A 50,773-nucleotide genomic window follows, 5' to 3' on the forward strand; every position below is an offset into this window, starting at 1 on the left:
CCCCCGAGCCTCCGAGAAGAGCCCCCTCCACCCGATCCCTCAAGAAAGAGAGCGACAATGGGTTTCAACACCGCCGACATGCCGCCGGTCGATCCGGCGAAGTTCGGATCTTTACCCTTCATGGAACGCATGCGCCTGCTCGCAACCCACTGGTGCGAGTACGGCTTCGGCAGCCCCAAGAAGCTGCACATGCTCTACGTCTACAAACTGATCTTCTTCACGGTTGTCGGCCTGCTGCTGGTCGGCCTGACCACCCCGGCGCTCGGCGGCTTCGGCGAGATCGGCTCGTGGTGGACCGAGCCGATCGTCTACGTGAAGCTGATGGCGTGGACCACGCTGTTCGAGGTCCTGGGCCTCGCCTCGTCGTCGGGACCGCTGGCGTTCAAGTTCTCGCCGTTCATCGGCGGTTGCCTGTACTGGTTGCGCCCCAAGACGATTCGTGTTCCACCATGGCCGGGCAAGGTGCCCTTCACCGCCGGTGACACCCGTCAGCTGTGGGACGTGGCGGTCTACGGCCTCATCCTGCTCAATCTGGCGTTCCTGGTCTGCTTCCCGGGACAGGTCACCGACCGCGTTCCCGGCAGTGAGGCCGGCCTGCCCCCGCAGTGGGCGATGTTCAGCTACATCGGGCTGATCGTGCTCATGGGCCTGCGCGACAAGACGGTCTTCCTGGCCGCCCGCTCGGAGCAGTACCTCGCCGCACTCCTGATCTTCGCCTCGGCCGGTTCCGTGGTCGAGATGATCATCGCGGCCAAGATCTTCATCTTCGCGAGCTGGTTCGGTGCCGGCATCTCCAAGCTCGGCCGCCACTTCACCCTGGTCGTCGCGCCGATGGTGTCGAACACCCCGTGGATCACCTCACGGCGTCTGAAGCGATCGCTGTACCGCAACTTCCCGGAGGACATCCGTGCCTCCAAGGTCACCAGCTCGATCGCCCACATCCTGGGCACCATCGTCGAGCTCGCGTTGCCGCTGATCCTGCTGTTCTCGACCAACACCACGCTCACGCTGCTCGCCCTGATCGGCATGACCGGGTTCCACATCTTCATCATCTCCACCTTCCCGCTGGCGGTGCCGCTGGAGTGGAACGTCTTCTTCATCTTCTCGGCGTGGTTCCTCTTCTGGGGTCACCCGGCCGGTGAGGGCTGGGCGGTCACCGACATGAGCACCGGCTGGTTGCTCGCCGCCATCGTGATGGCCGCGTTCTTCCCGATCCTGGGCAACCTGCGTCCGGACCTCGTCTCCTTCCTCCCGTCGATGCGGCAGTACGCCGGCAACTGGGCGTCGGCGACCTGGGCGTTCCGTGGACGAGAGGTGGAGGACAAGCTCAACCAGCATCTCGTCAAGTCCAACCTGAACCAGATCGACCAGCTCACTGCGGCATTCGGCAATGAGGTTGCGGAGATCTTCATGCAGAAAGCGGTGGCCTGGCGCACCATGCACAGCCAGGGGCGAGCGCTGATCTCGCTGATGATGCGCCACACCGACGAACTCGACAACTACGTGATCCGTGAGGCCGAGTTCGTGTGCACCACCCTGATCGGCTGGCAGTTCGGCGACGCACACCTGCACAACGAGCAGACCATCGCCGCGGTGCAGCGACGCTGCAACTTCGCACCTGGCGAGGTGATCGTGACCTGGACCGAGTCCCAGCCGATCCACCGCAACTACATCGAGTACAAGGTGATCGACGCGGCGATCGGCGTGGTGGAACGCGGCACCTATGTGGTCGCCGACGCCACCGAGGAACTGCCGTGGCTGCCCAACGGGCCGATCAAGCACACCGTCACCTGGACGCGCCCCGGATATGTTGCGCCATCGGACGGTTCGCAGTACGTGCAGCAGTCTAGGGTGAATGCATGAGTCGTGGAGTAGTGGTCGGCAGCGGGCCCAACGGACTCGCTGCCGCCATCACCCTCGCCGCCGCCGGTCTCGAGGTCACCGTCCTCGAGGCCGCGGCGGTGCCCGGCGGTGGAACCAGGTCGGCCGAGGTCACCGTCCCCGGCCTGGTGCACGACGAATGTTCGGGCTTCCACCCACTCGCGCTGGACAACGCGTTCAGCAGGCGTTTCGACCTCGCTGCACACGGATTGCGCTGGGCCGCTCCACCTGTGCAGTACGCCCACCCGCTCGACGGTGGTGACGGTGCAGCGGCCTATCGCTCGGTGGACGAGACCGCCGACCAGTTCGGTGATTCCGCCCGTCGGTACCGGCAGCTCTTCGGCTCGATCACCGGCAAGTTCGATCGCATCGCCGGGGAGTTCCTCCAGCCCATGCTCCACGTACCGCGGGACCCGTTCCCGCTGGCGCAGTTCGGGATTCCGGCGGCTCTGCCGGCCACCTGGGTTGCCCGGTGGTTGCGCGACGAGCGGGCGGCGGCACTGTGGACGGGAGTGGCGGCGCACGCCTTCCATCCACTCACCACACCGCTGTCGTCGGCGATCGGCGTCGCCCTGGGCACCGCCGCACATCGCTACGGATGGCCCGTCGCGGTCGGGGGGTCGGCGACGATCAGCCGTGCGATGATCGCACTCCTGGAGTCGCTGGGCGGAACGGTGGTCACCGACACAACCGTCACCTCACTCGACCAGCTCGACTCCCCCGACGTCGTCCTCCTCGACACCTCGCCACAGGCGGCGGCCGGCATCCTCTCCGGCAAGCAGCCAGAGCGCGTGGCGCGTGCCTACCGCCGATACCGGCATGGGCCGGCGGCATTCCAGGTGGCATTCGCCGTCGAGGACGGCATCCCGTGGAGCTACGAACCGGCACGTCGGGCCGGGACCATCCATGTCGCCGGGAGTTCCTCCGAAGTCGTGGCCGCCGAACGCGACACCTGGTCGGGGCGGATGCCGTCGAAACCCTTCCTCTTGGTCGGGCAGCAGTATCTGGCCGATCCGGACCGCGCAGCGGGCAACCTCGTCCCGGTGGATGCCTACGCCCATGTGCCTGCCGGGTTCACCGGTGACGCAAGGCAACTCGTCGTCGATCAGATCGAACGATTCGCCCCCGGCTTCACCCGGCGCATTCGCGCATCGCATGTCCGCGCAACAGCCACGATCGCCACCGACAACCCCAATTACGTGGGTGGCGACATCACCACCGGCGCCAACTCCGCGCGCCAGTTGATATTTCGTCCGCGAGTGGCGTTCGACCCCTACTCGACCGGCGTCGACGGCGTCTACCTGTGTTCGGCGGCGACGCCACCGGGGGCCGGTGCACACGGCCTGTGCGGGTTCCATGCCGCGAACTCGGCCCTGAAGAAGCTCGAACGCGGTGGCGGCCCGCAGGCCTCGAGGCAACAGGATTCGACCCAACAGGGTTCGTCCTGATGAGCAACGGCGCTCTCGGACGCCGGCTGGTCTCCCCCGATTCACCCGACGCGGCGGAGATCATCCGGCTGTCCACCATCGTCGGCGAGCGGCTCGCCGCGCGCAGCGATGAACTGAGCGAGTCGATGACCACGGCGATCGAGAACGGCCTCGAGGAGCTCAACGACCCCGACCTTCTCGAGTTGTTGCGAGCGAGCGTCGCCGCCAACATCGCGACGATCCTGCACATGATCCGCAACAACATCCCGCTCGATCAGGCGCCACCGGTCACCGCAGCGACCGAGTATGCCGATCGGTTGGGACAGCGGGGCATCCCCGCCTCGTCGCTGCGGCGGGCATACCACTTCGGTTCCGATGACCTGCTGGCCAATGTGTTCGAGGAGGTGAGAGAGCTCGACACCTCTCCCGAACTGCGGCTGCGGGTGCTGCACCACTTCTCCGGCTGGCTGCACAAGTACGTCGACTGGATCACCCGTGTGGTTCTCGACGTACACGAGGAGGGCCGCCGGTACTCGGTCGAACAGAACGCGACCGTGGTGTCGACGATGGTGCGGCGGGCGCTGCAGGGCGACCTCACGAGCACGGACGAGTTCACCGTCAGGACCGGCTATCCGCTGACGCGCACCCATCTCGCGGCCACCCTGTGGATCGACCGCGCCAACCCGGGCACCGACAACACCGCACTGCTGGAGTCCCTGGCGCACGACGTCGCAACCACTCTCGGCTCCAGAGCACCCCTTTTCACCTCGGTGGACCGCAGCACCGCGTGGGTCTGGTACCCCGTGGCCGACGCCGATCCCGAGGTGGTCCGACCAGTGCTGTCCGTGGTGCCGGGCGCACGGATGGCCTTCGGCTCCCCGGCACCCGGACTCGAGGGATTCCGGGAGAGTCACCAGCAGGCCGAGAGTGTCAAGCATGTGGCGGCGGTGTCGACGAATCAGGCGATGACAGTGGTGGGGCACGGCTCGGGCGGCATGTCGATCATCGCGATGCTCGCTCGCGATCTACCCGGCACACGACGCTGGGTGCGCGATGTCCTCGGACCGCTCGCCGCCGACACCGAGGCCGCCGAGCGACTGCGCGACACCGCCCGGGTGTTCCTCGACTGCGGCAACAGCTACGTCGCGACGGCCGAGGCCCTCAACATGCACCGCAACACCGTGAAGTACCGGCTCGGACGAGTCGTCGAGGAGTTGGGTCACCCGATCGGCGAGCGTCGCCTCGACACCGAACTGGCCCTGCACACCGCACACGTCCTCGGTGCGGCGGTGCTGTGAGCGCGCGATCGGTCCCATGACTGCCTGACCACCCCGTGCGATCGGCAAGCCGCTGTGGTCGGATGGACGGGTGGCGACGACTCACGACAGAGCACCGATGATGATCACGGTCGGGTCCGCACGTCCGGCGGCGGTCCGGCCATGACCCTGATCGGCACCGATCCCACCACCGAATTCCTCACCCGGGCAGGCATTCTGGATCCCGATCTGCCGACCACCCGAATCGTCACGCACGGCGCGGTGGTGTTCCTCAACGGTGATCGTGCATGGAAGATGAAGCGGCCGGTGCGTTATCGCTACCTCGATTTCTCCACCCCGGAATTCCGGCACGACGCACTCGACGCCGAACTGCGCCTCAACCGGCGCATCGCCCCCGGCGTCTACCTCGGACTGCACAAGGTGGACGACGCAGACGGCAACAGCGATTGGGTGCTGGAGATGCGTCGCTTCGACGACGACGCACTGCTGTCCACCCGGGCCGAGCGCGGCGATCTCGACGACGCCCTACTGCGACGACTGGCGGAGCTCACCGTAGAACTGCACGCGGCGTCGGAGATCTGCCCCGACCCGCACGGTGCCGCGCGCATCCAGGAGGTCGTCGACGGGAACCTGGGGAGCATGTCGGCGTTTCCGGAGATCCTCGATCCCTCGCGAGCGAGGCTGCTGACCGATCGCCTGACCGCGATGATCAGCGCTCACTCCGATCTGCTCGACACCAGGGCCCGCGCCGGTCGGGTCCGGCACGGTCACGGTGACCTGCATCTGGGCAACATCGCGGTGATCGACGGCGAACCGTTGCCTTTCGACTGTCTCGAGTTCGACGCCGACATGGCCACCACCGACGTGCTCTACGACGTCGCGTTCCTCGTCATGGACCTGTGGGCACGAGATTTGCGGCATGAGGCCAACGTGGTGGTCAACAACTACCTCGACCTCTCTCCTGCGGACGAGGACGGCTATTCGCTGATGCCGATCTTCCTCTCGGTGCGTGCGACGGTGCGCGCTCATGTCGCCGCCGCCGAAGGGGCCGTCAGCAAGGCCCACGACTACCTCGACCTCGCCCTGGCAGTCGTCGATCCGGCACCGGCACGGCTGGTCGCGATCGGCGGCGGATCAGGCACCGGGAAGTCGACCGTGACCCGCGCCATCGGAGCGGAGTTCGTCCCGGCACCGGGCACTCGCATTCTGCGCAGCGATGTGCTGCGCAAGCGCCTCGCCGGGGTGCCGGAGCACACCCGGCTCCCGGCAACCGGCTACACCGTGGAGATGGGTTCCCGGGTGTATGGAGAGCTGTGCCGGCTGGCCGCTCAGACGCTGGGTGGCGGGATGAGTGTGATCGCCGACGCGGTGTTCGGCCGTGCCGCACAGCGCGACGCGATCGCCGGCGTCGCCGAGACACTTGCTGTCCCGTTCACCGGCATCTGGCTCGAACTCGACGAGGCCGAACGCATCGCGCGCATCGAGGCGCGCGGCGCCGACGCGTCGGATGCCGATGCGTCGGTGGCACGACGACAGACCCGGTCGCTGGAGACCCCAGGGGCCGAATGGGTGCACGTCGACGCCGGCGCCGGGGTTCTCGATCGAGTGCGGCACGCACTCGGCCTGCCCGGGTCCGCCGGCACCCGATAGCGTCCGGTCAGCCGCGAGGGAGCGGCTTGACCAATGGGAACAGGACGGTCTCGCGGATTCCGAGACCGGTCAGGGCCATCAGCAGACGGTCGACGCCCATGCCGGTTCCGGTGGTCGGGGGCATGCCGTACTCCATCGCGGTGAGGAATTCCTCGTCCAGGACCATGGCCTCGTCATCACCGGCGGCGGCGAGTCGTGCCTGGTCGATGAAGCGCTCACGCTGGATCACCGGGTCGACGAGCTCCGAGTAGCCGGTGGCCAGCTCGAACCCGCGGACGTAGAGGTCCCACTTCTCGACCACGCCGGTCACCGACCGGTGCGCGCGGACGAGCGGCGAGGTCTCGACCGGGAAGTCGCGGACGAACACCGGCCGGGTCTGCTTCTCGCCGACCATGTGCTCCCACAGTTCCTCGACGAGCTTGCCGTGGCCGTAGCCCTTGCCCTTGGGGACCTCCAGGCCGACACGATCAGCGATCGCCAGCAGCTGGTCGACGGTGGTCTCCCCGGGCGCACCCGCGGGCACGATCTCCTCGCCGAGCGCCTCCGACAGCGACGGGTACATCTCGAGGGAGGTCCACTCGCCGGACAGGTCGTACGTCGAACCGTCGGGCATGATCGGGGTCTGGGTACCCAGGGCGGCCTGCGCAACCTCCTGCACCAGCTCACGGGTCATGACCGCGGAGTCGTCGTAGGTGCCGTAGGCCTGATAGGTCTCGAGCATCGCGAACTCGGGCGAGTGGGTGGAGTCGGCGCCTTCGTTGCGAAAGTTGCGGTTGATCTCGAAGACGCGCTCGATGCCGCCGACGACGCAGCGCTTGAGGAACAGCTCCGGCGCGATGCGCAGGAAGAGGTCCATGTCGAAGGCGTTGGAGTGCGTCACGAACGGACGCGCCGCGGCACCGCCGTGCAGGGTCTGCAGCATCGGGGTCTCGACCTCGAGGAACCCTCGACGCCCCAGCGCCGCACGGAGTTCGGCGATCACCTGGATGCGGGTCCGGGCGTTGTCACGGGCCTCCGGACGCATGATGAGGTCGACGTAGCGCTGCCGCACCCGGGTTTCCTCGTTCATCTCCTTGTGGGCAACCGGCAACGGCCGCAACGACTTCGACGCCATCTGCCAACCATCGGCCATCACCGACAGCTCGCCGGTGCGAGAGCTGATGACCTCGCCGGAGATGAAGACGATGTCGCCGAGGTCGACGTCGGACTTCCAGCGGGCCAGCGATTCCTCGCCGACGCCGTTGAAGCTGACCATCGCCTGCAGTTGGGTGCCGTCACCCTCCTGGAGGGTCGCGAAGCACAGCTTGCCCTTGTTCCGCAGGAAGATGACGCGCCCGGAGACACCGACGTGCCGGCCGGTCTCGGTGCCGGCCTCGAGGTCGGGGTAGGCGGCGCGGATCTCGCCGAGGGAGTGGGTGCGCGGAATCGAGACCGGGTATGCCTCGCGGCCCTCGGACAGGATGCGCTCGCGCTTCTCGCGGCGGATTCGCAACTGCTCGGGAGTCTGGTCGTCGGCGTCCGGGGTCTTCGCGGCCGCGGCGGAAGCGGCGGTGGTCGGGCTGTCACTCACCCCACGCACCCTATCGGTGCCGGTCACCGACTCCCAACTCGCCGCAGTCGCTGTGACAGCGGTGACAGACCGCCAGTGGTTTCAGCTCTCGTGCGCGGAGATGACGGCGAGTTCGTCTGCGCGGAGGCGACCGTTGACCTTGGCCTGGCGCATCCGGCGGTGCCCGCCGACGACGAACACCGCGCCGTGTATGCCCCTCGCCTGCAGGTGCCAGGCCAGCCACTCGGCCTCGTGGCCGTCCTCGCTGACGAGGATCCAGCGGGAATCCGTGCGCGCCGCGGTCAGCGACTCGGGGGTGCCGGGGGTGAGCCGGTCGAGGACCTCGACGGCGTCGATGGCGAGTGCGCCGAACAGTGCGCCGTCGACCTGGCGTCGGCGATGCGAGCGGACGTCCACGGGTGTCGCGCCCTCGGCGACGGCCTCCGCATAGTCGCCGACCTGCAGCGACAGGGGTGCGGCCGGTGCCGGAGCGACGATGGGCGCGGTCGCGGCGAAGGTGGTGCGGGACAGAACAGGGGTAGCAACCGAAGCGGTCATGAGAGGGAGTCCTCGGGTGATCGAAAACGAGCGGGGAGCGCGAAGGAGGGCAGCCGCAGATGCGGTACTAGCCCTGACAACACTCCTGACAGCTCTTGATCACGGCGACGAGTATGCCACAGCTGCGCGCCTGGGACCAGACTCGAGTGACGACTACCGCACCGGTGGTTGCCAATCCTGAATGCGCCGCAGCCGGCGGTCGAGTGCCGCATCGGGGGCCGCCCGCAGGGCCAGCTCGCGCAGGCGGACCGCGGGTCCCGACCGCCACTGACCGACCCGTCCGATCACCGACGCCTGGCGAGCGATGCGTCGGGTGCGACGCCGTCGTAGACGGTCGTAGGTTCGCAGGGCCTCGTCGACGCCTGCTCCGCCCTGCCCGAGCAGCGCGGCCAGGGTCGCCGCGTCCTCCATGGCCTGGTTCGCCCCCTGGCCGAGGTTCGGGGTCATGGCGTGCGCGGCGTCGCCCACGAGCACGCGCCGGCCCCGGACGAAGGTGGACAACGGACGCGCCAGTTCTTCGATGGGTAACACTCCGACGTCCGTCGGATCGGTCGCGTCGAGGATCTCCCCGATCGGTGCATGCCACCCCGAGAACCGTTGCCGCACTTCGTCGATACCACCCGGCTCGCCACTCTGCCCGTAGGTGACGGAGGCGAACCAGTAGACGTGTCCGTCCGGCAGCGGGGCGATGCCGAACCGCTGACCGCGTCCCATCGTCTCGCCCGCCGCGTCGAGGTGGACGGGCCGTGCGGTGACGGCTCGCCACGCGACATATCCGCGGTAGGCCACACCCGGGTCGTCGGCGACCGCGGGCCGTACCCGACTCCGCAGACCGTCGGCTCCGACGACCAGGTCACAGCTGTCGATCGACGTGCCGTCCTCGAGCCGGACCGACCCGTCACGAACCTCACGCACCGCGGTTCCGGTCCGGATCTCCACGCCCGACCCGAGCCGGCCGAGGAGCGCCTCGTGGAGATCGCCGCGGCGCACCACCCGGAGTTGCCCGATCGCCGACGGGTCGAAGCGGGTGAGCCAACGTCCGTCGGCGCGACGTGTTCCGTTCACGGTGGGTGAAACCCCGACGGCGTCGGGAACCGCCGCCCGGAGGCCGAGCGTTTCGAGCGCGCGGAGCCCGTTGCCGAACAGGCTGAGTCCCGAACCTCCCCCACGAACCTCCGCCGACCGCTCGAGCAGCGTGACCTCCGCGCCCATCGACGACAACCCGGCAGCAGTGCACAACCCCGCGATGCCTGCACCGACGATGACGACCTTCATCCCAGACCTCTCCACACGGAGAAGAATGACGGGTCGACCATCGCTGTGGCTGTAGGACTTCGGTTGACATCGTGTACCACTGGTGCCGGGAACTGGGCTGCGGGTGTGGATGCCGCACAGTGGGTCGGGTGGGGTGACTTCGCGTCCATCTCAGTGGCTTCCGAGGGAAATGTGCCCTTCGTGGGTGCTCACGGGGACGAGTTCCTCAGCCGCTTGCCGCACGTCATGAACGGCTTGGCGAAGCCGGCTCACCTCACCCTCGGGGCCCGCGTCAGCGGGAAAGAAGTGAGGTCGCATGCGACATCGCTCCGGCGCGCACCGGTCCGGAGTGCCCCGACGGACCGCTGGTGTGGGGTCCTTCCGGATCAGGCAGCGAGGGATGCGCTCCCTCGGCTCAGTCAACGCGATGTCCGGGTCCTACTTGCCCCGACGAGGGTTGGCCTTGGACCGCTCATGCACCAGCCGCAACCCCTCGAGGGTGAGGTGCGGGTGGTGGTCGGTGAGCGACCGGCATTCGTCGAACATCAGCGGGGCCAGGTAGCCGGTGGCGACCACGGTGACGTCGTCGCCGTCGAAGCCGGGCACGGTGTCGCAGACGCGATCGACGAGCGCGTCGACCTGGCCGGCGAATCCGTAGAGGATGCCCGACTGCAGGGCCTCGACCGTGTTCTTGCCGAGCACGCTTCGTGGCGGCATCAACTCGACCTTGCGCACGGTCACGGTGTGCTCGGAGAGCGCCTCGACCGCCAGGTTCACGCCGGGCGCGATGGCGCCGCCGAGGAATTCACCCTTCGCCGACACCGCGTCGACGACGGTCGCGGTCCCGAAGGCCACCACGATGCAGGGGCCGCCGTATTCATGATGCGCGGCAAGGCAGTTGGAGACACGGTCGGTACCGACCTCCTTCGGGTTGTCGACGAGCAGCGGCACACCTGTCCGCACGCCGGGTTCGAGCAGGACGTGCGGGCCGTCGCCGAAGTAACGGGGCAGCATGACCCGCAGCTCGCGCAGCAACGAGGGCACCGTCGACAGGGCACTGACCCCGGTGACCTGCTCGATGTCCGAGCCGAGCATGCCGCGAAAGACCCAGGCGAGTTCGTCGGCGGTGTAGTTCGGGTCGGTGTGGATACGCCAATCGCGCACCAATCGCGCGTGATCCCCTGCTCCGGCGTGGACGCCGAGGTGGATGTTGGTGTTGCCGACGTCGACGGCGAGCAGCATCGGTGGCTCCGGGTCGCTCGTCGGTGTCAGACCGCGGAGTCGGCGAAGACCGGGCCGTCGAACTGCCGCGGGTCGAGCAGACCCGAACCCTCCGGCGCATGCGCCGGGTCGTCACCGGATTCGAGGATGCGGTTGTGGTCGTCGACGAAGACGACCTGCGGCGCATAGGCCTCCAGTTCGGCCTCGTTCAGCATGCCGTAGGCGATGATGATGACGAGATCCCCGGGGTGAACGAGATGTGCTGCGGCGCCGTTGATCCCGATGACACCGCTGCCGCGCTCCCCGGCGATCGCGTAGGTCACCAGTCGGGAACCGTTGTCGATGTCGACGATGGTGACCTGTTCACCCTCGAGCAGACCCGCGGCGTCGAGCAGATCCTGGTCGATCGTCACCGACCCCACGTAGTGCAGATCCGCCTGGGTCACGGTGGCGCGGTGGATCTTCGAGGTCATCATGGTGCGCAGCATGGGTCAGTGTCCCCCTGTGTCGGTCGTGGATGTGGTTGCGGGTCCGGAGAGTTCTTCTTCGAGTGCGGCGAGGCCTCCGACGTTCACGCCGACGTTGTCGATGAGGCGGGCGGGTCCGAGGCGCGCGGCGACGAGCAGCCGGGCGGCGCCCTTCTCCGGGGCGTCCTCCAGTGCGCGGCCGCGGAGGGCCAGGTATTCGACGTCGATCTCGGGCACGGTGTCGAGCACCGCCTGCGCCGCCGCGACGATCGCGTCCCGGCCGCCCTCGGCGGAATGCGCCCCGGCCACCAGCGCGGCCGACAACGTCGTGGCCAGCTCCCGCTGCTCCGGGCTGAGGTAGCGGTTGCGCGAGGACATCGCCAGCCCGTCGGATTCACGGACCGTCGGGACCCCGACGATCTCGACGTCGAGATCGAGGTCGGTGACCATCTGCTTGATCAGCACGAGCTGCTGATAATCCTTCTCGCCGAAGTAGGCGGCATTGGGTCCGACGATGTTGAGCAGCTTGAGGACAACTGTCAGCATCCCCGCGAAGTGCGTCGGGCGGGAGATGCCGTCGAGGATCGCACCGGCCCCGCCGGGGTGCACCGTGGTCCGCTGCCCGTTGGGGTACATCGACGCAGCGTTCGGCGCGAAGACCAGTTCGACGCCGAGCGACTCGAGCAGCGCGAGGTCGGCGTCGAGGGTGCGTGGGTACGCGTCGAGGTCCTCGTTCGCACCGAACTGAAGCGGGTTGACGAAGATCGAGACCACGACGATCGTGTTGCCCTTGGCCTTCGCCGCGCGCACAAGCTGGAGATGTCCGGCGTGCAGCGCTCCCATGGTCGGGACCAGCACCACCCGCTTGCCCGCGGCGCGCAGCGTTCTGGTCACCCGGGTCAGGGTCGCCGGTTCACGGTGCACCGTCATCTGACCGGCCCTGTAGGTCGGCGTCTCATCGGGCGGGACACTCACAGCATCTCCTTCGATAGGCGGTGTCGGGTCGGTGACCTCGGTGCGGGTCATCGCCCCTCCAGGAGGTCGAGAAGTGCGGCCGGCGCGTCGGTGCGCGCCGCGGCGCGACGAGCCATCGTGCGGTAGGCCTCGGCGATCCCGCGTTCGCCGGAGCCGCCGGGGACGGCGCGGAGCGCGGCGAGGTGTCGTCGAACGGCGGCGGCGTCGCCGCGTGCCACCGGACCGGTGAGCGCCGACGGTCCGAGTTCGAGCACGTTGCTCAACGACGCGGTGACCAGCGGGGTGAGGATGCGTTCGGCGAGTCGCGCGCCGCTCCCGTCGACGGTCGCGACGTCGCGTCCGGAATGGTCGATGGCGGCGTTCAGCGCGGCCACGGCGTCGGAGATCAGCGCGATCAGGTGGTTGGCACCATGCGCGAGCGCCGCGTGGTAGAGCGTGCGGTCGGCTTCGGCGATCCGCACCGGTTCCCCGCCCATCTCCAGGACCAGCGACGACGCGATGGCCTCCCCGACGGGGTCGGCGGCGGTCACCGCGAAGCAGGCGTTGGTCAGGCGCGCGGTGTCCTCCGCGGTGCCGACGAAGGTCATCGCCGGGTGCAGGGCCAGCCCGAGCGCCCCACGCGAGGTCACCGGCGCGAGGATGTCCACCCCTTGGGCACCGGCGGTGTGCGCGACGATCGTGCCGGGGCGCAGCGAACCCGACGCCGCGATCTCGTCGATCACCGCGCTCAACTGGGCATCGGGCACGCTGACCAGCAGCAGTTCCGAGCGGGCGACGACGGCGCCGAGGTCGAGGATCTCGGAGTCCGGAAGGCGCTGCGTTGCTCGAGCGCGCGACTCCGCGGACCGGGCGACGACCGCGCCGACGACGTGGCCGGCCTTCTCCAGGGCCTCGCCCAGTGCGGTCCCGACGCGTCCGGCGGAAACGATGCCGACGGTGAGGCGGGCGGGTGCGGGCAGATTGGACGTGCCGGGAAAAGGGTCGGGGTGAACCGGATACGGGCGATCGCCGAAAGCGTCCTCAGCAGAGCTGCCGAGCGAGTGCCCGGCATGAGTGCCGGAAGCGTCGTCGCCGCCGGCCTGCCGTGCGAACGGCACGCCGGGATCACCGATCGGTGAGGTCACCGCTGTCCTCCGTGGTTCGTTCCAGTCCCGTCGTCGCCGGATTCCGCGGGGAGAAGCCTTACTCCTCAGCGGCGTCGGCACGGGTACCAGACGTTGCAGAGCCAGGGTAGGACTCTCACCGCGGTCCGAGCCAGCTGTGTGACAGGTGTCACCCGGCATGACGGTCCTCCACCGGTGTCGCGCGGCGGCCTCGCCGGTGTCCGACGCTCGACGTACCCCGCTGTGACCTGGCCCGAACCGGCGTACTCTGAGGCCGTCCGAGGCGTGTCATCGCTCCAACGCCCGACCTCAGGGAGTCCGCAGATGAGCCTGGAAGCGGGTACTCAGTTCGCCGGTTACACGATCATGCGCAAGATCGGTGCCGGTGGCATGGGCGCGGTCTACCTCGCGCAGCACCCCCGGCTCCCGCGCCTCGACGTCATCAAGGTCCTCGCCGAACACGTGTCCAACGACCCGACGTTCCGTGCACGCTTCACCCGCGAAGCCGACCTGGCCGCGCAGCTCGACCACCCGTGCATCGTGAGCGTCTACGACCGCGGTGAGGTCGACGGCCGGCTGTGGATCTCGATGCAGTACGTGCCCGGGACCGATGCGGCGGCTCTCGTCAAGGCGTCCCCCGGAGGTCTCCCCCTCGACGACGTCGCGGCGGTGAGCGATTCGATCGGCGCCGCCCTCGACCATGCGCACCGACACGGCCTTCTGCACCGCGACGTGAAACCCGCCAACATCCTCATCAGCGCAACCGAATCCGACTCCGGAGACTCTCAGGAGCGTCGTATTCGACTGGCCGACTTCGGGATCGCCCGCCAGACCGACGGGGGAACCTCGCTGACCTCGGCCAATCTGGTGCTCGGTTCGTTCCCCTACTCCTCACCCGAACAACTGTCGGCCGAGACGCTCGACGCCCGCAGCGATGTCTATTCGCTCGCGTGCAGCATCTTCGAATTGCTCACCGGCACTGTGCCGTTCACCGGACGGACGCCGATGATGATGATCCACCATCACCTCACGACACCGCCACCGGACGTCTCGTCCCTGCGTTCCGGCCTCCCGCCGTCAGTGTCCGAGGCGGTGCGCCACGGGCTCGCCAAGAACCCCGCGGACCGGCCACCCTCGGCGGGCGCCTTCGCCGCGGAGTTCCGGTATGCGGTCGACACCACCGGCTTCTTCCCCGCCCCCGCCGGGCGCGTCGGTGCAGGAATCCCGTCCCGCTCCCGGACGGGAGGGAGCACTCCGGTTCCGCCGCAGACCCAGACGATGCGGAACCGAGGCACCTCGCCTCCGACCGGGGCCGCGATGGTGCGCACCACCGCGGTACCGATCACCCCCGCCGGACCATCGGATCCCGCCCCCGCCGAGACCGGACAGGTGCCCTCGTCCTCCTCACACGGTCACGGGTTCCCCGCGGCGACGGCCTATTCGGAGCTCCCGGGGCAGACGGTCCCCGGCCCCGCCCTCGAGTCGACGATGATCCGGGCCTCCGGCGACCTCGTGGTGATCGACCCTCGTCCGACCGGGGCGGAGGCGGCGCGACTCACGACGGCGTCGCTGGCCTGCGGAATCGCTTCGGTGCCGCTCAGCCTCGTCGGCGGCTTCGGCCTTCCGGTGGGCGTCGCGGGCTGGTATCTCGCCGGACGTGGTCGTGCCTCGTCGGCGGCGCGACTGGCACAGACATTGTCCGTTCTGGGGATGCTGCTGAGTCTCGGGTTCCTCGGCTTCGTCATCGGCCGGGCGATCGCCCTGCAATTCTGACGAGCCCGCTCGGCGTCCGCGAGGTCACCGCTCGTCGTACGTCGTCGGCTCCGGCCGTCCCTGACGTGACAGCGCACCGAACACCGCGTCGACGATCCACAGCGTCACCACACCGGCGATGATGTCGACGGTGTCGTCGAACGGCGACCGGAAACGCGGCGAGAAGGGGTCGAGGACCCTGGACGCGGGCACACCCAGCAGGTGACCGGTGCCGTCCACTATCGCGTCCACCGGATTCGCGGCCCACCCCGCGTAGGCGTTGACGGCGAGCAATGCGATGACCGGAATCGCGAGCACCCACCAGAACTGTCGGCGACGTGCGACCGACCACGCGACGATCAGCAACACGACCCACGCCGGCATGTGATCGGAACAGAAATTGAGAATCCCGTACTCTCCCGACCTGACCAGGACCGGTATCTGACCGCCCCAGAAACCCAGTGCTCCGATCGCGCCGATGGGGACCGCGAACGCCGCGCGGACGACACTCCGTGACCAGAACGCGAGCACCAGGACCATGTAGACGGGCATCAACGCCGTGAGCACCCAGATCAGGATCAGGCTCGTCGCGGGTCCGTTGGCGACATAGTCCGCGTAGTACTCGGGGAACGGGGTCTCGTTGAGCGGGTCGAAGGTGAACAGCCACAACACCATCGGCCACCAGGCGAGGACCGGCAGGAACAGCGAGGCACTCACCAGCGTTCGTTTGACCGCCGTGCCGCGATCGGTTCGGCGGACGGGCGCAAGAGCGGTGGCCCGGTCGACCAGACCGGACGTACCGCCCGCCAGAGCTCCCCTCATTTCCGCATTCTAGGGCGATCGTCCAACTTCGAGGAACCGAATTCGCACCCATGTCACAGAAGTGATCCGACCGGATGACGAAACTGATACGAATCCCGGAAATCGTCTGCCCGAATCGGGTTCTGACGAGCAGAAATCCGTCGTACCGGCGTCGTCTGGCGTCAGCTGTCGCGGCGCCGGCGGCCGCCGCTCGAACCGGTCTGCTGCCGCAGCTGACTGAGTAGCTCCGAGACCGGGAGGCCAGCCGAATGAGCCGACTCGGAGTCGTCGTCGGCACCGCGTCGGCGTCGACCACCGCCGTACGCCGCGGCCGGGCGTCCGGCACTCCCCTCGTGCCGACCGCCGGCAGCGAGGAATGCGGGAGGTTCGACATCGGAAGCCGCCGACGCTTCCTCCGCCGGAGCCGGAGTCGGCTCGCGAGACCCGGCCTCGGGCCCGGTCCTCGCACCGGTCGCCCACTCGTCGGTCGGCGTCTCGTCGGTGTAGGCGCCCGACTCGGCGGCACCGTGCGCGTCGTCGACGACCTCCGCATCGGACACCTCCTCGGCGACGGAGGTGTCGGCTGCCGGGGCCTCGTCGGTGTACGCGGCGAACGGCGCCGAACCGGCGGAATGCTGGTCGACCTCCTCGACGGGGACCTCGGTGGCGATGCGACCGGAGATCGGCTCGTCGGTGACGACCGGAATGACCTCCGTCATCTCGTTCGGATCGACCGGCTCCGTGTGCCGGCCGTCGTCGGCAGTCGGCGCGGTGGCCGCGAAGTCGCGGGCGGCGAGCAGACCGTCGTCGTCGTAGGCCGAGCTGTAGGGCGGGACGCCGCCGAAGGAACCCGCGTGGGTTCCGGACAATCCGGAGGCGAGCTCACGCATCTTCTCACTCGACAGCGCGGCACGCTGATCCGGAAGCGGTTCTCCGAGAAGCATTTCGAGACTCGAACGCAGGGCAAGCACCTGGGCCTTCAGCTCGGAGAGTTCCTCGTTGGACTCGGCGGTGACCTCCTTGCGGATGGTCGTCTCGACGTCGAGCTCGTACTGACGTCGCGCCGCGATCTCACGCTCGAGCTGCAGTTCGTAGACCAGCCGTAGGTCTCGGCTCTTCGCCTCCGCGCTCTCGGCCTGACGCCGGAACTTGGTCACCAGGATGGCGCCGATGACCGCCGCCCACAATGCCGCGATGACCGCCAGCGAACCGAGGATCGACAGGCGGTCGGTGAAGACCATCAGCACGCTGGCCGCCAGAGCCAGCACGATCAGCAGACCGAGCAGCCACTGCGCCGCCGACCGACTGGAGCGTCGCGAGTCGGCAGAACGGCCGTTCGAGGTCGTCATGATCGTGAACTTACCCGCTGTGAGTACATTCAGAGGCCAAGCGGGCACGGAGTTTCTCATATCGGCGACGTGTTATGTCGCCCATGATCGGTCCACTCGGCGACATCCGCTCCCGACCCACGCCATTCGCACGGAGCCGAAGTCACGAATCGCCGACGGCGGGCGGATCGTCGGGAGCCCGGCAGCAGTACTCGAGCCACATCGCCGCGCACACCAACAGCACGCCGCCGATCAAGCCCACGATCGCGCCGGGACGATCGTGGTCGGCGGCCGCCACATCCTGCTGGCCGAGGAGGAAGGCCAGCAGACCGGTCCACACCCCGACGGCGATCGCCCCGAGGATGGCAGATGCCTTGGCCAGGGCCAGCACTCGTGCCGCGGTCAGCGGATGAAGCTGCCCACGGGCACGACCCACGTCGCGGGACTCCACCCGCGACCGCACGACGAAGGCGATGACGACCTCGAGCGCGGCGAGCACGTACAGCACGATCCCGGCCAGCAGGGGCAGCGGCGGGAAGTCGTTGTAGTTGTACCGCACCAGAATCCACGCGGCGATGGCGGTGACCGCGGCGATGACGAGGAGGTCGCGGATGCGGGTGGGACCGAGGCCGGTCTGTTCGTCGTCCTTCCCGGGGCGGTGCGGGTCGGGCCGGGTCATGACGTGCCACCCCCAACCGGGCCATCGGTGAGCCGGTCAACGGCACGGACCGCGTCCCGCTCGTCGGGATCGAGCGCATCGATCAGTTCACGCACGGACCGCTCGCCGTCAGGTGTCCACAACGTGGCCTCCGGTTCGATCTCCAGCCACGGGATGAGTACGAACGCACGCTCTGCGGCCCGCGGATGTGGAAGCGTCAGGACCGGGTCGTCGTCGTCGACGACGACGCGTCCGGCGTCCGACACCGAGATGACGTCGACATCGAGGGTCCGCGGTCCCCAGCGGACCTCACGGGTTCGGTCCGCGGACTGCTCCAGACCGGCAGCCCGGTCGAGCCATTGCCGCGCGCTCAGCGGGCCGTCGACGATGAGCGTGATGTTGAGGAAGTCGTCCTGCTCGACCCCACCCCAGGGCGGCGTCGCGTACACCGCGGACACCGCGACGAGTTCGTCGGCGAAGCTCTCGACCACCGACCGCAGATGGCCCAGCGAATCACCGACGTTGGAGCCGGCCGAGAGAACCGCGCGACTCATCGCATGCCCTTCCGGGAACGGCGGGTCACCACCGCGACGTCGTCGAAGGTCAGCGGGATCGGTGCCGACGGCTTGTGCACGGTGACCTCGCACGCGGAGATGCGCTCGTCGGCCATGATCGTCTCGGCGACCTCCGCACCGACCGTCTCGATGAGATCGCGCGGCTCGCCCCCGACGATCGCGGCGACCTGCTGGGCCAGTGCACCGTAGTCGACGGTCTCGGCGAGATCGTCGGTGTCGGCGGCGGCACGCAGATCGAGCCAGAGGGTGACATCGATGAAGAAGTCCTGGCCGTCGGCGCGTTCGTGATCGAAGACCCCGTGGTTGCCCCGGACCTTCAGTCCGCGTAGTTCGATCCGGTCAGCCATGCGATCCTCCTGCCGGGAACGTGGTCCGTGAGCCACCCGCACGCCAGGCCTCGGCGACGGTGACGGCGTCGTAGCTGCTCGCCACATCGTGGACGCGGACACCCCAGGCCCCCGCCGCCGCGGTCAGCGCCGAGATCGACGCGGTCGCGACGTCGCGTCCCGCGGGTGGTCGGTCGACGCCGTCGCGACCGAGTAGCGTGCCGAGGAACCGCTTGCGGGAGGCGCCGACGAGGACGGGGAAGCCCAGTCCGACGAAAGTCGGCAGCGCATGCAGCAGCGCCCAGTTGTGCTCGGCGGTCTTGGCGAACCCGAGTCCGGGATCGAGGATGAGGCGGTCCGGGTCGACACCCGCCGAGACCGCGGCGTCGACCTGCGCCAGCAGCTCGCCGCTCACCTCGGCGACCACGTCGCGGTATCCGCCGACGTCACCGCTGCGATGGGTGAACCGGCGATCCGAACTCTCGCCCGCGGGCCGCCAGTGCATCAGGACCCATGGCAGCCCGGCGTCGGCGACCACCCGCGCCATGTCGGCGTCGGCGCGTCCGCCCGAGACGTCGTTGATGATCGCGGCGCCGGCCTCGATGGCGGCGGACGCGACGTCGGCCCGCATGGTGTCGACCGAGACCGTGGCGCCGTGCGACGCGAGGGCGGCGATGACCGGGGCGACACGTTGCGCCTCGAGAGCGGGTTCGACGCGCACGGCGCCCGGACGCGTGGATTCGCCGCCGACGTCGATGAGGTCGGCACCCTGCTCGATCAGTTGGAGCCCGTGCGCTACCGCCGCATCGGTGTCGAGATAGCGGCCGCCGTCGGAGAAGGAATCGGCCGTGACGTTCAGGACGCCCATCACCAGCGTGCGGTGGTTCCCACCGCCGACCGGGACCGCGCTTGACGAAGTCATCCGATTTTCCGACGGGGTCATCGGGAGATCAGCCGGACTCACCGGGTGATCAGGTCGAGGGCTTCGCCGCGGGATACCGCACTGGTCTTGAAGATTCCGCGGACGGCCGAGGTCGTGGTGGTCGCTCCGGGCTTGCGAATGCCGCGCATCGCCATGCACAGGTGCTCTGCCTCGATCACCACGATGACGCCGCGGGGCCCGAGCTTGCGCATGACGGCGTCGGCGATCTGACTCGTCAGCCGCTCCTGGACCTGCGGCCTCTTGGCGTAGAGGTCGACGAGCCGCGCGAGCTTCGACAGGCCGGTGACCCGGCCGGACTCACCCGGGATGTAGCCGACGTGCGCGACGCCGTGGAAGGACACCAGATGATGCTCACAGGTGGAGTACATCGGGATGTCCTTCACCAGTACGAGTTCGTCGTGGTCCTCGTCGAACGTGGTGGCGAGGACCTCGTCGGGATCGGTGTACAGACCCGCGAACATCTCGCGGTAGGCGTTGGCCACGCGCGTCGGCGTGCGGATCAGACCTTCACGGTCGGGATCCTCGCCGACGGCCAGCAACAGCTCTCGAACCGCGGCCTCGGCACGTGCCTGATCGAACTCCGATCGGTGCCCATCCACCACGGCGTCGTGCCCCTTGCTGATCGTCATGCGTCAAACCTTACGAGCTTCGCCCGTTTTCACCCTCACCGGCACTGTCCGGTCGGGTGGTCCCGTTCTCGCCGCGCCGGTCCCAGCCGTTGGTCCCGTTGGAGCCGGGACGCTCGGTCGAGGGCTGTTCCGGCGGCCACCCCGGCGCCGACCAGTCCCGCGGGGCACCGTAGTCCGGCCGCGTGCCACCGGTGTACGGGCCACCCGGAGCGGGCGTGGACTGACCCGGGTTCGGGTACTGCGGGTTCGGATACTGCGGATTCGGATATTGGGGACCCGGGTTCTGCGGACCCGGATACTGCGGATTCGGGTACTGCGGGTTCGGGTAGTGGGGGTTCGGGTTCCCCGGCGCCGGCGGAACCGGCCCTCCCGAAGCAGCACCCGGCTCCGGGTAGATCGGCGGGTAGTTCGGCACCTGACCCGGCACCTGCGCACCACCCGGGTACCCGGCACCGACGGGCTCGGCGACCTTCGCCTCCTCCGGCGGGGGCCACGGCTCGCCGCGCTCGATGGCGAGCTCGCCCGGCGTCTTCACCGGCGGCTTGTCGCTCGGCGTCCGGTCACCGAATTCGTTGAACGCGGTGATCCGCGGACGCTTGACGACCTCGGAGAAGATCTTCTCCAGATCCTTGCGGGTCAGCGTCTCCTTCTCGAGGAGTTCGGTGGCGAGCACGTCGAGGGTGTCGCGATACTCGGTGAGGATCGCCCACGCCTCGGTGTGCGCCGCCTCGATGAGACGACGGACCTCGTCGTCGATCTCGTTGGCGATCTCGGCGGAGTAGGCCGACTGCGCACCCATCGAACGACCCAGGAACGGGTCGCCCTGGTCCTGGCCGTATCGCACGGCGCCCAGCTTCGCGCTCATGCCGTACTCGGTGACCATCGCCCGTGCGATCTTGGTGGCCTGGTCGATGTCCGACGACGCGCCGGTGGTCGGCTCGTGGAAGACGAGTTCCTCGGCGGCACGACCACCCATCGCCATCACCAGGCGGGCGATCATCTCCGACCGCGTCATCAGGTCCTTGTCCTGCTCGGGGACAGCCAGGGCGTGGCCGCCGGTGCGGCCGCGCGCGAGGATCGTGACCTTGTAGATCGGATCGAGGTCGGGCATCGCCCAGGCCGCCAGGGTGTGGCCGCCCTCGTGGTACGCCACGACCTTGCGCTCGTGTTCGCTGATGATCCGACTCTTACGACGCGGTCCGCCGATCACACGGTCAACGGCTTCCTCGAGCGCCTCGGCGGTGATCGTCTGCTTGTTCTCACGTGCGGTGAGCAGCGCGGCCTCGTTGACGACGTTCGCCAGGTCGGCGCCGGACATGCCCGGAGTGCGCTTGGCGAGACCGTCGAGGTCGGCGTCGGAATCGATCGGCTTGCCCTTGGCGTGCACCTTGAGGATCGCGCGACGTCCGGCCATGTCGGGGTTGCCGACCGGGATCTGACGGTCGAAGCGCCCGGGGCGCAGCAACGCGGGATCGAGGATGTCGGGCCGGTTGGTCGCCGCGATCAGGATGACGCCGGACCGGTCACCGAAGCCGTCCATCTCCACGAGGAGCTGGTTGAGTGTCTGCTCGCGTTCGTCGTGGCCACCACCGAGGCCTGCGCCGCGCTGGCGGCCGACGGCGTCGATCTCGTCGACGAAGATGATGCAGGGACTGTTGTTCTTGGCCTGCTCGAACAGGTCCCGCACACGGGAGGCGCCGACACCGACGAACATCTCGACGAAGTCCGAGCCGGAGATCGTGAAGAACGGGACACCGGCCTCACCGGCAACCGCGCGCGCCAGCAGGGTCTTGCCGGTTCCGGGCGGGCCGAACAGGAGCACGCCTCTCGGGATCTTCGCGCCCAGCGCCTGATAGCGCGCCGGATTCTGGAGGAAGTCCTTGATCTCGTAGAGCTCCTCGACGGCCTCGTCGGCGCCGGCGACATCGGCGAAGGTCGTCTTCGGCATGTCCTTGCTCAGCTGCTTGGCCTTCGATTTGCCGAAGCCCATGACGCCACCGCGGCCGCCGCCCTGCATGCGGCTCATCACGAAGAAGAACAGACCGAACAGCAGGATCATCGGCAGCACGAAGATGAGGATCTGCCAGAGCACCGACTGCTCGTTCACATTGGTGGTGTACTTCGTGCCGGTCTTCTGGACCGCGTCGAAGATCTGGTCACCGGCCTGTGCGGGGTACTTGGTGCTGATCTTGTCCGCGTCGGCGTCGTTGACCTTGATCGGGGAGTTGAGCTCGATGCGCAGCTGCTGCTCGCGGTCGTCGATGCTGATGAACTTGGTGTTCTTCTTGTTCAGCTGCTCCAGCGCGACGGAGGTGTCGACGCCCCGGTACTCGCGGTCGGAGTTGCTCATCACGCTCCAGCCCCACAGGGCGAGCAGGACGAGCGCCAGGATGGCGAGGTTGCGGAAGACTGTCTTACGGTTCATGCCAGTTGGTGGGGGTCCGACCGGCGCGCGGGATCGAGTCCCGGCGCCCACTCCGTTCCCATGTCCTTCCCATCGACGTACACATTGAGGCTACCGGTCAACGATCACGCTGGTGAAACCGTTCCCGCGGAAGATCCACCGCCACGACGCGCGGGCGTCGCGTGGACGCCGACGGGTCAGCTGCTGTAGACCGCGGGCTTGAGGCGCCCGATGTACGGCAGGTCCCGGTATCGCTCGGCGTAGTCGAGTCCGTATCCGACGACGAACTCGTTCGGGATGTCGAAGCCCACGTCGGCGACGCGCACCGGCGACCGCACGGCCTCGGGCTTGCGGAGCAGCGTGCACACCTCGATGCTGCGGGGCGAACGCGTGGCGAGGTTCTTCATCAGCCACGACAGCGTGAGGCCGGAGTCGATGATGTCCTCGACGATCAGCACGTCGCGTCCCTCGATGTCGCGGTCGAGGTCCTTGAGAATTCGCACGACGCCCGACGAGGAGGTCGACGACCCGTAACTCGACACCGCCATGAACTCCAGCTGGGACGGGATCGGCAGGGCACGGGCGAAATCGGTCATGAACATGACCGCGCCCTTGAGCACACCGATCAGGACCAGGTCGTCCTCGATCTCGGCGTAACGGGAGGCGACGGACCGGGCGAGTTCGACGGTGCGCTGCCGGATCTGTTCCTCGGTGATCAGAACAGCATCGATGTCAGCGGCATAGGGGTCTGCAGACTGCACCTTCACAGCTTGTCATGTTTCCCGGGTCACATGGACGACGGGTGCGAACTGCGGGCCGACATCGGGCTGACGCGAGTGTCAGTTGTTCGTACTAAACGACGACTCCACCCGCTCAACTGCGTCACAGTGGGGTAACGAACAGTAACATCGGCCACTCGTGAAACATTACCTGACTATTACGCGATGTGGTTTGTGAACGTGAATGAGCCCCGTGTCACCGCGGGTGATGCAGGGAATGTCACCCCCTGCGAATACGATCGTTCTCAGTTCCCCGACACCCCCTTGGGGAACTATCCCCTCCACGGAAAGTTCTATCTCTTATGTCAACAGATCGACAGGACGGGGCCTTGTCGCGTATCCGCACGCGAACATTGGTCGCCGTTGCCATATCTCTTGCCACAGTTGCGATCACGGCCCTGGCCGGTACCGCACAGGCAGCACCGAAGAAACCCGGAATCCCCACCTACGACGCGTCGTGGAATGCGTCGTCGCTGACACTGACCCTTCACAATGCGTCGGCGAGCACGGAAAACGGGGCTTTGTCGATTCGGGATCTATCCGGCACGGAGCTTTTCCGCATGCCCCTCGCCTATCGCAGCGAGTACCTGCAATTCCCGATCGACGCACGTGAGGCCGGAAACAAAGTCACGCTGATTCCGTCCAAGAATGCGGCGCGAGCTGTGCCGGTGAATCCGGTGGAGGTGGAGAAGGTCCGCGGCATCGCCCGGCACCAGGTCGCCGCACCTCAGACCCGTCAGGAGCGGGACGACCAGGCGCTGACACGCTTCCAGCAGCAGCTGAGTGCGGGCACGAGCGTCTCGTCATTGGTCGGCACAATCATCGGCGCGATCGTTGGCGGAGTATTCGCTTGCACGGTCTTGCAGCTCGCTGCGCCAGTCGTGGGTTGTCTCGCCGGAGTCGCGCCGGCGGCTGCAGTCGGCGGCCTCGTCGGTCTCGCCATCGGCGGCGGTGGCACGCTGATCGGTGCAGCGATCCACTACTTCAACACGATCAACTCGCCGTTCACGCCGCCCAAGAAGCGGTGATGCGCTGAATCGACGACACGACGGTCCGTCTCACCTCTCGGTGAGGCGGACCGTCAGCTTTTCGTCGACACGTTCCACGACGGTCCGCACGCCCGGGTCGCCGCCGATCGCCACCTGCGCACCCCCGGCTGCGGGCCCGACGACGAGCCGGTCCACCGCGCCGATGACCCGGTGCGTCGGCTCGGTCGCCCCGATGTCGAGCAGCCAGCGGCGGATCACCCGGGTCCGCACAGCTCGCGGCAGATCGTGCAGCGGTGCGATCTCGAGCCCGCCGGTTGTCGCGGCACTCCCCCATACCGTCTCCGCCCAGCCGTCGAGGGCGTCGTTGTCGTCCTGCAGGCCGTCCGCGGTTCGGACCAGCGCGTCGACGACGCCGCCCCGGAGCACGTCGTCGAGCAACGGGATCACCTCGGCCCGCAACCGCACCCGGGTGAACCGTGGGTCGCGGTTGTGTGGGTCGTGGTGCATCGCCAGGCCGAGTTCGGTGCACACGGCCAGCGTCTGCATTCGGCGGACCGGCAGCAGCGGCCGCCCCCATGGCGCCTTCCACGCCCGCATGCCGGCGATCGATCGTGCCCCGGAACCGCGTGCCAGTCCGAGCAGTACCGTCTCGGCCTGGTCGTCGGCGGTGTGCGCGAGAAGTACCGGTCGACCTTCCCGGGCGGCGTCGAGCGCCGCGTACCGTGCGTCCCGGGCAGCGGCTTCGAGTCCCCCGCGGGTCCCGACCCTGACCTCGAGCACGCGCGCGTCCGCACCGAGTCCGCGTGCGGTCTCGGCGGCGCGGGCGGCGACGCCGGCGGAACCCTTCTGGAGACCGTGGTCGACGACCAGCGCGGTGACGTCGAGTCCCGCGCCGACGGCCGTCGCCGTCAGGGCGAGCGAGTCCGCGCCGCCGGACAGCCCGACACAGACCGATGAGCGCGGACCGTCGAGCCAGGTGGTCGCGAATTCCGCGACCACCCGCGTCACAGCACGCGTCGAATCCATGCCTGCGGGGTGTCGATCTCGTCCGGGAGCGGCATCGTGTCCGGTGAGGTCCACACCGTGTTGAACCGATCCATGCCGACGGTTTCCACCACCTCGTCGACGAAGGCCTTGCCGCGGATGTACTGCGCGATCTTGGCGTCCATGCCGATGAGAGCGCGGATGATGCGCTGAACCGGGTTCTGCGGTGCCTTGCGGCGCTTGTCGAATGCGGTGCGGATGCGCGCGACGGACGGGACGTGCGCCGGGCCGACGGCATCCATCACGTGATCGGCGTGGCCCTCGAGCAGCGTGCCCAGGACCATCATCCGCTGGAAGGCTTCGAACTGCGCAGGGCTCTGCAGCAGCTGCATCGCGCCGATGATGCCCTTCTCGCGGGGTTCGGACCCCCTGAGTGCCTTGGTCATCCGCGTGACGATCTCGGTGGCCGACTCACCGGTCTCGGAGGTGAGCACGGCGACGTTGTCCTGCATGTAATCACGCAGCCACGGGTTGGCCGAGAACTGCACGCGGTGGGTCACCTCGTGGAGGCAGACCCACAGCCGGAAGTCGGACGGCACGACCTTGAGCTGCCGTTCGACGTTGATGATGTTGGGTGTCACGACCATCAGCACGCCGGGTTCACCGGTCTCCGGGTCGGGCGTGAACGGATCGTACTGGCCGAGGATGGCCGTGGAGAGAAAGGCCAGCAGACCCCCGGCCTGGACACCGCCGAACTTGGCGGCGAGGCCGTGCGAACCCACGTCGGTGCCGGCGGCGTCGGCCCCCAGCATCGATCGCATCGAGTCGGAGGCCGCGTCGATCCAGCCCGGCCGGTCGAGGATGCGGGTCGTCGGGATGCGGAGTCCGTCGGCGAGACCGGTGATCTCGCGAACCGGTGCCTCCGCCCGAGTCGCCGCGTCGCCGAGTTCGGCCTGCGCGGCCTCGTAGGTGTAGGCCGTGGTCTTGGGGCCGGACCGGACGAGGCGTTTCGCGGTCGAAGCGGCGAGGGGCCAGTCGATCTGCGACCCGATGCTCAGGCGAGTGTCCTCACTCACCGGCTCGACCTCGGTCTTGCTGTCGGTTCCAGGCATGCTCATCGGCACCCGCACTCTCTGAGTTGGCCCACCACGGCGTCGAGGGCGGGTCTCGCGTCCGCCGGCGAGGTGCCGCCGGACATCAGGGCGAACGACAGCACGCGGCCGTCGATCGTTTGCACTATGCCCGTCAACGAACTGACCCCGGTCAGTGTTCCGGTCTTCGCGCGCACCCATCCGGCACCCGGAGTGGTGGCGATCGGGAAACGGTCGGCGAGGGTGCCGGTGCCGGCGGCGATCGGCAGTCCGTCGAGCATCGGTCGCAGCGCCGGCCGCGAGGGTCCGCTGGCCGCTGTCATCACCGCGTCGAGCAACGCGGGGGTGGTGCGGTTGGCGTAGGAGATGCCCGACGCGTCGGCCAGTGTGGTGCCCTCCCACTGGTCGGGGAACGTGGTGGAGAGGACCTGCTCGACGGCGTCGACTCCGGCGGCCAGGGTCGCCGGTCCACCGCGATGCACCGAGAGTTCGATCGACAGCGTCTCGGCCAGCACGTTGTCGCTGTGGCGGAGCATGTCGTTGACCCGTGTCACCAGGGGCGCGGACTCGACCTGCGCGATGACGCGGTCGCCCGCGGGTGCGGATGCCTCGGTCACCGGTGCGTCCACACCCAGCGCGGCGGCCAACGCCTCCCCGGCCATGATTCCGGGCGTCGCCGAGCGGGGTGAGTACTCGTCGAGCGGCTCGAGCCGGGCGCCGTCGACCATCAGCGACTCGATCGGGGCGATGTCGCCGCCCTGGATGTCTCGACGGTCCCACGTGCGGTCCATCGTCGGACCCGAGAAGGCGCTGAGATCAACCGCGACCGAGGAGACCGGAATCCCGGCCTGTTTGATCTGGTCGGCGAGGTCGGCGATGCGGCCGGGCTCGCTGTAGAAGGTGTCCGCGCGGGCCGGCTGCGCCGACAGCGTGGGGTCGCCGGCACCCCTGAGGATCACCTGTCCGTCGGACCCGGCGACGACGGTGGTCGTCACCCGCGCGTCGTGCGGCATCGCCTCCAGGAAGGCGGCGGCCGAGAGCACCTTGTCGTTCGACGCGGGGATACGCGGACGGTCGGGATTGCGCGACCACAGGATCTCGCCGGTCAGCGAGTCGGAGATCATGCCGCTCAGGACGCCGAGCGCCGGATTCCGCAGTGCAGGTGCGATCGCTCGGGACACCCCGGCCGGCGTCGGCGACGGGGCGGAGGCGACGACCGGGTCGATCCGCGGGTCGACGGAGATCGCGGCGGGCTGCGGCGGGATTCCCGGCGGCAGCTCGGCCTCCTTGTCGAGCCGGAGTGCAACGACCACTGCCGCGGTCGACGCCAGCGCGAGGATCACGACTGCGGCGATCGTCCACCAGAGGAGTTTGCGACTGCGGGGTCTGCCTTCGCGACCTGCGGGTCTGGTGGATGCGCCCACGAAGCCTCCGGATCTCTCGAACTGCACACCGACGGTGACGACGCCACTGGTCGGCGCACCACCCGGCCGGAATGTCGGATGTGAGCGACCCGGACATCCGCCACACCCGCGAACTGCGGGGGTACGAAGTCCGAGGTCGTCGGACTAACAGTATCGTTGTTGCGACGCGCGGCCATCTGGGCCGCCCGGGCGATCACACCCCCGATCCGCAACTGCCAGGAGGAACAGTGGAATTCGATGTGACCATCGAGATCCCCAAAGGTGGCCGTAACAAGTACGAGGTCGACCACGAGACGGGCAAGGTCTACCTCGACCGCTACCTGTACACCTCGATGGGCTACCCGGCCGACTACGGATACATCGACGGCACCCTCGGCGAGGACGGCGACCCGCTCGACGCGATGGTCCTGCTGCCCGAGTCGGTGTTCCCCGGCATCATCGTGCGCGCCCGCATCGTCGGTATGTACACGATGACCGATGAGGCCGGCGGCGACGACAAGCTGCTGTGCGTGCCCGCGGGTGACGTGCGCTGGGACCACATCAAGGACATCTCCGACGTGTCGGAGTTCGAACTGGGCCCCATCTCGCACTTCTTCGAGCACTACAAGGACCTCGAGCCCGGCAAGGAGGTCCAGCCGGGCGGCTGGGTCGGCCGGGAGGCTGCCGAGAAGGTCGCCCAGGAGGCCATCGACCGTCTCGCGGCACATCCCGAGGAGGCCAACGAGCCCTCGCGCGGCTGACGCCACCTCAGGAGTCGTACACCGACCGCCGACGACACATGCTGTCGTCGGCGGTCGTTGCGTTTCGCTCCGGCGTCGTCAGGCGACGCGGTGACGCACGTCGGCGAAGACCGGCAGCACCTGCTCGCGGATTCGACGGTCGGTGGCCGAACCGTCGATCGGGACCAGGATCACGGCGTCGGCGACCTCGGCGACGTAGATGTCGCGCAGCAGCGTGATCAGACCGTGGGCGGTGCCGACGTAGCGGATGGTCTCCGAGTCGTCGGTGGAGGAACCGGCGTGCTCAACGGCGGCGCGAGCCGACGCCGCGTGCGGCGCGATGGCCACCTCGACCTCGAGGGCGACCGCGAAATTCGCCTGGTCGTGGGTGCCCGCCCGCAGCAGCGCGCGTGCACGCTGGGCGTCCCGCAGCGTCTGACGACGCACGACGATCGGGAAAGTCAATGCCACAGCATCTCCCGCGACCGCGACCTGGAAGCCCGGACGACCGATGGTGACAGCGGTGGGCGATGTGGAGAGTTCGATGGTCATGCCGGGTACCCCTCGTCGAGTTCGGGTCGGGTGATGGTCGTGGTGACGCAGCGCGACGCGAGTGCGTCGAGCAGGCGGTCGATGTCGTCGGAGGTGGTGCCCGCTCCGAAGCTCGCACGGACGGCACCCTCCGGATGACCGAGCCGCTTGAGCAGCGGGTGGGCACAGAACTTGCCGTCGCGCACGCCGATTCCGTGCTCGTCGCTCAGGTACTCCGCCACGGCCCGCGGCGCGACGCCGTCGACGGTGAACCCGGCGATGCCGACGCGGTCGGTGGAGTCGGTGAAGATCTGCAGCGGTCGCACACCGTCGATGCGCGCCAGTCCGGCGTCGAGCCTTTCGCTGAGCCGGAGTTCGTGGAAACCGATGGCCTCGGGTCCCAGCTCGGCCAGCGCGGTGCACGCCTCGGCGATCGACACCGCACCGAGCACGTTCGGCGAACCGGCTTCGTGACGAGCAGCGCCGGTGTGCCAGGTGGCGCCGGCGGTGTTGCCGCCGCGAGGGAGGTCGACGTCGGCGGTCGCGCCTCCGCCGGCGAGGTAGGGGTCGGCGGCGTCGAACCAGTCGGAACGGCCGATGAGGACCCCGGCGCCGAACGGCGCGTACGCCTTGTGGCCGGAGAAGGCCAGGTAATCGATGCCGTGGCTGACGATCGAGATGGGACGGTGCGCGACGAGCTGCGCCGCGTCGACCAGGATGCGCGCGCCACGGCGGTGGGCGATGGAGGCCAGCCGGCCGATCGGGAGGACCTCACCGGTGACGTTCGACGCGGCGGTCACCGCGAGCAGCGAGGCCGGCTGCGAGGCGAGTTCGGCGTCGATCGCCACGAGGGTGTCCTCGATCGTGTTGCAGGCGGTCACCACGCGGGCGCGGGTGCGGTCGTCCTTCGGTGCGCACCACGGCAGCAGGCTGGCGTGGTGCGCGATGTCGAGGACCACGACGTCGCCGGGAGTGATGTGGGCGGCGAGATTGATCGCGTCGGTGGTGTTGCGGGTGAAGACGACCGTGTCGTCGACGCGGCCGCGGACGAACTCGCGGACGGTCTCACGCGCGGCCTCGTATCGGCGGGTGGTGATCTGCGACAGGTGGCCCGCGCCGCGGTGCACGCTCGCGTACTCGCCGAGGGCTTCGGCGACCTGCGCGGCGACCGACGCCAGCGCCGGCGCGCTCGCCGCGTAGTCGAGATTGGCGTAACCGACGCTGCGCCCGGCGGCGACGGGGACCTGTGCATCCGAGCCGACGACCGCTGCAAGCGCGGGGATGAACGGCCCACGGTCGGCGAACACCGGTGCATCGCGGACAGGACGGGCGGGTGTGACGGGTGCCGACAGCACAGCAGTCATGACGAGAACTCCTCGAGAATCCACACTTGCCGCGTTCGGGTTCGAACGCAGCCAGGTCGTCACCCGGAGCACCCCACCGCGGAGGAGGGTTGCCGACCAGCGAGCCGGGGCTTGTCACTGGCACTCATGACCTGCGACAAGGTTCGCGGATCCCGCCCGAGGGTGTCAATTTAGGATCACCGTGATTCGAAGTTAGGACAGGCTTACCTGTACCCTAGCTGTTGTGTCATCGAGTGAGGTCTTCGTGCTGTCGCGTCCCCACGGCACCGTGCGGGGCGAAGGGGTGGTCGGGTCGTTCACCGACGTCGACGAGGCGTCCGCCGCGCTGCGGGCGGGTGAGGTCGGGTCATTGACCGGGGCGATCCCGTTCGATGCCCGCGACCCCGCGGCGCTGGTGGCTCCCGCGCGGCTCCGCACCGGCGAGGCGCCCCTGTCCGGGAGTGCGCCGCTGTCGCGCCGAGCGGTGTCGACCGTGAGCCACCCAGACAGGGATGAGCACCGCGAACGCATCGCGCATGCGGTCAAGCGCATCGTCGCCGGCGACGTCGGGAAGGTCGTGCTCGCGCGCAGCGTCGACCTGGTGCTCGACGAACAGATCCGGCCCGCGGAGTTGCTCGACGCACTCGCCGGCGGCAACGCGGGGCACAACGCCTTCGGCGTCGACCTCGGCGCCGCGACGGGTTCGGGTTCGTGGCTGCTCGGCGCCAGTCCCGAAGCGCTGCTGCGCAAGTCGGGTTCGACCGTGACCTGCCATCCCTACGCGGGTTCGGCACCACGGTCCGCCGACCCGGCCGTCGACCGGGCGACCGCCGACGAGTTGGCCGCGTCGACAAAGGATCTCGCCGAGCACGCGTTCGTAGTCGACCATCTGCGCGAACGCCTGGGGCACCTCTGCGACGAGGTCGACGCACCGTCGACACCACAGCTCGAGTCGACCGGCGAGATGTGGCATCTGGCCACCCCGATCCGCGCGACGCTGCGCGATCCGGCGGTCACCGCACTCGACCTCGCACTACTCCTCGGACCCACACCCGCAGTGTGCGGAACCCCGAGTGACGTTGCCGCGCAGATCATCCGCGAGGTCGAGGGCGATCGTGGCTTCTACGCGGGCACGGTCGGCTGGTGCGACGCCGTCGGCGACGGCGAATGGATGGTCAGCATCCGGTGCGCCGAGCTCGCGGCCGATGGTCGGAGTCTGCGCACCTGGGCGGGTGGCGGCATCGTCGAACACTCCGACCCGCAGGCGGAACTCGACGAGACGCAGTTCAAACTACGGACCGTGTTCAACGCGCTCGGTATCCCCCTCGCAGACATCGTGAACTGACCCTCCGGTGAGCACGCCCTCCCGCAATCTCGCCTCCGGCCATGAAGGTCGGCGCTAGAGTCGATGAACGTCGGGGCGAAGGGGCAGGGAGGCGTAGCGGGTGCCTGCGGAGCGGTCGACAACCCAGACGAGCATTCTGCCGATCATCTTCGCGCTGTCCCTGGCCTTCACGATCACGGCCGTCGATCCACTGGTGCTGAGCCTGAATCTGCCGCAGGTGAGCCGGGAACTCGACGTCCCGCCTACCGGTGTCGGATTGCTGGGCGGAATGTCGACGCTGGTCATGGCCGCGTCCGTCCTCGGCGCGGGAAATCTCGGCGACTCGATCGGACTCCGACGACTCCTGATGTCGGGACTGGCCGTGGTCGCCGTCGCCGATGTGCTCGCCATGCTCTCGCCCGGGTATGGCTTCCTCCTGGCGATGCGCGTCGTGGCGGGCCTGGGCATGGCGGCCCTGCTCGGGGTATCGCTGGCCCTCCTCAAGACGTCGGTGACCGAAGAGCAGCGACCGAAGGCCATCGGCATCTTCGTCGCCATCGAGATGGTTCTCTGCGGGGTGCTCCCGGCTCTGACAGGCTGGGCCGTGACGGGTCTCGGCTGGCGGCTCGTGTTCCTGGTCGCACCACTGCTTGCCGTGGTCTCGATGCTGCTCACGGCACGGTTCGTCCCGGAGTCGCCTCGTCAGGAGCGTGCCAAGCTGGACGTGATCGGCATCGTCCTGATCGGGGTGGCACTCCTGACCCTCGTCATCGGACTCGCGGCCGCGCAGAACGGCGTGCTCCGGCCCCAGACCTGGCTGCCGCTGCTCGTCAGCGTCCTCGGCGCGGTGCTCTTCGTCCGCCACGAACGCCGCACTCCCGAACCGGCGCTGGACCTGTCACTCTTCGGCAACCGGACGTTCACGGTGGCGCTCGCGGCGGCCTTCACACTCAACTTCCTGATCGCGGGGCTCAGCATCGTCCTGGGGCAGTACGGCAGCGTGGTGCTCGCGTTGTCACCGCAGACGGTCGGACTGTTGTTCCTTCCCGGCTCGCTGCTGATCGCCGGCGCCTTGATCATGTCCGGGAGTCTGATGGAGAAGTTCTCGCCGAGACCGGTGATGGTCGCCGGTCTGGCGACCATGGCGGCCGCCGGGCTGCTCATGGCGGTCACGGTCAGCCCGACGATGGCGTTGTGGCTGCTCGTGATGGCCGTGTGGATGTACAACCTCGGTTCAATGGTGAGCTCCACGTCGGTGTCGGAGACGGTGCTCGCGCATGCGCCGAGTGGTCAGTCCGGAACAGTGGCCTCGGTGCAGACGGCCTTCGGGATGACGGGCTACGCGTTCGGGCCCACCGTGTACCTGCTCCTCCTGAATGCGTTCTTCAAGCGTGAATGGCTCGCCGACACCGAGCAGCGGGGTCTGACGGTGACACAGGGACAAGAGGCTGTGGACGCCGCGCGGAGCGCGGTGGCGCAGAGCCACGGTGGCGTCGGATACGACCCGAACCTGCTGCAGCAGGTGGGCGGCCTCGACCTGGGAACGGACTTCTCCGACGCCGTGCGACTCACCATGCTGACCGTCAGTGTCCTGCCCATCGCGGTGGCCCTTGCCGTACTCAGATTCCGGCACGAGCGCCCGGCCCGGGCAGCGTGACGGCCACCGCGACGACCGGCCGGCAGGAGAGCCCGGTGCGAGGGCTCAGCCGAGCGCCTGATCCAGGTCGGCGAGCAGGTCTTCGACGCCCTCGAGCCCGACCGACAGGCGAACCACCGAGTCGCTGAGACCGATCGCGGCACGTCCCTCGGGCCCCATCGCGCGGTGCGTGGTGGTGGCCGGATGGGTGATCAGCGACTTGGAGTCGCCGAGGTTGTTGGAGATGTCCACCACCCGCAGCGCGTTGAGGACCTCGAAGGCGCGCTTCTTGCCGTCGATGCCGTCGTGGTCGTTGAGCTCGAAGGTCACCACGGTGCCGCCGCCGGTCATCTGGCTCTTGGCCAGCTCGTACTGCGGATGCGACTGCAGGAACGGATATTTCACCCAGCGGACCCGTGGGTCGGCTTCCAGGAACTCGGCGATCCGCAGTGCCGAGGCCACCGAGGCGTCGACCCGCAGGCGCATCGTCTCGAGGCCTTTGACCAGCGTCCACGCGTTGAACGGGCTCAACGCCGGACCGGTGTGGCGCATCAGCTGCTGGACCGGACCGTCGATGTAGTCCTTGGTGCCGAGGACGGCACCACCCATCACGCGACCCTGACCGTCGATGTGCTTGGTGCCCGAGTAGACGATGACGTCGGCGCCGAGATCGAGACCGCGCTGTAGCAGCGGGGTGGCGAAGACGTTGTCCAGCACCACCTTCGCGCCTGCGGCATGCGCCAGCTCGGACACCTTGGCGACGTCGACGAGCATCTGCATCGGATTGGACGGGGTCTCGAAGAAGACGGCGTCGGTCGGCTTCGACAGTGCGCGTTCCCACTGTTCGAGGTCTTCACCGTCGACGAACTCGGTCTCCACGCCCCAGCGCGGCAGGATCTCGTTGCACACGACGAAGCAGGAGCCGAACAGGCTGCGCGCCGCCACGAGCCGATCGCCCGCCTTGAGCAGGGCGCCGAGCGCCACGAACACCGCGGCCATTCCGCTGGCGGTCGCGAAGCAGGCTTCGGCACCTTCGAGCTGACGCAGGCGCTCCTGGAACATGTGGACGGTCGGATTGCCGTATCGGGAGTAGACGAACCGCTGGTCCTCGCCGGTGAAGGCACGCTCGGCAGCCTCGGCGGAGTCGTAGACGTATCCGCTGGTCAGGTACAGCGCCTCGGCGGTCTCGTGGAACCCGGATCGCGCGAGGCCGCCGCGCACGGCGATGGTGTCGGGCGAAAGACCTTCCGGCAGTTCACGACTCACGGACAGATCAGCACTCACGATTGCCTCCACGGCAGATTTTCGGCACGCCATCCGGACGCGCCGCGATGGTCGTTCCCGTCGAGGGCACCCTCGAATCCGTCGACCACGTTGTAGGCCTTGCCGATTCCGTCGGCGGTCGCCGCCTCGGCCGCACCGATCGATCGGTGCCCCGAGCGGCAGAGGAAGATGACCTCGTGGTCATCGGTCACCCCGGCACTGCGCAGCTGCTCGACGAACTGCTCGTTGCGTCGACCCTCGGGGAACGTCGTCCACTCGGCGAAGATCGTGCGTTTACCCAGCACCTCGAGGTCGGGAACACCGACGAACGACCACTCGGCCTGCGTCCGACAGTCGACGAGGACCGCGTCGGGATTGTTCTCGAGCTTCTCCCACGCTTCCCGCGGGGTCAGGTCGCCGGCATAGGTCATGAGGAGCACACCTTCCATTCGCCGTTCTCGCGCACCACGGTCGTCTCCACGACCTGCTTGTCTTCGGACTTGTTCTTATAGTGCCAATGGACCTTCGCGGTCGCCCGGTCACCGTCGACCACCAGGTCGGTGATCTCGGGGATCTCGATGTGGCCGTTCTGGTCCAGCGACGCCTGGTTCTCGGCGACGAACTGCGCCTCGGAGGGGAACCCGGGCTTGTCGAGGTCGGCATCGCACGTGTTCGCGCGGTACTCGGCGTAGTCGGGGCCGTTCTTGGCCGTGTAGAGGTCGTTGATGGCGTACTGGACCAGCGCGTCGTCGCTGACCCGTTCCTCCGCCGGCCGCGAGATGCTGGAGAGCACGATCGCGAGCACCACCAGTCCGACGAATCCCGCCGCGGCGAAGAACGGCCACGCGTTCTTCCAACTGGGCGGCGCCTCCTCGACGAGGGCGGCGTCAACGTCCTCGTTCGGCGATCCGGCCTTACCGGACGCAGGCTTCTTCGAGGACGCGGCGCCCCGGGACGTGTTCCGGGATGCGGCGCCCTTACCGGAGGGCTTGTCGGGGCCCCCGCCTGCAGCTTTGGCCATGGCGCGAAGTGTATAGACCGGCCGGGTGTGATCTCCGCCCGGCGTCAGCGCAGCCCTGCGGTCGAATCGCGGGGGCGCCGCCGACCGCGATCAGTAAGGTGGCCCTAACAACTGCTGCCGACCGGCGAGGACCTCATGCGTTCGCTCACCCATCGACTGTTCGGACTCCTGCTCGCGGCGATCGCGGCCGCGCTGGTGGTCTCCTCCTGCTCGGCACCCGAGGAGGACGTCGCCGACGCTTCGGCGCGCGTGCCCACCCCGGAAGCGGGCGCGATACCCGTGACGGTGCAACAGGCCTACGCGCCGGCGATCGTGGAGAAGGCACCCACGCGGATCGCCGCGCTCGGCGTCGGCGACGGGGACACACTGCTGGCCCTCGGTGTCATGCCGACGACGATCGCCCCCTTCGCCGATCCCGACCAGGCCACCGCGCCGTGGAACGCCGAACTCATCGGCGACGCGAAGCCGGTGGTCCTCTCCAACTCCTCGGCGGCTCTCGGTGACGAGATCCCCAAGGCCCTCGCCACCAGTCCGGATCTGATCACCGCGGTCGGCGCCGACCCCACCCGCGACCAGTTCGATCTGCTCAGCAAGACCGCGCCGACCATCCTCCGGCAGGCCCGGTTCGAGCCCTGGCAGGTGCCGTGGGATGCGCAGACGATCCAGATCGGCACCGCGATCGGGCAACCCGATCTCGCCCGGCGCAAGGTCGGCGAGACCGAGGTCTTTCTCGCCGGCATCCGGGCGAAGAATCCGCAGTTCGCCGGCAAGACCGCCGTGGTCGTGACCTCGAGCCCGACCGGCGGTGTCTCGGTCTACGGCCCCGAGGACGGCCGTGCGCAGACCGTCGCGGGCTACGGCCTGGTCTTCCCGCCCGTCCTTCGGGACGCGATCACCAGCGGGTTCTACGGTGAGCTACCCGCCGAGAGCCTCGACCGCCTGGACTCGGCCGACATCGTGATCGCCGTCGACTGGGAGGGTTCCAACGACAAGCTGCGCTCGAACCCCGCGTTCACCCGTCTCGAGGTGGCGCGTTCCGGACGCGTCGTATACCTGCCCCAGGAAGTCGGCAGTGCGATGTCGGTCCCGACCCTGCTCACGATTCCGTGGGTGGCCGATCAGGCCGTCGGGCCGATCGCGGCAGCCGCCTCCGCCCGCTGACGCTCCGGCCGGGGCGTCGTCACGATGGCGTCGAGAAGTGAGGATTACCTCACAGGAGATTTTGGCCGGGGACACCGAGCGCCTACCGTAGAAGGGATAGGCCATATCCAAGCGTGTCGACAGTAGGATCAGGGGTTTCGCATCCAGCACCTGCGTCGGGGCGCGCCGAGCAACGGAAGACACCTACTCCATGAGCGACAACAGCCGCCCGCTGCGGGTTGCGATCGTCGGTGCGGGTCCCGCCGGGATCTACGCCGCCGACGCGTTGATGAAGTCCGACACCGCCAAAGAGCGCGGCGTCAGCATCGACCTCTACGAGCGTATGCCGGCTCCGTTCGGTCTGATCCGTTACGGCGTCGCGCCTGATCACCCGCGCATCAAGGGCATCATCACCGCGCTGCACAAGGTGCTCGACAAGCCGCAGGTCCGTCTGCTCGGCAACGTCGACTACGGCACCGACATCACGCTGGCCGAGCTGAAGCAGCACTACGACGCGATCATCTTCTCCACCGGCGCCACCGACGACCGTGCGCTCGACATCCCGGGCATCGACCTCGACGGCAGCTACGGCGCCGCGCAGTTCGTCGCATGGTACGACGGTCATCCGGACTTCCCGCGCACCTGGCCGCTGGAGCAGGAGAAGGTCGCCGTCATCGGCGTCGGCAACGTCGCCCTCGATGTGGCGCGCGTGCTCGCCAAGACCGGCGACGAGCTGCTGCCGACCGAAATCCCGGCCAATGTCTACGAGGGCCTGAAGGCCAACAAGGCCGTCGAGGTGCACGTCTTCGGTCGCCGCGGACCGGCACAGGCCAAGTTCACGCCGCTCGAGCTCAAGGAACTCGACCACTCGCCGAACATCGAGGTCATCGTCAACCCCGAGGACATCGACTACGACGAGGGCTCGGCCGTCGCCCGTCGTGGTTCGAAGATCACCGACCAGGTCGCGACGATCATCGAGAACTACGCGATCCGGGAACCGAAGCAGGGTGCGATCCACAAGCTGTTCCTGCACTTCTTCGAGAGCCCGGTCGAAATCCTCGGCGAGGACGGCAAGGTCGTGGGCCTGCGCACCGAGCGCACCCAGCTCGACGGCACCGGCAACGTGAAGCCCACCGGGAAGATCACCGACTGGGAGGTCGGCGCGGTGTACCGGGCGGTCGGCTACCTGTCGGACAACCTGCCCGAGATCCCCTTCGACTCGCAGGCGGGAGTCATCCCCAACGAGGCCGGACGTGTGTTCGACGAGGGCGAGCAGCTCACCGGCGTCTACACCACCGGTTGGGTCAAGCGTGGTCCGGTCGGCCTCATCGGCCACACCAAGGGCGACGCCAACGAGACCGTCGACTGCATCCTCAAGGACATGGAGGCCGAGAAGCTGCTCGAGCCCGCCGCGCCCGGCGAGGACGCGATCATCGAGCTGCTCGAGTCGAAGAGCATCCCGTTCACCACGTGGGACGGCTGGTACCGCCTCGACGAGCACGAGCGCGCCCTGGGTGCCGCCGAAGGCCGTGAGCGCGTGAAGGTCGTCGAGCGTGAGGACATGCTCGCCGCGTCGGAGCCCCACAAGGTGGCGCGCCCGTCGGCCTGATCGACACCGCCAGACCAAAACGAGAGGGGCGACCGGTTCTCACCGGTCGCCCCTCGTCGTTCGTTCAGCGGTTCCCGTCTACCGACCGGGGATCGCGGGCACTCCCTTGACGTCGGTGCCGCCGCCGGACAGCGCCGCCGATGCCGACGAGCCGGCACCGAACCTGTCGAACGGGTTGTCGATGCGCCGCATGTTCCACCAGAAGCCGGCGTTGTCCGTCAGGTTCTCGGCGTAGTCGGAGATCGCGTAACCGGCGATCGACGACGGGAAGCAGCCGAACCAGGTGGTCTTGATAGTCAGGGATTCGTTCTTCTTCAGCTGCGACTTGAACTTGGTCGCGCCGTTGATCTCCTGCAGCGTGACATTGCGGAACTCGCCGTCACGCGCGGTCACCCGCATGAACCGGGTCATGCTCCACGCCTGGTTCCACGGCGTACCCGGTGCTCCGAACTGGCAATAGACCCCACCTGTCATCTGAAGGTTGGGGACGGCTGCCTGGGCGGGCGCAGCACCCACCAGCGTGCCTGCTGCGATGCTCCCCGCAGCCAGCACCCCGACAACGGCACGTTTGAGTGACTTCATCGATCCTCCTGTTTTCACAACCCTGGAAACACTGAACATATCGATTCGAACTCAAAGCAGTGTTACCGACGACACGGGCCCCGTTCGGGTTCCGCGGGTCTTTCGTTATCCGAACGACATCCACCGCCCCGCACCGTCAGGCCCCTCGAACTGCATTGGTAAGGTAACCCTTCGTGCGCCGCTCCCTCCGTGTCCTCGGCATTCCGGTGCTGATCGCGGCCCTGGTGGGGCTAGTCATCGCCTCGGTGCTCTTCGGCACCCGCCCGGTCCCGCTCGACGAGGTCTGGACGAGTTTCGCCGCGGGGATCTCCGAGATCTGGTCGGCCCTCGTCGACCTCCGGATTCCCCAGATCACCAAGGACACCGACGTCGACGGCATCGTCTGGGACCTCCGTGTCCCTCGGACCCTGCTCGGGCTGTTGGCCGGCCTGGCCGTGGGCGCGGCCGGCGCCATCACCCAGGGACACACCCGCAACCCCATCGCCGATCCCGGCATGCTCGGCGTCAACGCCGGCGCGGCCTGTGCGGTCGTGGGCGGGATCTACCTGCTCGGGATCACCAGCCCCGTGGCGTTCATGTTCTTCGGATTGCTGGGCGCGATCATCGCCGCGACCGTCGTCTTCGGTCTGTCGGCGCTGAGCGGCTCGAGTCCGCTGACCCTGGTGCTCGCCGGCACCGGCCTCACGGCGATGCTCACCGCGATCACGTCCTCGATCGTGCTCGTCGACACCAACTCGCTCGACCAGTGGCGGTTCTGGAGCGTCGGTTCGACCGCCGGCCGCGGGATCGACGTGTTCTGGGCGAGTCTGCCCTTCATCGCCGTCGGGCTGGTGTTCGCGCTGGCGAGCGGCTTCTTCCTCAACGTGTTGAGCCTGGGCGACGACATGACCAAGGCCCTCGGCTCTCGCGTGGTGCTCATCCGCGCGCTCGGCATCCTGACGATCACGCTCTTGATCGGCGCCGCGACCGCCGCCTGCGGGCCCATCGTGTTCCTCGGTCTGGTCGTGCCGCACATCGCTCGTGGGATCGTCGGCGCCGACTACCGCTGGATCATCCCGTACTCGGCGCTGTTCGGCGGGATCCTCCTCGTCGGCTGCGACATCCTCGGCCGCATCGTCGCGCGCCCCGGTGAGGTCCAGGTGGGCGTCATGCTGGCGCTGGTCGGCGCACCGTTCCTGATCGTCATGGTCCGTCGGCAGAAGTTGGCATCCGTATGAACACGTCCGACGTGAAGACGCCGACGCCCGGGACACGTGCACGGAGCATCGCGCGGCATGCCGGCGGCTACCGCCTCGCGATCGAGCCGGTCTCGGTCGTCGTGCGTCCGCGCATGCTGATCGTCGCGCTCGTCTCGGCAGCGCTCGCCGTGGTGTTGTTCCTGGCCGGCGTCGGCGTCAGCGACTACCCGCTCACCCCGATCGACGTCGCGCGAATCCTGCTCGGCGGCGGGACCCGCATCGAGAACGTCGTCGTCTTCGACGTCGCGCTCCCCCGAGCCCTCGTCGGCCTGCTGGTGGGCATCGGCCTCGGGTTCTCCGGGTCCATCACCCAGCTGATCTCCCAGAACCCCCTCGCCACCCCCGACATCCTCGGCATCACCGCAGGAGCGAGTGCGGCGGCGGTTGCGGCCATCGCCTTCTCGACGACGAGCTGGGGCAGCTGGTTCGGCGACCTCGGCGTCCCGGCCTCGGCGATGATCGGTGCGCTCCTGACGTCCGCGGTGATGTACGTGCTGGCCTGGCCCGGCCGCAAGGCCAACAGCGGCATCAACCCGTTCCGCCTCGTGCTGATCGGCGTCGGCATGACGTGGATGCTGCAGGCGCTCACCAACTTCCTGCTCACCCGCGCCGACATCCGCGACGTCGGGCGTGCCCAGGTGTGGCTGGTCGGATCGGTCGCCAACGTGGGCTGGTCCAATGTCTGGCCGGTGGTCGGCGGGGTCGTGGTCGGGGTCGTCGTGATCGTGGTGCTGTCCCGGCAGATCGGAATGCTCAGCCTCGGTCCGGACCTGGCGCGCGGCCTGGGCGTCCGGACCGGCGCGGTGTCCACCACGCTGTTGCTGACGGCGGTCCTGGTCAGTGCGCTGTGCGTGTCCGCCGCCGGACCGATCGCCTTCGTCGCACTGCTGGCCCCGCAGATCGCGCTGCGGCTGGCCCGCACCGCGGTACCGACGCCGTTGTTGTCCGGCCTGATCGGCGCCGCGCTCGTGCTCGGCGGAGATCTGTTGTGCCGCACGGTGCTACCCGGCGGGCTGCCCGTCGGAATCGTGACCGCCGCGATCGGCGGACCGTTCCTCATCTACCTGATGATCGCGATGTCCCGGAAGGCGACCGTATGACCATCTCCCCCGTCGATCACACATCGCTGGCGACGTCCCGCCTGCGCGGTACCGGACTGACCGTCGGCTACGACCAGCGGGTGGTCATCGACGGCCTGGACATCGACGTCCCCGACGGCCAGGTCACGACCATCATCGGCTCCAACGGCTGCGGCAAGTCGACGCTGCTCCGATGCCTCGCGCGCCTGCTGCCGCCGAAGGCCGGCACGGTCTACCTCGACGGCGACGACATCTCGCATGTCCGCCCCAGGCAGGTCGCGCGGACCCTGGCGATCCTGCCCCAGAATCCGGTCGCGCCCGAGGGTCTGACCGTCGCCGATCTCGTCGGCCGGGGCCGGCATCCGCACCAGCGGTGGTATCAGCAGGCGACGGCTGCCGACGAGGCCGCGGTGGCCGAGGCGATGGAGATGACCGACACCCTCGAACTAGCCGACCGCACCCTCGACGCGCTCTCCGGCGGTCAGCGCCAGCGGGTCTGGATCGCGCTCACCCTCGCGCAGGGCACCGACCTCATCCTGCTCGACGAGCCGACCACCTACCTAGACCTCGCCCACTCGATCGACGTCCTCGACCTGGTCCGACGCCTCCGCGACGAGCACGGCAAAACCGTGGTCATGGTGTTGCACGACCTCAATCTCGCGGCACGCTACAGCGATTCACTCGTCGTCATGAAGAACGGCGCCATCGTCGCCACCGGCGCGCCGGCCGAGGTCATCGACGCAGAGATGCTCGACGAGGCCTTCGGGTTGCGCGCTCATGTCATGACCGACCCGATCTCGGGTGGGCCACTGATCGTGCCGCTCGGAGCGCACACCCGCGCGTTCTAGGACCCCGGGTCCCGTTGTCGCGCGGCATCGTTGGCGAGCATCTGCTCACGCAACGAGTCGTAGACCGGCGGGGTCCCGGAGAGATGCGCGACGAGCACGGCGGCCGCGGTCGCGGCGAGCATCGGGACCGCCACGGTGGTCGTCGCGCTCATCTCCATCACCACGACCATGCCGGTGAGCGGCGCCCGCACCACCGCGCCGAACAGTGCGGCCATGCCGGCGAGCACCATGGCGTCGCGCAGCGTCGAATCCGATTGCGGGAGCACGGCGTCGAGGCCGGCGGCGAACAGGACGCCCCACAGTGCGCCGAGCGCCAGCATCGGCGCGAACAGGCCGCCCGGGGTTCCCGCGGCATACGACAGCGGACCGGCGACGAACCGGACCAGGAACAGCGCGGCCACCACCGGGAGCACGACCGAACCGTCGAAGATCTGTTGCGCGAGATTGTCTCCGCCACCGGCCGCATCGGTGTCGACGGCCGTCAGGCCGCCGACGATCGCACCGATGACCGCGGCCTTCGCGATCGGCGGGACGCGCGTGATTCCGCGAACCGCGTTGATCGCCCCGAGAACCGCTCGCCCGTAGGCGATTCCGACGAGACCGCTGAGGAGGCCGAACACCACGAATACCGGCAGCAGGGTGATCGGGGGCGCGGCCACCACGCCGACCCGGAAGTCGGGCCGGTCGCCGAGGATCACGTGTCCGCAGGCCACCGCGGCGGCGACCGCGAGAATGGTCGGCACCACCACTCGAATCCGGAACGAGTGGGTCACCTCCTCGAGCGCGAAGAGCGCACCGCCCACCGGCGCCGTGAACGCCACGGCGAGACCTGCTCCGCTGAGCGAGGTCTGCATGACGCGGACATCGTACTGGTCGAGTCCGGCACGTCGTCCGGTCTCCGATCCGACCGCCGCACCCATGTGCACCGTCGGTCCCTCACGGCCGAGGATCAGACCGGATCCGATCGCGGCGAGACCGCCGAAGAACCGCGCCGGGATCACCCGTAGCGGCGCCGGCCCCGCTTCTCCTCGTTCGACGGCCTCCACATGCTGGATTCCGCTGCCCGCCGCGGTCGGTACGAGGTGGGAGACGAGCGCGCCGAAGGCCGCGCCGGCCGCCGTCACCGCCACCGGGATGAACCATCCCGGTGCGCCGAGTCCGTCGGCCCACTGCAGCATCTCGAACCGCCACCGGTTGAGATGGTCGAGGCACCACCGGAACGCGCCGCCGAGGACGCCGGTCACACACCCGGCGAAGACGGCGAGCACGCACAACCTCACCAGTCCCTGGTTGTCGGCCGTCGGCGAGGTCACACGTGCAAGTTACCGCGCACGCCGGCTTCGACCGGCGCTTCCGAACGGCAGGTTCGTGTCGTCCACCGGCGATTCGGGGTCACACGGGCTGAATCAGGCGTCCCTGCACCACGAGTGACGCATTCTGCTTCAGGCGCCGGACGCGGATGCTCACCGAGTAGCCCAGAATTCCGGCCACGGACGCGACCCTGGTGCGTAGGTATCGATAGAAGTCGTCGGTGTCCCGGCAGATCACCGCGACCATGAGGTTGTGTTCGCCGCTGATCGCCGCGGCGAACGCCACCTCGTCGTGCGCGGCGAGCGCTGCACCCACCTCGTCGATCGCCGACGGCGTCACGGTGAGCCACAGCGTCGCGCTCAGACCGAAACCGAGACGCTCGGGCAGGATCTCGACGTCGTAGTGCAACGCGCCGCTGCGTTCGAGCGTGCGCAGACGGCGCCGGACGCGCCCGACCGTCCAGCCACAGATGCGTGCCAGCTCGCGATGTGGAAGTCGGCCGTCCTGGGTCAGCGCGTCGACGAGGGGTGCGTCGTCGTCGCCGAGGCGTACATTCTCGCGGGGTTCGTCCGGTACGTCCTCACCGCCGGTCCCGGCCTCGTCGTCGCCGGGGAGAGGGCTCGCGGTAGCGCTCGAGATCAACAGTGTCCGGGCGGACTCCGAGAGCTCACCGCCGAAGCCGGTCCATCTCGACGCGGGGAGTCCGACGTCGAAGGCGTGCAGGACGAGGTCGATACGGACGTCGATGACCGAGGCCCGCGTCGGGAGTGCATTGAGCAGCACGTCGTCGCCGCCCGCACCGATCGGTGAGCGGATGATGCAGATGATCTCGGCGCCTCCGGAGACCACGTAGGCGAAGCCGACGTCACGACGACGCGCGAGCGACGCGGCGAGCGGTTCCATGCGGTCCGGCCGGCACCGCACCCGCGCCACCCATTCGGAATGGCCACGCACCGCCGGCCGCACGATCCCCACGACCCGCATCACCCCGGCACGACGCAGCGCCTGGTAGCACCTCGCCGCGGTCTGTTCCGAGATGCCCGCGACCTCGCCGAGTTGGCGGAACGACGCCCGCGGATACACCTGGAGGGCACGGAGGATAGTGCCGTCGACGTCGTCCATGATGGAGGAATACTACTCGTCGAACCGGTCTGGTTGACGCAATGTTCCGTGTACGCCGCGCTGGTTGCGGTTTCCCTGCCGAGCCGCCGGACAATGATGGATGTCTGCGCTTCTTCGCGCGGCAACCATCGCCTTGTCCTCCCGAGACGACGACCTGTGGTCACGTCCGGCCACCGGGCGCCGCCCAGTCCCACCCGAGATCGAAAGCGAGAGTGCGTGACCACCACGTCCACCTCCACCGCCCTGCCCGCTCCGCCGGAGCGCCGGACCGCCACCGTCGTGATGGCCTGCATCGGCGTCTTCGTGGCCTACCTTCCGATCACGAGCGTCGCCGTCAGCCTGCCGGCGATCGGGAACGCGCTCGGCGCCTCGACCGCGCAGTTGTCCTGGGTCCAGGACGCCTTCGTTCTGCCGATGGCGGCGTTCATCCTCACGGCAGGAGTGTTCGGCGACGTCCACGGCCGCCGCAAGGTCTATCTCACCGGTCTCGCACTGTCCGCACTGGGCGCCGTCGTCGCACTGTCGGCGCAGTCGATCCAGCTCGTGTGGGCCGGTCAGGCTCTGGCCGGCACGGGTGCCGCCGCACTGTTGCCGACGACCCTCGCGCTCATCAGCCACGCCGTGCCCGACTTCCGTGAACGCGGCAAGTTCATCGGCATCTGGGCGTCGTCGCTGATGCTGGCGCTGACCGTCGGCCCGCTGATCGCGGGCCCGGTGGCCGAGGGCATGGGCTGGCGCTGGATCTACGTGCTGCCCATCCCGTTTGCCGTCGCCGCGTTCGCGGTGGCACTCGCCGTCCTGCCGGAATCCCGCGCCCCGCACACCCGACGCCTCGACTGGGCCGGTCAGGTGACGGCCGCCGTCGCGGTCACCGCACTGGTCTTCGGCGTGATCGAGGCCGGCGTCAACGGGCTCGCCGATGCCCGTGTGATCATCGCCCTGGTGATCGCCGTCGTCGCGGGTGCAGCCTTTGTCGCCGTCGAACTCCGCTCGGACAGCCCGATGCTCGACCTCGCGCTCTTTCGCAGCCGCGCCTTCACCGTCACCACCCTGATCGCGATGATCAGCTTCCTGGCTCTGATCGGCTTCATCTTCGTGCTCAGCATGTACTTCGGCATGGTCCAGCAACTCGGCACCATCGAGGCCGGCTGGCGACTCGCGCTGATGAACGGCGCCTCCATGGTCGTGGGTGCGCTCGCGGGCAAGATGATGCACCGGGTCCAGGCACGCGTCATGATCGGCGGCGGCCTGGCCATGGTCGCGGTCGCGCAGTTCGAGCTGCTCACCATCGAAGCCGACACCACGTTCGTCTCGATCGGCTGGCGCCTGATCGTGCTCGGCCTGGGCATGGGCCTGGTGATTGCCCCGATGACCGCGACCGCGGTCTCCGCGGTGCCCTATCGGCTCGCGGGTATGGCGGCGGCCGGAAACAATGCCTTCCGGCAGGTGGGTGGCGCACTCGGACCGGCCGTTCTCGGCGCGTTGCTGACGGCGGGTGCCGTCGACTCGCTCCCGGGCAAGCTCACCGACGCCGGCATCGGCGACGAGATGCGCGACAGCGTCGTCGCCGCCGTGGACGGCGAGGGTCTCGGCGCGGTCGCCGGTCTCGACCTCGGCGCCGACACGCCCACGGTCATGAACGCCCTCGGCGACGCGTTCCTCGACGGCATGCACCTGTGCCTGATCTTCTCGGGCCTTCTCTCGGCCGCAGCCGCCCTGCTGTGGTCCTCTCGCTGCGCCCCGGCCGGGACGCCGACCACTAGTCAGGCGAACGCCGCGACCACATCCGCGGCGCGCCGGAGCTGGTCGAGGTCCGAACTCGTCGGGATGAGTTGCACCTCGTCGGTTCCGATGTCGGCGAACCGCCGCAGGACGTCCGCGAGCTCGGCCTCGGTACCTGCCCAGCCCGTCGTGGGAGCGATGGCGTCGACGAACTCCGACGGAATCCAGTTCATGTAGTGGTGCAGATGGCGTGTCACCTGTGCACGCGGACCGTCACCGTCGCCGATCGCGAACCAGAACGACGTCGCGAGATGCGGCGCCGGTTTTCCGGCCTCGGCCCACGCGGAGCGGGCGACGTCGAAGAGTGCGTTCTGTTTCTCCGTGTCGAGGTCGAGGGTGACCCCGGCGATGCCGTCGGCCCAGTCGACGGCGCTGCGGATCGTCTTGGGTCCGGTGGTGCCGACATGCAGCGTCGGGCCGCCCGTGCGATGGGGCGGCGGACCGACCGGCAGCACCGATTCGGTGAGCTTCTCGCGGGCCCACACCCGCTTCATGGTCGCGGCTCGGTCGGCGAGTTGCCGCATGGTCTGGGTGGACGGGTCCGCGCCGACGGCCCGGTAGTCCTCATGCCGGCCACCGACCCCGAGTGCCACCGTCAGCCGCCCCTCCGACAGCAGGTCGCCGGTGGCCAGCGACTTCGCCAGCATCACCGGGTCGTGGAGCTGCGGCACGACGACGGTCATCACCAGCGGGACCCGCCGGGTCCAGGCGGCTGCCGCGCCCAGGAACGTCAGGCACTCGGGGTTGTCGAACGCGATGCGTTCACCCCAGCACAGGGAGCTGAACGGGCCGTCGTCGGTGGTGGTGGCCCACGAATGAAGCGTGCCTGCGTCGAGGTCCGGCTCCATCACGGGCATCGTCATCCCGATGCGCACGGCGCCATTCTGGCATGGACTCCGTGCACCCGGAGACGCTTTCGCAGATGTCGCGTATCGTCGTGCGGTCCGCTACGATGCGCGATATCCGAGGTGGCGCAACGGTTTCCGTTCGAACACTATGCCGTTGCGGCCCGACCCACGTTCGCCGACCGCACCGGCGAGTTCCGCAACTCCCGCAACGCCGTTCGGAGACCGCGACGCTTTCCCGTCGCCGGATCGACACCGAAGTGGTCGCTCAAACCCTCGCGGATCGCGAACCGAAGCTCCGAGGCGGTCTCCGGCGCGTCGTCGGCGGTCGCCTTCAGAAGCGAATTCGGCAGTGCCAGTTTGGCGATCGTCCGGAACGATTGTGCGTACTGGCCCAGGAGCGAACCCGTCGTGTAGGGCAGGTCGTACTTGTCGCACAGTTCCCGCACCCGCACCCCGATCTCCTCGTACCGACTGCTCGGCAGGTCCGGGAAGAGATGGTGCTCGATCTGATGACTGAGATTGCCGCTCATGAACCGCATCAGCGGACCGGCCTTGAAGTTCGCCGACCCCAGCATCTGTCGCAGGTACCAGCGCGGCTGGTCCTCGTTCTCGAACTCCTCGACGGTGAACTTCTCCGCCCCGTCCGGGAAGTGGCCGCAGAAGATGACCATGTACGCCCAGTAGTTGCGGATGATGTTGGCGGTGAAGTTCGCGGTGATCGTCGTCTTCCAGTTGGGTCCCGCCAGGGCCGGGTAGATCAGGTAGTCCTTGGCGGCCTGCTTGCCGACCTTCGTGCCGATCACCCGCAGGTCCTTCGCGGCCTGACGGTAGGTCTTCTCACCGTTGCGGAGCTTCTCCGTTTCCAGATGATGCAGCGCCACACCGTATTCGAAGAATGTGCCGAGGGTCAGGTTGTAGATCGGGTTGCCCAGGTTCCACCACTCCCACGGCTGATCACGGGTGACGCGCAGGATTCCGTAGCCCACATCGTCATCCATCCCGACAACGTTCGTGTACTTGTGGTGGACGAAGTTGTGGGAGTGCTTCCACTGCGCGCTCGGGCAGGTGGTGTCCCACTCCCACGACGACGAGTGGACCTCCGGATCGTTCATCCAGTCCCACTGCCCGTGCATCACGTTGTGCCCGAGTTCCATGTTCTCGATGATCTTGGCCAGCGAGAGCATGGCGGTGCCCGCGGCCCAGGCGATCTTCCTGTTGCTGAACATCAGTGCGAGTCTCCCGCCGGCCGCGAGACCGCGCTGGAGGGTGATGGCGCGCCGTATGTAGCGCGCGTCGCGTTCACCGCGGGAGTCCTCGATGTCTCGCCTGATCGCGTCGAGTTCGGCACCGAGGGTTTCGATGTCACTGTCGGTGAGGTGGGCGTACTGGTCGATGTCGGTGATGGCCATGAAGCCTCCTACAGATCGAGGGTGCATTCACCGGACACTGCACTGATGCAGGTCTGGATTCGTTCTCCTTCGCGACGTTCTTCGGCGGTGCGCAGGTCGCGCACGTACCCACCCGCCAGCGGGACGACGCAGGTCTGGCAGATCCCCATCCGGCACCCGAAGGGCATCTGGATGCCGAGATCCTCGCCTGCCTCGAGAAGTGTGGTGGCGCCGTCGACCTCGACCTCCTTGTCGGAGATCGCGAACCGGACGGTACCGCCCTCGCCGCCGTGATCGGTGCGGGCAATGGTGAACCGTTCGATGTGCAACCGTTCGCGCAGGCCGCCGTCCTCGTAGTGCGCCTCCATGGCGTCGAGCAGCGCCACCGGGCCGCAGGCCCAGCATTCCCGCTCACGCCAGTCCGGCGCCCACTCGTCCATCCGTGAGACGTCGAATTTACCCATCTCCCTTGTCAATTGGAGGTTGAGTTCATACTTGTCGGCCTCGTCGGCGAGCTGCTCCATCTCGTCGAGGAAGATCACGTCGTCGCGAGTGGGGGCGGAGTGTATGTGGACGATGTCCGGCGTCTGCCCGTGCGACCTCAGCTGGCGCAGCATCGCGATGACCGGGGTGATCCCGCTGCCCGCGGTGACGAAGAGGATCTTGCCCGGCACCGGCTCCGGTAGGTGAAAATCGCCCTGTGGGGATTGCAGCCGGATGATGGTCCCGGGACTCACCCCGTCGACCAGGTGGGAGGACAGGAAACCGTCGGGGTTCGCCTTCACCGTGACCGCGATGGTCTTGTCCTGCTCGGACGACCCGATCGAGGTCAGTGAGTACGAGCGCCAGTGCCACCTGCCGTCGATCTGCAGGCCGATCCCGACGTACTGGCCCGGCTTGTAGTTCTCGGGGAATCCCCAGCCCGTGCGGATCGTCACCGTCGCGGTGTCGTCGGTCTCCTTGGTGACGTCGAGGACCTTGCCGCGCAGCTCACGCGCACTCCACAGCGGGTTGATCAGATGAAGGTAATCATCGGGGAGCAGCGGAGTGGTCGCCCGAGCGACCAGTCCGCGAAGAACATTCACCCCGGGTGCGCGCGCCTCGACTCCTGCCGCCGGGCGCTTGCTCCATTTGAGTAGGCCCACGCGCACTCCTCCCCTCGGACTCACGTGGCATCGTGCCATCGGCGTACATACCCATCCGAGCGCGAATGTACACACGCGAGAGTGCCGGCGATCGTATGTAGAGGTCACGCGGAGAAGGCGCCCTCACCAGACGAAGGCGCCGCCGGTCCAGATGCTGGTTGCGACGAGCGCGAAGAGGAGTTCGATACCGATCGTCTTGGCCGCCGCCTTGAGAGCCGCGAGCGCACCGCGCCAGGCCTGCTCGAGGCCTCGGGTCCGCACGAGTTCGGAGACGATCGCGCCCACCACGAATCCGAGCAACAGCCCGATCACCGGCACGACGAAGAATCCGACGATCCCGACGAGTCCGCCGATGACGACGGTCCGGTTCGGGATTCCGTCGGTGCGCAACGACTTTCCCGCGACGAGATACTTGATGACCTCGCCGACCGCGATCACCAGGATCGCCGCGGCGAACACGGACCAGGCCCAGCCGCCGACGACGAGCGCCCAGACGAACAGCGCGCACACGATCAGCAGCGTTCCCGGCAGAATCGGGACGACGATCCCGATCAGACCGACGACGATGACAGCCGCAACGAGCAGCTCACCCCAGAGCGGCACCTGTCCGTCGCCCGGTCACTCGCCGGCGACGGACGACCCGGGGGCCGCCCCGTCGGCGGAATCCCCGGTCTTCACCAGGGACGTCATGACCGGGGACTGACCCGGGGATGCCGAGCGCGGCGGACCGGCCGGACGGGGCGCCCCGGGGGGAGCGATCGGACGCTGGCCACCGGGACCGCCGAGGGGACGAGGCGCC

At 68.4% G+C, this 50,773-nt stretch carries 45 protein-coding genes, 2 pseudogenes and 1 riboswitch; of the genes and pseudogenes, 15 read left to right on the forward strand and 32 right to left on the reverse strand.

Translation table 11 applies throughout. The features are described 5' to 3' along the window. The first annotated feature begins 57 nt into the window (after positions 1-57). The 4 genes from GOAMI_RS16765 (at position 58) to GOAMI_RS16780 (ending at position 6,235) form a co-directional block, all read left to right on the forward strand. Positions 58-1,863: a DUF3556 domain-containing protein gene (locus GOAMI_RS16765; RefSeq protein WP_006437752.1), complete on the forward strand. Its 1,806-nt coding sequence runs from the start codon at positions 58-60 to the stop codon at positions 1,861-1,863. After that, positions 1,860-3,329 carry a phytoene desaturase family protein gene (locus GOAMI_RS16770; RefSeq protein ID WP_006437753.1) on the forward strand — a complete coding sequence of 490 codons (1,470 nt, stop codon included), beginning with the start codon at positions 1,860-1,862 and terminating at the stop codon, positions 3,327-3,329. The genes GOAMI_RS16765 and GOAMI_RS16770 overlap by 4 nt, the downstream gene beginning before the upstream one ends. After that, a complete protein-coding gene (locus GOAMI_RS16775; protein WP_006437754.1) occupies positions 3,329-4,606 on the forward strand; it encodes a PucR family transcriptional regulator in 1,278 nt (425 codons plus the stop codon). Before GOAMI_RS16770 ends, GOAMI_RS16775 begins: the two co-directional genes overlap by 1 nt. Before the next feature lie 141 nt (positions 4,607-4,747). After that, entirely contained in the window at positions 4,748-6,235 is a 1,488-nt protein-coding gene (locus tag GOAMI_RS16780; protein WP_006437755.1) for a bifunctional aminoglycoside phosphotransferase/ATP-binding protein, read from the forward strand. Between the two features lie 7 nt (positions 6,236-6,242). Here the strand turns inward: GOAMI_RS16780 and lysS are convergent, their stop codons facing one another. The 7 genes from lysS to GOAMI_RS16820 form a co-directional block, all read right to left on the reverse strand. Next, complete coding sequence (gene lysS, locus GOAMI_RS16785) at positions 6,243-7,805, reverse strand: lysine--tRNA ligase (protein ID WP_051995434.1); 1,563 nt, start codon at positions 7,803-7,805, stop codon at positions 6,243-6,245. An 81-nt stretch (positions 7,806-7,886) separates the two neighbouring features. Continuing rightward, positions 7,887-8,342: a hypothetical protein gene (locus GOAMI_RS16790; protein WP_006437757.1), complete on the reverse strand. Its 456-nt coding sequence runs from the start codon at positions 8,340-8,342 to the stop codon at positions 7,887-7,889. Between the two features lie 153 nt (positions 8,343-8,495). After that, positions 8,496-9,617: an FAD-dependent oxidoreductase gene (locus tag GOAMI_RS16795; RefSeq protein ID WP_006437758.1), complete on the reverse strand. Its 1,122-nt coding sequence runs from the start codon at positions 9,615-9,617 to the stop codon at positions 8,496-8,498. A 417-nt stretch (positions 9,618-10,034) separates the two neighbouring features. Then, positions 10,035-10,838, reverse strand: coding sequence for a type III pantothenate kinase (locus GOAMI_RS16800; protein WP_006437759.1), 804 nt, complete (start codon positions 10,836-10,838; stop codon positions 10,035-10,037). A gap of 26 nt (positions 10,839-10,864) precedes the next feature. Continuing rightward, positions 10,865-11,305: an aspartate 1-decarboxylase gene (gene panD / locus GOAMI_RS16805; protein WP_006437760.1), complete on the reverse strand. Its 441-nt coding sequence runs from the start codon at positions 11,303-11,305 to the stop codon at positions 10,865-10,867. 3 nt (positions 11,306-11,308) lie between these two features. After that, on the reverse strand, positions 11,309-12,214 hold the full coding sequence (panC, locus tag GOAMI_RS16810) for a pantoate--beta-alanine ligase (RefSeq protein ID WP_374978483.1): 906 nt from the start codon (positions 12,212-12,214) through the stop codon (positions 11,309-11,311). A gap of 92 nt (positions 12,215-12,306) precedes the next feature. After that, positions 12,307-13,383, reverse strand: a complete 1,077-nt coding sequence (locus GOAMI_RS16820) for a Rossmann-like and DUF2520 domain-containing protein (RefSeq protein ID WP_040004931.1) — start codon at positions 13,381-13,383, stop codon at positions 12,307-12,309. Positions 13,384-13,686: 303 nt separating this feature from the next. Between GOAMI_RS16820 and GOAMI_RS16825 the strand changes: the two genes are divergently transcribed. Beyond that, positions 13,687-15,135 (forward strand): serine/threonine-protein kinase, encoded by a 1,449-nt coding sequence (locus GOAMI_RS16825; RefSeq protein ID WP_006437763.1) that lies wholly within the window; start codon positions 13,687-13,689, stop codon positions 15,133-15,135. 24 nt (positions 15,136-15,159) lie between these two features. Here the strand turns inward: GOAMI_RS16825 and GOAMI_RS16830 are convergent, their stop codons facing one another. The 9 genes from GOAMI_RS16830 to hpt form a co-directional block, all read right to left on the reverse strand. Then, positions 15,160-15,936: a hypothetical protein gene (locus tag GOAMI_RS16830; RefSeq protein ID WP_006437764.1), complete on the reverse strand. Its 777-nt coding sequence runs from the start codon at positions 15,934-15,936 to the stop codon at positions 15,160-15,162. A gap of 161 nt (positions 15,937-16,097) precedes the next feature. Continuing rightward, a complete protein-coding gene (locus tag GOAMI_RS16835; RefSeq protein ID WP_006437765.1) occupies positions 16,098-17,264 on the reverse strand; it encodes a DUF6779 domain-containing protein in 1,167 nt (388 codons plus the stop codon). Positions 17,265-17,406: 142 nt separating this feature from the next. Then, positions 17,407-17,922, reverse strand: coding sequence for a DUF3180 domain-containing protein (locus GOAMI_RS16840; RefSeq protein ID WP_006437766.1), 516 nt, complete (start codon positions 17,920-17,922; stop codon positions 17,407-17,409). Further along, a complete protein-coding gene (gene folK, locus GOAMI_RS16845) occupies positions 17,919-18,455 on the reverse strand; it encodes a 2-amino-4-hydroxy-6-hydroxymethyldihydropteridine diphosphokinase (RefSeq protein ID WP_006437767.1) in 537 nt (178 codons plus the stop codon). Before folK ends, GOAMI_RS16840 begins: the two co-directional genes overlap by 4 nt. Continuing rightward, entirely contained in the window at positions 18,452-18,823 is a 372-nt protein-coding gene (gene folB / locus GOAMI_RS16850) for a dihydroneopterin aldolase (RefSeq protein WP_006437768.1), read from the reverse strand. Before folB ends, folK begins: the two co-directional genes overlap by 4 nt. Then, on the reverse strand, positions 18,816-19,724 hold the full coding sequence (gene folP, locus GOAMI_RS16855; RefSeq protein ID WP_006437769.1) for a dihydropteroate synthase: 909 nt from the start codon (positions 19,722-19,724) through the stop codon (positions 18,816-18,818). The genes folB and folP overlap by 8 nt, the downstream gene beginning before the upstream one ends. 38 nt (positions 19,725-19,762) lie before the next feature. Next, the gene (folE, locus tag GOAMI_RS16860; protein WP_006437770.1) at positions 19,763-20,374 is read right to left on the reverse strand and encodes a GTP cyclohydrolase I FolE; all 612 of its coding nucleotides are present in this window, start codon (positions 20,372-20,374) and stop codon (positions 19,763-19,765) included. Between the two features lie 10 nt (positions 20,375-20,384). Beyond that, on the reverse strand, positions 20,385-22,799 hold the full coding sequence (ftsH, locus tag GOAMI_RS16865) for an ATP-dependent zinc metalloprotease FtsH (protein WP_006437771.1): 2,415 nt from the start codon (positions 22,797-22,799) through the stop codon (positions 20,385-20,387). Between the two features lie 176 nt (positions 22,800-22,975). Then, on the reverse strand, positions 22,976-23,539 hold the full coding sequence (gene hpt / locus GOAMI_RS16870) for a hypoxanthine phosphoribosyltransferase (RefSeq protein WP_024499383.1): 564 nt from the start codon (positions 23,537-23,539) through the stop codon (positions 22,976-22,978). Between the two features lie 320 nt (positions 23,540-23,859). On the opposite strand from hpt, the gene GOAMI_RS16875 reads away from it, so the two are divergent. After that, positions 23,860-24,585 (forward strand): DUF8020 domain-containing protein, encoded by a 726-nt coding sequence (locus GOAMI_RS16875; RefSeq protein ID WP_006437773.1) that lies wholly within the window; start codon positions 23,860-23,862, stop codon positions 24,583-24,585. A 30-nt stretch (positions 24,586-24,615) separates the two neighbouring features. Here GOAMI_RS16875 and tilS read toward each other — a convergent pair whose 3' ends face one another. Genes tilS through dacB form a run of 3 tightly spaced genes read right to left on the reverse strand, consistent with a single transcriptional unit; the run spans position 24,616 to position 28,045 of the window. Beyond that, positions 24,616-25,572 (reverse strand): tRNA lysidine(34) synthetase TilS, encoded by a 957-nt coding sequence (gene tilS, locus GOAMI_RS16880; RefSeq protein WP_040004932.1) that lies wholly within the window; start codon positions 25,570-25,572, stop codon positions 24,616-24,618. Continuing rightward, positions 25,551-26,648 carry a zinc-dependent metalloprotease gene (locus GOAMI_RS16885; RefSeq protein WP_006437775.1) on the reverse strand — a complete coding sequence of 366 codons (1,098 nt, stop codon included), beginning with the start codon at positions 26,646-26,648 and terminating at the stop codon, positions 25,551-25,553. Before GOAMI_RS16885 ends, tilS begins: the two co-directional genes overlap by 22 nt. Then, positions 26,645-28,045 carry a D-alanyl-D-alanine carboxypeptidase/D-alanyl-D-alanine endopeptidase gene (gene dacB, locus GOAMI_RS16890; protein WP_488154052.1) on the reverse strand — a complete coding sequence of 467 codons (1,401 nt, stop codon included), beginning with the start codon at positions 28,043-28,045 and terminating at the stop codon, positions 26,645-26,647. The genes GOAMI_RS16885 and dacB overlap by 4 nt, the downstream gene beginning before the upstream one ends. Before the next feature lie 227 nt (positions 28,046-28,272). Between dacB and GOAMI_RS16895 the strand changes: the two genes are divergently transcribed. Next, positions 28,273-28,785, forward strand: a complete 513-nt coding sequence (locus tag GOAMI_RS16895) for an inorganic diphosphatase (RefSeq protein ID WP_006437777.1) — start codon at positions 28,273-28,275, stop codon at positions 28,783-28,785. A gap of 78 nt (positions 28,786-28,863) precedes the next feature. Here GOAMI_RS16895 and GOAMI_RS16900 read toward each other — a convergent pair whose 3' ends face one another. Together GOAMI_RS16900 and GOAMI_RS16905 are read right to left on the reverse strand one after the other, a co-directional pair. Then, a complete protein-coding gene (locus GOAMI_RS16900; RefSeq protein ID WP_006437778.1) occupies positions 28,864-29,316 on the reverse strand; it encodes a hypothetical protein in 453 nt (150 codons plus the stop codon). Then, positions 29,313-30,659, reverse strand: a complete 1,347-nt coding sequence (locus tag GOAMI_RS16905) for an aminotransferase class V-fold PLP-dependent enzyme (RefSeq protein WP_006437779.1) — start codon at positions 30,657-30,659, stop codon at positions 29,313-29,315. Before GOAMI_RS16905 ends, GOAMI_RS16900 begins: the two co-directional genes overlap by 4 nt. A gap of 17 nt (positions 30,660-30,676) precedes the next feature. Then, a riboswitch (SAM riboswitch) is annotated at positions 30,677-30,791 on the reverse strand. Positions 30,792-30,903: 112 nt separating this feature from the next. Here GOAMI_RS16905 and GOAMI_RS16910 point away from each other — a divergent pair. Together GOAMI_RS16910 and GOAMI_RS16915 are read left to right on the forward strand one after the other, a co-directional pair. Beyond that, entirely contained in the window at positions 30,904-31,983 is a 1,080-nt protein-coding gene (locus tag GOAMI_RS16910) for an isochorismate synthase (protein WP_006437780.1), read from the forward strand. Between the two features lie 100 nt (positions 31,984-32,083). Then, the gene (locus GOAMI_RS16915) at positions 32,084-33,619 is read left to right on the forward strand and encodes an MFS transporter (protein ID WP_006437781.1); all 1,536 of its coding nucleotides are present in this window, start codon (positions 32,084-32,086) and stop codon (positions 33,617-33,619) included. A 45-nt stretch (positions 33,620-33,664) separates the two neighbouring features. On the opposite strand, the gene GOAMI_RS16920 is transcribed toward GOAMI_RS16915, so the two are convergent. The 3 genes from GOAMI_RS16920 to GOAMI_RS16930 are packed head-to-tail and all read right to left on the reverse strand — an operon-like array spanning position 33,665 to position 35,882. Then, positions 33,665-34,882, reverse strand: a complete 1,218-nt coding sequence (locus GOAMI_RS16920; RefSeq protein WP_006437782.1) for an O-succinylhomoserine sulfhydrylase — start codon at positions 34,880-34,882, stop codon at positions 33,665-33,667. Then, a complete protein-coding gene (locus GOAMI_RS16925; RefSeq protein WP_006437783.1) occupies positions 34,879-35,292 on the reverse strand; it encodes a rhodanese-like domain-containing protein in 414 nt (137 codons plus the stop codon). Before GOAMI_RS16925 ends, GOAMI_RS16920 begins: the two co-directional genes overlap by 4 nt. Beyond that, positions 35,289-35,882 (reverse strand): Rv0361 family membrane protein, encoded by a 594-nt coding sequence (locus GOAMI_RS16930; RefSeq protein ID WP_006437784.1) that lies wholly within the window; start codon positions 35,880-35,882, stop codon positions 35,289-35,291. Before GOAMI_RS16930 ends, GOAMI_RS16925 begins: the two co-directional genes overlap by 4 nt. 135 nt (positions 35,883-36,017) lie before the next feature. On the opposite strand from GOAMI_RS16930, the gene GOAMI_RS16935 reads away from it, so the two are divergent. Beyond that, complete coding sequence (locus GOAMI_RS16935; RefSeq protein WP_006437785.1) at positions 36,018-37,043, forward strand: ABC transporter substrate-binding protein; 1,026 nt, start codon at positions 36,018-36,020, stop codon at positions 37,041-37,043. 190 nt (positions 37,044-37,233) lie between these two features. Next, entirely contained in the window at positions 37,234-38,631 is a 1,398-nt protein-coding gene (locus GOAMI_RS16940; RefSeq protein ID WP_006437786.1) for an FAD-dependent oxidoreductase, read from the forward strand. 78 nt (positions 38,632-38,709) lie between these two features. On the opposite strand, the gene GOAMI_RS16945 is transcribed toward GOAMI_RS16940, so the two are convergent. Continuing rightward, the gene (locus GOAMI_RS16945) at positions 38,710-39,213 is read right to left on the reverse strand and encodes a hypothetical protein (RefSeq protein ID WP_006437787.1); all 504 of its coding nucleotides are present in this window, start codon (positions 39,211-39,213) and stop codon (positions 38,710-38,712) included. A gap of 173 nt (positions 39,214-39,386) precedes the next feature. On the opposite strand from GOAMI_RS16945, the gene GOAMI_RS16950 reads away from it, so the two are divergent. The 3 genes from GOAMI_RS16950 to GOAMI_RS16960 are packed head-to-tail and all read left to right on the forward strand — an operon-like array spanning position 39,387 to position 42,378. Continuing rightward, positions 39,387-40,430 carry a FecCD family ABC transporter permease gene (locus GOAMI_RS16950; protein WP_006437788.1) on the forward strand — a complete coding sequence of 348 codons (1,044 nt, stop codon included), beginning with the start codon at positions 39,387-39,389 and terminating at the stop codon, positions 40,428-40,430. Continuing rightward, positions 40,427-41,551 carry a FecCD family ABC transporter permease gene (locus GOAMI_RS16955; RefSeq protein WP_006437789.1) on the forward strand — a complete coding sequence of 375 codons (1,125 nt, stop codon included), beginning with the start codon at positions 40,427-40,429 and terminating at the stop codon, positions 41,549-41,551. Before GOAMI_RS16950 ends, GOAMI_RS16955 begins: the two co-directional genes overlap by 4 nt. Further along, positions 41,548-42,378, forward strand: coding sequence for an ABC transporter ATP-binding protein (locus tag GOAMI_RS16960; RefSeq protein WP_006437790.1), 831 nt, complete (start codon positions 41,548-41,550; stop codon positions 42,376-42,378). Before GOAMI_RS16955 ends, GOAMI_RS16960 begins: the two co-directional genes overlap by 4 nt. Here the strand turns inward: GOAMI_RS16960 and GOAMI_RS16965 are convergent. Both GOAMI_RS16965 and GOAMI_RS16970 read right to left on the reverse strand, forming a co-directional pair. Beyond that, complete coding sequence (locus GOAMI_RS16965) at positions 42,375-43,691, reverse strand: ClC family H(+)/Cl(-) exchange transporter (protein ID WP_006437791.1); 1,317 nt, start codon at positions 43,689-43,691, stop codon at positions 42,375-42,377. The genes GOAMI_RS16960 and GOAMI_RS16965 overlap by 4 nt on opposite strands. Before the next feature lie 79 nt (positions 43,692-43,770). Further along, a complete protein-coding gene (locus GOAMI_RS16970; protein ID WP_006437792.1) occupies positions 43,771-44,811 on the reverse strand; it encodes an Lrp/AsnC family transcriptional regulator in 1,041 nt (346 codons plus the stop codon). Between the two features lie 282 nt (positions 44,812-45,093). On the opposite strand from GOAMI_RS16970, the pseudogene GOAMI_RS16975 reads away from it, so the two are divergent. Beyond that, positions 45,094-46,218, forward strand: a pseudogene (locus GOAMI_RS16975) (MFS transporter); the annotation flags it as partial. A gap of 356 nt (positions 46,219-46,574) precedes the next feature. On the opposite strand, the gene GOAMI_RS23310 reads toward GOAMI_RS16975, so the two are convergent. The 5 genes and pseudogenes from GOAMI_RS23310 to GOAMI_RS23315 form a co-directional block, all read right to left on the reverse strand. Then, a complete protein-coding gene (locus GOAMI_RS23310; protein WP_081598265.1) occupies positions 46,575-47,456 on the reverse strand; it encodes an LLM class flavin-dependent oxidoreductase in 882 nt (293 codons plus the stop codon). A gap of 131 nt (positions 47,457-47,587) precedes the next feature. Next, the gene (locus tag GOAMI_RS16990; RefSeq protein ID WP_006437795.1) at positions 47,588-48,850 is read right to left on the reverse strand and encodes a fatty acid desaturase family protein; all 1,263 of its coding nucleotides are present in this window, start codon (positions 48,848-48,850) and stop codon (positions 47,588-47,590) included. Between the two features lie 8 nt (positions 48,851-48,858). Further along, positions 48,859-49,974 (reverse strand): ferredoxin reductase, encoded by a 1,116-nt coding sequence (locus GOAMI_RS16995; RefSeq protein WP_006437796.1) that lies wholly within the window; start codon positions 49,972-49,974, stop codon positions 48,859-48,861. Between the two features lie 123 nt (positions 49,975-50,097). Further along, positions 50,098-50,577 carry a DUF456 domain-containing protein gene (locus GOAMI_RS17000; protein ID WP_006437797.1) on the reverse strand — a complete coding sequence of 160 codons (480 nt, stop codon included), beginning with the start codon at positions 50,575-50,577 and terminating at the stop codon, positions 50,098-50,100. A 15-nt stretch (positions 50,578-50,592) separates the two neighbouring features. Beyond that, positions 50,593-50,773 (reverse strand): annotated as a pseudogene (locus GOAMI_RS23315) (formate-dependent phosphoribosylglycinamide formyltransferase); the annotation flags it as partial.

This window comes from Gordonia amicalis NBRC 100051 = JCM 11271 (assembly GCF_000332995.1).
Lineage (GTDB): Bacteria > Actinomycetota > Actinomycetes > Mycobacteriales > Mycobacteriaceae > Gordonia > Gordonia amicalis.

Excerpts from the sequence above, each read along its gene's own strand:
- GOAMI_RS16765 (WP_006437752.1), top strand. The coding sequence starts at position 58 with ATGGGTTTCAACACCGCCGACATGCCGCCGGTCGATCCGGCGAAGTTC.
- GOAMI_RS16770 (WP_006437753.1), top strand. The coding sequence starts at position 1,860 with ATGAGTCGTGGAGTAGTGGTCGGCAGCGGGCCCAACGGACTCGCTGCC.
- GOAMI_RS16775 (WP_006437754.1), top strand. The coding sequence starts at position 3,329 with ATGAGCAACGGCGCTCTCGGACGCCGGCTGGTCTCCCCCGATTCACCC.
- GOAMI_RS16780 (WP_006437755.1), top strand. The coding sequence starts at position 4,748 with ATGACCCTGATCGGCACCGATCCCACCACCGAATTCCTCACCCGGGCA.
- GOAMI_RS16790 (WP_006437757.1), bottom strand. The coding sequence starts at position 8,342 with ATGACCGCTTCGGTTGCTACCCCTGTTCTGTCCCGCACCACCTTCGCC.
- GOAMI_RS16795 (WP_006437758.1), bottom strand. The coding sequence starts at position 9,617 with ATGAAGGTCGTCATCGTCGGTGCAGGCATCGCGGGGTTGTGCACTGCT.
- GOAMI_RS16800 (WP_006437759.1), bottom strand. The coding sequence starts at position 10,838 with ATGCTGCTCGCCGTCGACGTCGGCAACACCAACATCCACCTCGGCGTC.
- panD (WP_006437760.1), bottom strand. The coding sequence starts at position 11,305 with ATGCTGCGCACCATGATGACCTCGAAGATCCACCGCGCCACCGTGACC.
- panC (WP_374978483.1), bottom strand. The coding sequence starts at position 12,214 with ATGACGGTGCACCGTGAACCGGCGACCCTGACCCGGGTGACCAGAACG.
- GOAMI_RS16825 (WP_006437763.1), top strand. The coding sequence starts at position 13,687 with ATGAGCCTGGAAGCGGGTACTCAGTTCGCCGGTTACACGATCATGCGC.
- GOAMI_RS16830 (WP_006437764.1), bottom strand. The coding sequence starts at position 15,936 with ATGAGGGGAGCTCTGGCGGGCGGTACGTCCGGTCTGGTCGACCGGGCC.
- GOAMI_RS16835 (WP_006437765.1), bottom strand. The coding sequence starts at position 17,264 with ATGACGACCTCGAACGGCCGTTCTGCCGACTCGCGACGCTCCAGTCGG.
- GOAMI_RS16840 (WP_006437766.1), bottom strand. The coding sequence starts at position 17,922 with ATGACCCGGCCCGACCCGCACCGCCCCGGGAAGGACGACGAACAGACC.
- folK (WP_006437767.1), bottom strand. The coding sequence starts at position 18,455 with ATGAGTCGCGCGGTTCTCTCGGCCGGCTCCAACGTCGGTGATTCGCTG.
- folB (WP_006437768.1), bottom strand. The coding sequence starts at position 18,823 with ATGGCTGACCGGATCGAACTACGCGGACTGAAGGTCCGGGGCAACCAC.
- folP (WP_006437769.1), bottom strand. The coding sequence starts at position 19,724 with ATGACTTCGTCAAGCGCGGTCCCGGTCGGCGGTGGGAACCACCGCACG.
- folE (WP_006437770.1), bottom strand. The coding sequence starts at position 20,374 with ATGACGATCAGCAAGGGGCACGACGCCGTGGTGGATGGGCACCGATCG.
- ftsH (WP_006437771.1), bottom strand. The coding sequence starts at position 22,799 with ATGAACCGTAAGACAGTCTTCCGCAACCTCGCCATCCTGGCGCTCGTC.
- GOAMI_RS16875 (WP_006437773.1), top strand. The coding sequence starts at position 23,860 with ATGTCAACAGATCGACAGGACGGGGCCTTGTCGCGTATCCGCACGCGA.
- tilS (WP_040004932.1), bottom strand. The coding sequence starts at position 25,572 with ATGGATTCGACGCGTGCTGTGACGCGGGTGGTCGCGGAATTCGCGACC.
- GOAMI_RS16885 (WP_006437775.1), bottom strand. The coding sequence starts at position 26,648 with ATGAGCATGCCTGGAACCGACAGCAAGACCGAGGTCGAGCCGGTGAGT.
- GOAMI_RS16900 (WP_006437778.1), bottom strand. The coding sequence starts at position 29,316 with ATGACCATCGAACTCTCCACATCGCCCACCGCTGTCACCATCGGTCGT.
- GOAMI_RS16905 (WP_006437779.1), bottom strand. The coding sequence starts at position 30,659 with ATGACTGCTGTGCTGTCGGCACCCGTCACACCCGCCCGTCCTGTCCGC.
- GOAMI_RS16925 (WP_006437783.1), bottom strand. The coding sequence starts at position 35,292 with ATGACCTATGCCGGCGACCTGACCCCGCGGGAAGCGTGGGAGAAGCTC.
- GOAMI_RS16930 (WP_006437784.1), bottom strand. The coding sequence starts at position 35,882 with ATGGCCAAAGCTGCAGGCGGGGGCCCCGACAAGCCCTCCGGTAAGGGC.
- GOAMI_RS16935 (WP_006437785.1), top strand. The coding sequence starts at position 36,018 with ATGCGTTCGCTCACCCATCGACTGTTCGGACTCCTGCTCGCGGCGATC.
- GOAMI_RS16940 (WP_006437786.1), top strand. The coding sequence starts at position 37,234 with ATGAGCGACAACAGCCGCCCGCTGCGGGTTGCGATCGTCGGTGCGGGT.
- GOAMI_RS16945 (WP_006437787.1), bottom strand. The coding sequence starts at position 39,213 with ATGAAGTCACTCAAACGTGCCGTTGTCGGGGTGCTGGCTGCGGGGAGC.
- GOAMI_RS16955 (WP_006437789.1), top strand. The coding sequence starts at position 40,427 with ATGAACACGTCCGACGTGAAGACGCCGACGCCCGGGACACGTGCACGG.
- GOAMI_RS16960 (WP_006437790.1), top strand. The coding sequence starts at position 41,548 with ATGACCATCTCCCCCGTCGATCACACATCGCTGGCGACGTCCCGCCTG.
- GOAMI_RS16970 (WP_006437792.1), bottom strand. The coding sequence starts at position 44,811 with ATGGACGACGTCGACGGCACTATCCTCCGTGCCCTCCAGGTGTATCCG.
- GOAMI_RS23310 (WP_081598265.1), bottom strand. The coding sequence starts at position 47,456 with ATGACGATGCCCGTGATGGAGCCGGACCTCGACGCAGGCACGCTTCAT.
- GOAMI_RS16990 (WP_006437795.1), bottom strand. The coding sequence starts at position 48,850 with ATGGCCATCACCGACATCGACCAGTACGCCCACCTCACCGACAGTGAC.